Annotated in this window: 52 protein-coding genes (2 of these 52 cut by a window edge); 32 read left to right on the top strand and 20 right to left on the bottom strand. The window is 70.2% G+C overall.

The genetic code is table 11. The features are described 5' to 3' along the window. Positions 1-557 carry the 5' portion of a FadR/GntR family transcriptional regulator gene (locus O7617_RS03285; protein WP_282261428.1) on the bottom strand. 214 nt of this gene lie to the left of the window's left edge, so only the first 557 of its 771 coding nucleotides appear in the window; it begins with the start codon at positions 555-557; its stop codon lies beyond the left edge, outside the window. A 146-nt stretch (positions 558-703) separates the two neighbouring features. Here O7617_RS03285 and O7617_RS03280 point away from each other — a divergent pair, with 146 nt between their 5' ends. From O7617_RS03280 to O7617_RS03245, 8 genes are all read left to right on the top strand, one after another. Further along, positions 704-1966, top strand: a complete 1263-nt coding sequence (locus tag O7617_RS03280) for an extracellular solute-binding protein (RefSeq protein ID WP_282261427.1) — start codon at positions 704-706, stop codon at positions 1964-1966. A gap of 4 nt (positions 1967-1970) precedes the next feature. Next, complete coding sequence (locus tag O7617_RS03275) at positions 1971-2951, top strand: sugar ABC transporter permease (protein ID WP_282261426.1); 981 nt, start codon at positions 1971-1973, stop codon at positions 2949-2951. Next, positions 2951-3778, top strand: coding sequence for a carbohydrate ABC transporter permease (locus O7617_RS03270; RefSeq protein ID WP_282261425.1), 828 nt, complete (start codon positions 2951-2953; stop codon positions 3776-3778). The genes O7617_RS03275 and O7617_RS03270 overlap by 1 nt, the downstream gene beginning before the upstream one ends. Position 3779: 1 nt before the next feature. Then, positions 3780-5000, top strand: a complete 1221-nt coding sequence (locus tag O7617_RS03265) for a mandelate racemase/muconate lactonizing enzyme family protein (RefSeq protein WP_282261424.1) — start codon at positions 3780-3782, stop codon at positions 4998-5000. A gap of 109 nt (positions 5001-5109) precedes the next feature. Continuing rightward, on the top strand, positions 5110-6135 hold the full coding sequence (locus O7617_RS03260) for an alcohol dehydrogenase catalytic domain-containing protein (protein ID WP_282261423.1): 1026 nt from the start codon (positions 5110-5112) through the stop codon (positions 6133-6135). Then, a complete protein-coding gene (locus O7617_RS03255) occupies positions 6132-6893 on the top strand; it encodes an SDR family NAD(P)-dependent oxidoreductase (protein WP_282261422.1) in 762 nt (253 codons plus the stop codon). The genes O7617_RS03260 and O7617_RS03255 overlap by 4 nt, the downstream gene beginning before the upstream one ends. Beyond that, on the top strand, positions 6890-7768 hold the full coding sequence (locus tag O7617_RS03250; protein ID WP_282261421.1) for an amidohydrolase family protein: 879 nt from the start codon (positions 6890-6892) through the stop codon (positions 7766-7768). The genes O7617_RS03255 and O7617_RS03250 overlap by 4 nt, the downstream gene beginning before the upstream one ends. Then, a complete protein-coding gene (locus tag O7617_RS03245; RefSeq protein ID WP_282261420.1) occupies positions 7765-8766 on the top strand; it encodes an aldo/keto reductase in 1002 nt (333 codons plus the stop codon). Before O7617_RS03250 ends, O7617_RS03245 begins: the two co-directional genes overlap by 4 nt. Before the next feature lie 87 nt (positions 8767-8853). Here O7617_RS03245 and O7617_RS03240 read toward each other — a convergent pair whose 3' ends face one another. Next, complete coding sequence (locus O7617_RS03240; RefSeq protein WP_282261419.1) at positions 8854-12396, bottom strand: ThuA domain-containing protein; 3543 nt, start codon at positions 12394-12396, stop codon at positions 8854-8856. Positions 12397-12915: 519 nt separating this feature from the next. Here O7617_RS03240 and O7617_RS03235 point away from each other — a divergent pair. The 6 genes from O7617_RS03235 to O7617_RS03210 all read left to right on the top strand — a co-directional run bounded on the left by O7617_RS03235 (position 12916) and on the right by O7617_RS03210 (position 20919). Further along, complete coding sequence (locus tag O7617_RS03235; protein WP_282261418.1) at positions 12916-14427, top strand: sugar ABC transporter ATP-binding protein; 1512 nt, start codon at positions 12916-12918, stop codon at positions 14425-14427. After that, on the top strand, positions 14424-15395 hold the full coding sequence (locus O7617_RS03230) for an ABC transporter permease (protein WP_282261416.1): 972 nt from the start codon (positions 14424-14426) through the stop codon (positions 15393-15395). Before O7617_RS03235 ends, O7617_RS03230 begins: the two co-directional genes overlap by 4 nt. A gap of 2 nt (positions 15396-15397) precedes the next feature. Then, entirely contained in the window at positions 15398-16381 is a 984-nt protein-coding gene (locus tag O7617_RS03225) for an ABC transporter permease (protein WP_282261415.1), read from the top strand. 11 nt (positions 16382-16392) lie between these two features. Continuing rightward, positions 16393-17574: an ABC transporter substrate-binding protein gene (locus O7617_RS03220; RefSeq protein ID WP_282261414.1), complete on the top strand. Its 1182-nt coding sequence runs from the start codon at positions 16393-16395 to the stop codon at positions 17572-17574. 7 nt (positions 17575-17581) lie between these two features. Further along, positions 17582-18433 carry a sugar phosphate isomerase/epimerase family protein gene (locus tag O7617_RS03215; protein WP_282261413.1) on the top strand — a complete coding sequence of 284 codons (852 nt, stop codon included), beginning with the start codon at positions 17582-17584 and terminating at the stop codon, positions 18431-18433. Positions 18434-18525: 92 nt separating this feature from the next. After that, entirely contained in the window at positions 18526-20919 is a 2394-nt protein-coding gene (locus O7617_RS03210) for a ricin-type beta-trefoil lectin domain protein (RefSeq protein WP_282261412.1), read from the top strand. Between the two features lie 58 nt (positions 20920-20977). On the opposite strand, the gene O7617_RS03205 is transcribed toward O7617_RS03210, so the two are convergent. Further along, positions 20978-21994 (bottom strand): family 43 glycosylhydrolase, encoded by a 1017-nt coding sequence (locus tag O7617_RS03205; RefSeq protein ID WP_282264619.1) that lies wholly within the window; start codon positions 21992-21994, stop codon positions 20978-20980. Positions 21995-22030: 36 nt separating this feature from the next. Further along, positions 22031-23056 carry a LacI family DNA-binding transcriptional regulator gene (locus O7617_RS03200; protein WP_282261411.1) on the bottom strand — a complete coding sequence of 342 codons (1026 nt, stop codon included), beginning with the start codon at positions 23054-23056 and terminating at the stop codon, positions 22031-22033. 371 nt (positions 23057-23427) lie between these two features. Here O7617_RS03200 and O7617_RS03195 point away from each other — a divergent pair, with 371 nt between their 5' ends. From O7617_RS03195 to O7617_RS03180, 4 genes are read left to right on the top strand one after another with little or no spacing between them, the layout of a single operon-like run. Next, entirely contained in the window at positions 23428-24783 is a 1356-nt protein-coding gene (locus O7617_RS03195) for an extracellular solute-binding protein (RefSeq protein WP_282261410.1), read from the top strand. Then, positions 24780-25733: a sugar ABC transporter permease gene (locus O7617_RS03190; RefSeq protein WP_282261409.1), complete on the top strand. Its 954-nt coding sequence runs from the start codon at positions 24780-24782 to the stop codon at positions 25731-25733. The genes O7617_RS03195 and O7617_RS03190 overlap by 4 nt, the downstream gene beginning before the upstream one ends. Beyond that, positions 25730-26554, top strand: coding sequence for a carbohydrate ABC transporter permease (locus tag O7617_RS03185; protein ID WP_282261408.1), 825 nt, complete (start codon positions 25730-25732; stop codon positions 26552-26554). The genes O7617_RS03190 and O7617_RS03185 overlap by 4 nt, the downstream gene beginning before the upstream one ends. A 3-nt stretch (positions 26555-26557) precedes the next feature. Beyond that, positions 26558-27709, top strand: coding sequence for a serine hydrolase domain-containing protein (locus tag O7617_RS03180; RefSeq protein WP_282261406.1), 1152 nt, complete (start codon positions 26558-26560; stop codon positions 27707-27709). A gap of 163 nt (positions 27710-27872) precedes the next feature. On the opposite strand, the gene O7617_RS03175 is transcribed toward O7617_RS03180, so the two are convergent. Then, positions 27873-29201 carry a hypothetical protein gene (locus O7617_RS03175; RefSeq protein ID WP_282261405.1) on the bottom strand — a complete coding sequence of 443 codons (1329 nt, stop codon included), beginning with the start codon at positions 29199-29201 and terminating at the stop codon, positions 27873-27875. Positions 29202-29639: 438 nt separating this feature from the next. Here O7617_RS03175 and O7617_RS03170 point away from each other — a divergent pair, with 438 nt between their 5' ends. Beyond that, positions 29640-31193 carry a polysaccharide lyase family 1 protein gene (locus O7617_RS03170; RefSeq protein ID WP_282261404.1) on the top strand — a complete coding sequence of 518 codons (1554 nt, stop codon included), beginning with the start codon at positions 29640-29642 and terminating at the stop codon, positions 31191-31193. Between the two features lie 190 nt (positions 31194-31383). Here O7617_RS03170 and sodN read toward each other — a convergent pair whose 3' ends face one another. From sodN to O7617_RS03150, 4 genes are all read right to left on the bottom strand, one after another. Further along, positions 31384-31788 carry a superoxide dismutase, Ni gene (gene sodN / locus O7617_RS03165; protein WP_282261403.1) on the bottom strand — a complete coding sequence of 135 codons (405 nt, stop codon included), beginning with the start codon at positions 31786-31788 and terminating at the stop codon, positions 31384-31386. A gap of 65 nt (positions 31789-31853) precedes the next feature. Further along, positions 31854-32438, bottom strand: coding sequence for an inositol monophosphatase family protein (locus O7617_RS03160; protein ID WP_282261402.1), 585 nt, complete (start codon positions 32436-32438; stop codon positions 31854-31856). A gap of 3 nt (positions 32439-32441) precedes the next feature. Then, positions 32442-32957, bottom strand: coding sequence for a hypothetical protein (locus tag O7617_RS03155; protein WP_282261400.1), 516 nt, complete (start codon positions 32955-32957; stop codon positions 32442-32444). Between the two features lie 128 nt (positions 32958-33085). Then, positions 33086-33535: a hypothetical protein gene (locus tag O7617_RS03150; protein WP_282261399.1), complete on the bottom strand. Its 450-nt coding sequence runs from the start codon at positions 33533-33535 to the stop codon at positions 33086-33088. 207 nt (positions 33536-33742) lie between these two features. Here O7617_RS03150 and O7617_RS03145 point away from each other — a divergent pair, with 207 nt between their 5' ends. Both O7617_RS03145 and O7617_RS03140 read left to right on the top strand, forming a co-directional pair. Beyond that, positions 33743-34504, top strand: a complete 762-nt coding sequence (locus O7617_RS03145) for a GNAT family N-acetyltransferase (RefSeq protein WP_282261397.1) — start codon at positions 33743-33745, stop codon at positions 34502-34504. A 19-nt stretch (positions 34505-34523) separates the two neighbouring features. After that, positions 34524-35270 carry a tetratricopeptide repeat protein gene (locus O7617_RS03140; protein WP_348774167.1) on the top strand — a complete coding sequence of 249 codons (747 nt, stop codon included), beginning with the start codon at positions 34524-34526 and terminating at the stop codon, positions 35268-35270. 323 nt (positions 35271-35593) lie between these two features. On the opposite strand, the gene O7617_RS03135 is transcribed toward O7617_RS03140, so the two are convergent. The 3 genes from O7617_RS03135 to O7617_RS03125 are packed head-to-tail and all read right to left on the bottom strand — an operon-like array spanning position 35594 to position 38387. Further along, positions 35594-36289 (bottom strand): NADPH-dependent F420 reductase, encoded by a 696-nt coding sequence (locus O7617_RS03135; RefSeq protein WP_282261394.1) that lies wholly within the window; start codon positions 36287-36289, stop codon positions 35594-35596. A gap of 27 nt (positions 36290-36316) precedes the next feature. Further along, positions 36317-37345 (bottom strand): LLM class flavin-dependent oxidoreductase, encoded by a 1029-nt coding sequence (locus O7617_RS03130; RefSeq protein ID WP_282261393.1) that lies wholly within the window; start codon positions 37343-37345, stop codon positions 36317-36319. Next, positions 37338-38387 carry an LLM class flavin-dependent oxidoreductase gene (locus O7617_RS03125; protein WP_282261391.1) on the bottom strand — a complete coding sequence of 350 codons (1050 nt, stop codon included), beginning with the start codon at positions 38385-38387 and terminating at the stop codon, positions 37338-37340. Before O7617_RS03125 ends, O7617_RS03130 begins: the two co-directional genes overlap by 8 nt. Positions 38388-38499: 112 nt before the next feature. Here O7617_RS03125 and O7617_RS03120 point away from each other — a divergent pair, with 112 nt between their 5' ends. The 4 genes from O7617_RS03120 to O7617_RS03105 all read left to right on the top strand — a co-directional run bounded on the left by O7617_RS03120 (position 38500) and on the right by O7617_RS03105 (position 42981). Further along, positions 38500-38991, top strand: coding sequence for a MarR family transcriptional regulator (locus O7617_RS03120; RefSeq protein ID WP_282261390.1), 492 nt, complete (start codon positions 38500-38502; stop codon positions 38989-38991). Positions 38992-39127: 136 nt separating this feature from the next. Next, on the top strand, positions 39128-41083 hold the full coding sequence (locus O7617_RS03115) for an ABC transporter ATP-binding protein (RefSeq protein ID WP_282261388.1): 1956 nt from the start codon (positions 39128-39130) through the stop codon (positions 41081-41083). Between the two features lie 93 nt (positions 41084-41176). Continuing rightward, positions 41177-42322: a sensor histidine kinase gene (locus O7617_RS03110; RefSeq protein WP_282261387.1), complete on the top strand. Its 1146-nt coding sequence runs from the start codon at positions 41177-41179 to the stop codon at positions 42320-42322. Next, a complete protein-coding gene (locus tag O7617_RS03105; RefSeq protein ID WP_282261386.1) occupies positions 42319-42981 on the top strand; it encodes a response regulator transcription factor in 663 nt (220 codons plus the stop codon). The genes O7617_RS03110 and O7617_RS03105 overlap by 4 nt, the downstream gene beginning before the upstream one ends. 7 nt (positions 42982-42988) lie before the next feature. Here the strand turns inward: O7617_RS03105 and O7617_RS03100 are convergent, their stop codons facing one another. From O7617_RS03100 to O7617_RS03080, 5 genes are all read right to left on the bottom strand, one after another. Next, positions 42989-43435 (bottom strand): DUF6223 family protein, encoded by a 447-nt coding sequence (locus O7617_RS03100; RefSeq protein ID WP_282261385.1) that lies wholly within the window; start codon positions 43433-43435, stop codon positions 42989-42991. 121 nt (positions 43436-43556) lie between these two features. After that, the gene (locus O7617_RS03095) at positions 43557-44189 is read right to left on the bottom strand and encodes a hypothetical protein (protein WP_282261384.1); all 633 of its coding nucleotides are present in this window, start codon (positions 44187-44189) and stop codon (positions 43557-43559) included. 278 nt (positions 44190-44467) lie between these two features. After that, entirely contained in the window at positions 44468-44809 is a 342-nt protein-coding gene (locus O7617_RS03090) for a metalloregulator ArsR/SmtB family transcription factor (protein ID WP_088990648.1), read from the bottom strand. Between the two features lie 226 nt (positions 44810-45035). After that, a complete protein-coding gene (locus O7617_RS03085) occupies positions 45036-46229 on the bottom strand; it encodes an endo-1,4-beta-xylanase (RefSeq protein WP_282261381.1) in 1194 nt (397 codons plus the stop codon). Between the two features lie 384 nt (positions 46230-46613). Beyond that, positions 46614-47435: a PIG-L family deacetylase gene (locus O7617_RS03080; RefSeq protein ID WP_282261379.1), complete on the bottom strand. Its 822-nt coding sequence runs from the start codon at positions 47433-47435 to the stop codon at positions 46614-46616. A 193-nt stretch (positions 47436-47628) separates the two neighbouring features. On the opposite strand from O7617_RS03080, the gene O7617_RS03075 reads away from it, so the two are divergent. Then, positions 47629-48537, top strand: coding sequence for an alpha/beta hydrolase (locus O7617_RS03075; RefSeq protein WP_282261377.1), 909 nt, complete (start codon positions 47629-47631; stop codon positions 48535-48537). Positions 48538-48633: 96 nt separating this feature from the next. Next, positions 48634-49164, top strand: coding sequence for an adenylate kinase (locus tag O7617_RS03070; protein ID WP_282261376.1), 531 nt, complete (start codon positions 48634-48636; stop codon positions 49162-49164). 4 nt (positions 49165-49168) lie between these two features. Here the strand turns inward: O7617_RS03070 and O7617_RS03065 are convergent, their stop codons facing one another. Next, on the bottom strand, positions 49169-49813 hold the full coding sequence (locus tag O7617_RS03065; protein ID WP_282261375.1) for a class I SAM-dependent methyltransferase: 645 nt from the start codon (positions 49811-49813) through the stop codon (positions 49169-49171). 113 nt (positions 49814-49926) lie between these two features. On the opposite strand from O7617_RS03065, the gene O7617_RS03060 reads away from it, so the two are divergent. Further along, positions 49927-50673 carry an SDR family oxidoreductase gene (locus O7617_RS03060; RefSeq protein WP_282261373.1) on the top strand — a complete coding sequence of 249 codons (747 nt, stop codon included), beginning with the start codon at positions 49927-49929 and terminating at the stop codon, positions 50671-50673. Between the two features lie 10 nt (positions 50674-50683). On the opposite strand, the gene O7617_RS03055 is transcribed toward O7617_RS03060, so the two are convergent. Both O7617_RS03055 and O7617_RS03050 read right to left on the bottom strand, forming a co-directional pair. Continuing rightward, positions 50684-52909, bottom strand: coding sequence for a hypothetical protein (locus O7617_RS03055; protein WP_282261372.1), 2226 nt, complete (start codon positions 52907-52909; stop codon positions 50684-50686). Positions 52910-53017: 108 nt separating this feature from the next. Then, a complete protein-coding gene (locus O7617_RS03050; protein ID WP_282261370.1) occupies positions 53018-54049 on the bottom strand; it encodes an AraC family transcriptional regulator in 1032 nt (343 codons plus the stop codon). 61 nt (positions 54050-54110) lie between these two features. Here O7617_RS03050 and O7617_RS03045 point away from each other — a divergent pair, with 61 nt between their 5' ends. From O7617_RS03045 to O7617_RS03030, 4 genes are all read left to right on the top strand, one after another. Continuing rightward, the gene (locus O7617_RS03045; protein WP_282261369.1) at positions 54111-55079 is read left to right on the top strand and encodes an SDR family NAD(P)-dependent oxidoreductase; all 969 of its coding nucleotides are present in this window, start codon (positions 54111-54113) and stop codon (positions 55077-55079) included. A gap of 136 nt (positions 55080-55215) precedes the next feature. After that, entirely contained in the window at positions 55216-56319 is a 1104-nt protein-coding gene (locus tag O7617_RS03040; protein WP_282264618.1) for an FUSC family protein, read from the top strand. Between the two features lie 92 nt (positions 56320-56411). Further along, positions 56412-56936, top strand: a complete 525-nt coding sequence (locus O7617_RS03035) for a hypothetical protein (protein WP_282261368.1) — start codon at positions 56412-56414, stop codon at positions 56934-56936. A 74-nt stretch (positions 56937-57010) separates the two neighbouring features. Beyond that, a protein-coding gene (locus tag O7617_RS03030; protein WP_282261366.1) for a DUF4097 family beta strand repeat-containing protein crosses the window boundary here: on the top strand, positions 57011-57671 show its 5' portion. It continues 182 nt past the right edge of the window; only the first 661 of its 843 coding nucleotides appear in the window; it begins with the start codon at positions 57011-57013; the stop codon falls past the right edge of the window.

The following is a 57671-nucleotide window of genomic DNA, read 5'->3' as shown; positions in this document are numbered from 1 at the left end:
CGTACGACACCGCGGGCGATGCGGTTGCCGGACGCCTGCATGATCGTGTCGTGGAAGGCCCGGTCGTGCTCGTGGTACGTCACGTGGTCGTCGACCAGCTCGTCCATCCCGTCCACCATCTCGCGAAGGCGGTCGATGGTCTCCGCGTCGGCGAGCCGGGCGGCGACGTTCGCCATGTCGGACTCGAGCACGCGTCGGGTGACGACGAGATCGTCCAGGATCGCGAGGCTGTCGTCCTCGGCGATGGTGGCCGCGAGGACGAGCTCATCGAGCATGTCCCACTGTGACGGCGGGGTGACCATGGTGCCGGCACCCTGGCGGACCTGCACCAGCCCTTTCTCCTGAAGGATCTTGACGGCTTCCCGGACGACCGTCCGGCTCACCGAGAAGGTCTCGCAGAGGACCGGCTCGGGAGGCAGGGACGTCCCCGACGGGTGTACGCCACGGACGATGCGTTGCACGAGTTCGGCGGTGACCGCCCGGGCGAGGTTTGTCGGTCGGCGGACCCATGCCGGGGTTACCGGACTGTTCAGGGCTGTCTCCTGAGCTGGCGTCATGTCCCCTCCGAATGACCCGCCGTGGCACGACGTCCCCGTCAGTCTACGGCCCGAGTATTGACGTCACACGTCATACGAGTTACTTTCCGATCAACGATGGCAGGCGGTAGCGCCGTCGGCCACCCCACTTTCAAAGGTGACAACTCATGAGACAGCGCGCAATATGGTCGGCCGTCTTCGTTGTTGGACTGGCCTTGACCGGCTGTGGAAGTGCAAGCGACTCGGGCTCGTCCAAGAGTTCCGACGGCAAGTTGGTGGTGTGGGACTGGAAGTCCGGCGAGCCGTTCGCCAAATCGTATCTGGACAAGGCGAAGGCCGACTTCAAGAAGAAGCACGCGGACGTCGAGGTCGAGTTCGTCGCACAGCCCTTCGACCAGTACTACACATTGCTCGGTGCGGCGATCCAGTCCGGTAAGGGCCCGGACGTCATGATGTTCAACGGCGGGGGCCAGATCCGCGACCGGGTGGACGCGCTGGTGCCGATCACCGACTACGTGGCCGAGGACAAGCAGCGGCTGGCCGGCTGGGACGCGTTCACCAAGGACGGCAAGGTCTACGGCGGTCCGGTGACGCTGCAGGGTTACCCGATCTACTACAACAAGGAGATCTACCGGAAGGCCGGCCTCGACCCGGCCAGCCCGGCCACCACCTGGGACAAGTTCGTCGCGGACTGCGCCGCCGTCACCAAGGCCGGCTCCAAGTGCTTCGCCCTCGGTAACAAGGAGGGCGTCGGCATCCAGTTCTGGCTCTCCAGCATGGGGTCGGTCACCCTGACCGCCGCGGAGTACGACGCCTGGATCACCGGCAAGCGCGACTGGACCTCGCCGAACGTGAAGCGGGTCTTCGAGCTCTGGAAGGAGACCGGAGACAAGAAGATGAACACCGACGGGGCCAACTCGACCGCGATGTTCAACGACTCCTTCGCGGCCTTCCAGTCCGGCAAGGCCGCCCACGTCATGGGCCTCATGTCGGACGTCGGGCACTGGAAGTCCTTCAACGAGTTCCTCACCCCGGAGAAGCTCGGCGTCATGAAGCCCCCGGTCGTCACCGCCGGCACCACCCCGAGCCTGCCGTACGACGGTGGCATCGGCTACGCCGTCGCCAAGTGGACGAAGGACCCGAAGGTGGCCGCCGACCTGGTGCGCTCGCTGACCTCGGCCGAGGCGCTGAAGGCGTTCTACGCCGACGCCGGCGCGATCGCCGCCGACATCACGATCGACGTGTCGCAGGCCGGCCCGGCCGCCTCCACGATCGTGAGCGAACTGAAGACCGGTAAGCCGGCTCTGCACGTCGCGCTCTCCTCGAAGACGATCGACCTCATGGGGCGCCTCTCCCAGCAGCTGCTCAGCGGTTCGATCACCGTCGACGAGGTGGTGAAGCAGTTGGCCGCTTCCGACCAGGCGGGCTGACCTCGTGTCGATCGGAAACACGCAACCGTCGGTCCGCCTGGCTTCGGCCGGGCGGGCCGGCGGCCCGGCTGTCACCTCCTCCGCACGCAGCGGTGGCACCCGTCCCCGTCGCACCCGGGGCGGCCTGGGGGCCGAGCGCTTCGCCCCCTACATCCTGGTCGCGCCGGCCGTCCTGATCATCGTGGCGCTGCGGCTCTACCCGCTGATCCTCGGAGTCAACTTCTCCTTCACCGGCGACGGTGACCAGAACGGGGAAGCGGTCGGTCTCGGCAACTACCGGGAGTTGTTCGGTGATCCGCTGTTCCGCACCGCGCTGAGCAACGTCGGTCTGCTGGTGCTGCTGCTTCCGGTGGCGGTGGCGATCCCCGGTCTGCTCGCCACGTTCATCTACCTCCGGGTGCCGGGTCACCGCCTCTACCGCAGCGTCTACTTCTTCCCGGCGGTGCTCTCACCGGTCATCGTCGGAGCGATCTTCAACCTGCTGCTCGCCTTCGACGGCCCCGTCAACGCCGTCCTCGGCTCGGTCGGGGCCGGCCCGGTGGACTGGCTCGGTGACCCGGACATCGCGATGTTCGTGGTGGCGGGCGTACACGTCTGGGCCACCTTCGGGATGGCCCTGGTGGTGTTCCTCGCCGGCTTCGCCACGCTCGACTCCGCGCTGCTGGACGCCGCCCGGGTGGACGGGGCGTCACTGCGCCAGGTCGTCTGGCACGTGATCGTCCCGGCCCTCTCGCGGACCATCCAGTTCGTCTTCGTGACCACGATGATCGGGATGCTGACCTCCATGTTCGGGCTGCTGTTCGTCATGACCAGCGGTGGCCCGGAGGGCTCGACGTACCTGCCGGAGTACTACATCTGGATCCAGCAGGGCCAGATGAACCGCCCGGCGCTCGCGTCCGCCGCGTCCACGATCCTCTTCGCGATCATGCTCGTGGTGGGTCTGTTGCAGATCAAGCTGCTCGAACGATCGGGAAAGGTGGACTGATGTCCCGCGTCCGTCTGGGACGGTGGGTGGTCGCCATCCCGATGTCACTGCTCGCGGTGGCGACGATCTACCCCCTGCTCTTCACCGCCAACGTCGCGTTGAAGACCCGCCGGGACTACATCCTGGACCGGTTCTCCCTCACCAGCACCCTGCACTGGGAGAACATCAGCACGGCGTGGACCAGCGTCGGCATGGGCCGCTACTTCGTCAACTCGCTGGTCGTGGTGGCGTCGTCGGTGCTGCTGCTGCTCCTGATCGGGTCGATGGCCGGCTTCGCGCTGAGCCAGTTGCGGTTTCGTGGCTCCTCGGCGTTGTTCCTGGGCTGCCTCGCGGGGCTCTTCATCCCGTTCCAGGTGATCATGGTGCCGCTCGCGCGGATCATGGCCGACACCGCGCTGATCGACACGTACCCGGGTCTGATCCTCGTCTACGTGGCCCAGTTCCTGCCCTTCACCGTCTTCCTGATGACGAGCTACTACAAGGGCATCCCACCGGAGATCATCGACGCCGCCCGGATCGACGGCAACACCGTCTACGGCGTGTACCGCCGGATCATGCTGCCCCTGGGCACCCCGGCGCTGTTGTCGGTGGGCATCCTCAACACGCTGTTCTGCTGGAACGACGTCCTCATGGCGCTGGTGATGATGCCCTCGGCCGAGAACCGGACGCTCATGATCGGGGTGACCTCGTTGCGAGGGCAGTACTCCGACAACATCCCGACCTTCGCGTCCGGGGTGCTGATCGCCGCGATACCCGTCCTGTTGGTCTACCTGTTCCTCCAGCGCCAAATCGCCGACGGCGTCGCCGCCGGTTCCACGAAGGGTTGACATGCGGATCACGGGATTTCGGACGCTCACCACGGTCCAGGAGTGGGGGCGCCCCGTCGGCGACGCCAACGGCGTGTTCGCCGACGGGGTGGTCCCGATCTCGATCGTCCTCGTCGACACCGACGAGGGCATCACCGGCGTCGGCCTCGGGCCGCACGTCGAGATCGAGCGGATCTTCGCCGCGATCGAGGGCGAAGACCCCCGAGCGGTGACGACCCTGTACGACCGCATGCTGCGGCACACCTTCAAGGCCGGCCACGCCGGGCCGGTGTTCGGCACCATCGGCGCTCTCGACACCGCGCTGTGGGACATCAAGGCGCAGGCTGCCGGCGAGCCACTGTGGCGGCTGCTGGGGGGACGGGACCGGCGGGTCAACGCCTACGCCTCCGGCCTGGACATCGGGTTGACCGACGACGAACTCGTCGCCGCGTACGAGGTCTACGCCGGCCACGGTCTGCGGGCGGCCAAGCTCAAGGGTGGCCTCGACATCGAGCGGGACCGGCACCGGCTCGGCCTGGTCAGAGACGTCCTGACCGACGCCGGGCACGGCCGGCGGGCGGGTCTGATGCTCGACGTCAACGAGGCATGGACCCGCAAGCAGGCGGTGCGGCACGTCTGCGAACTCGAACGCTCGCTCGACCTCATCTGGATCGAGGAGCCCGTCCGGCGGTGGGACGCGGAGGGTCACGCCGCCGTCAGCCGGGGAGTGTGCGCGTCGGTCGCGACGGGGGAGAACCTGACCGGGCTCGAACAGTACCGCCCACTGATCGCCGCCGGTGCGGTCGACGTCGTCCAGATGGCCGCGGTCTGGGGGGTCACCCACTTCCTGCGGGTGTCCGCCCTGGCCCACGCGCACGACCTGCCGGTCAGCCCGATCGGCAACAGCCCGGTCGGGCTGTTGCACGCCGCGACCTCGGTGCCGAACCACCTGACCAGCGAGTTGCAGGACCTTCACCGTCCGGTCGGTGTCTCCATCGACCTGCACATCGAGGACGGCGCCTTCATCCTCGGCGACTCACCCGGGCTGGGTGTCCGTGTCGACGAGGAGGTGATCCGAGCCGCCAACCGCCGCCCGCAGGCGCAGACCGCCGACACCCCCAACGTCCGGCCGGAGCGGGCCGGCCGCTGGTTGCTGGCCGGTGTGGACGGTATCGTCGCCGGCCATCCGGTGCCCGTCGTCTCGCTGAACTCGCACAACGAGGTGGCGCCCACCGGGCGGTAGTGAGCTGAGCACCACACCAGGAGGAGCGTGGGTGCACCGCCGCGGCGGTGCACCCACGACCATGCTCGGTCGGCACGACCGCCGTACCGACCGTCGAGACGGAGGAGCGATGAAGGCAGTCGTCTACCGGGGGGCGCGTGACCTCGGAATCGAAGACCGCGAACCGGCCCCACCCGGTCCGGGAGAGGTGCGGATCGACGTGGCCTACACCGGGATCTGTGGCACCGACCTGCACATCTACCACGGCGACATGGACGCCCGGGTCGGTGACTCCGCGATCATCGGGCACGAGATGTCCGGGCGGATCGCGGCGGTCGGCGCGGACGTCGAGGGCTTCAGCGTCGGCCAGCCGGTCACCGTGATGCCGACCCGCCCGTGTGGAAGGTGCGCGGCCTGCCGGCGCGGCACCTCGCACATCTGCCACGCCATGAACTTCCTCGGCATCGACTCACCGGGCGCCATGCAGTCCTCCTGGAACGTCCCGGCCACGCTGGTCCTGCCACTGCCCGAGGAACTACCGCTGGACCACGCGGCGCTCGTGGAGCCGGTCGCGGTCGCCGTGCACGACGTGCGGCGGGGACGGGTGTCCGCCGACGACCAGGTGGTGGTCGTCGGCGGTGGGCCGGTGGGTGTGCTCATCGCGACCGTCGCGCAGAGCCGAGGCGCGCGGGTGCTCCTGGTCGAGCCGGACCCGTACCGGCGTGAGGTGGCGGGCGGCGTCGGGATCGAGGCCGTCGACCCGGGGTCGACCGATGTGGTGGCGCTCGTCGACGACCGTACCGACGGCGCGGGCGCCGACATCGCCTTCGAGGTGTCCGGCGCCGCCGCCGGTGTCACCACGGCTGTCGACGTGCTCACCACCCGGGGCAGGTTGGTGATGGTGGCGATCCACCCCAGGCCCCGCGAGGTGAACCTGCACCGGTTCTTCTGGCGCGAACTGGAACTTCTGGGCGCCCGGCTCTACCAGCGCGACGACGTGGAGGAGGCGATCCGACTGGTCGCGTCGGGCGCGATCCCGGCACGACAGCTCATCTCCCGGATCGAGCCGATCGACGCGGCCGCCGCCGCTTTCACGGCGCTCGAAGGTGGCGGCGTCATGAAGGTGCTGCTCGACCTGCAGGGAGGCGACGAGTGACCACGCTGTTCGACCTGTCCGGGAAGACCGCGGTCGTGACCGGGGCCCGGCGCGGCATCGGTCTCGCCATGGCCGAGGCCCTGGCCCTGGCCGGCGCCGACATCGTCGGCGTCTCCGCTCAGCTCGAAGCGAGCGGCAGCGAGGTCGAAGCCCGCGTGCAGGCCGCCGGCCGCCGGTTCACCGGGCTGCGGGTCGACCTCGGCGACCGGGCCGCCGTGCACCGGTTGGCCCGGGACCTCACCGCTCTCGGGTCGGTCGACATCCTGGTGAACAACGGTGGCACGATCGCCCGTACGCCGGCCGCGGACCACCCGGACGAGATGTGGGACCAGGTGATCGAGGTGAACCTCAGCAGCCAGTTCGTCCTGAGCCGGGAGGTCGGCCGGACGATGGTCGAGCGCGGCCGGGGAAAAATCATCTTCACGGCGTCGCTGCTGAGCTTCCAGGGCGGCATCACCGTCCCCGGCTACGCCGCGTCGAAGTCGGGCGTCGCCGGCCTGACCAAGGCGTTGGCCAACGAGTGGGCGGCCCACGGGGTGAACGTCAACGCGATCGCCCCCGGCTACATCGCCACCGACAACACCCAGGCGCTGCGCGACGACCCCGACCGTAACCAGGCGATCCTCGGCCGGATCCCGGCCGCCCGATGGGGCCGGGCCGACGACCTCGGCGGTGCGACGGTGTTCCTGGCGTCGGCCGCGTCCGACTACGTCAACGGGATCGTGCTGCCCGTCGACGGCGGTTGGCTGGGCCGATGACCGGCGGGCAGGGGCCGCGGCGAGCCGGGATCGTCGACGCACACCACCACCTCTGGGTCCGCGCACGGCACCCGCAGACGTGGATCGACCCGGTGACGATGGCGGCCATCGACGCCGACTTCGAGCCCGCCGACCTCGCGCCGCTCGCCCAGGCGGCCGGGGTCACCGCGACCGTGGTGGTGCAGTCCATCGCCTCCGAGGCGGAGACGGCGGATCTGCTGGGCATCGCGGCCGAGGACACCCTCGTCCGCGGGGTCGTCGGCTGGGTGGACCTGACCGCCCCCGACGTCGTCGCCCGCATCGACCGCCTGCGGGCGGCACCGGGTGGGGACCGCCTCGTCGGTATCCGTCACCTCGTGCAGAGCGAGACCGACCCGGAGTACCTGGATCGTCCGGAGGTCCGGCGGGGGATCGCCGCGGTGGGCGCGGCGGGCCTGGTGTACGACCTGCTGGTCCGCCAGCACCAGCTACCCATGGCCGCGCGCCTGGCGCACGACCTGCCGGAGGTGAGCTTCGTCCTCGATCACCTGGGCAAGCCCGCGCTGGGCCGCCCGGAGATGACGGAGTGGACCCGCGGCCTGCGGGCGCTGGCGGACGCCCCCAACACCACGGCGAAGATCTCCGGTCTGGTGACCGAGGTCGATCGGTCGCCCTGGACGCCGGAAGACCTCCGACCGGCCGTCGAGGCCGCGCTCGACGCGTTCGGACCGGACCGACTGATGTACGGCTCGGACTGGCCGGTCTGTCTGCTCGCCAGTTCGTACGCGCGGTGGGTCGAGGTGCTGGCGGCGTTGCTGGGCGACCACGACGAGGCCGACCAGGCGTCGATCTGGGGCGACACGGCACGCCGCGTCTACGGGCTGGAGGCGTCGTGAGGGTACGGACGCTGCCGCTCCGCCCGCAGGTGCGCCTCACCGAGCTGGGCTTCGGTGCGGCCCAGGGCGGCAACCTGTACCGGACGACGACGGACGAGGAGTTCGCGTCTGCTGTCGACCGGGCCTGGGAGGCGGGTGTCCGGTACTACGACACCGCGCCGCACTACGGGCTGGGGCTGTCCGAGCGTCGGCTCGGCGCCGCCCTGCGGGAGCGGCCACGGGACGAGTACGTGGTGTCGACGAAGGTGGGGCGACTCCTGGTGCCCTCGCCGCAGGACGCGCAGCTGCGGGACTCCGAAGGTTTCGACGTCCCGGCCAGCCACCGGCGGGTCTGGGACTTCAGCCGCGACGGCGTCCTGCGGTCGATCGAGGCCAGCCTGGACCGTACCGGGCTGGACCGGGTGGACGTCGTTTACCTGCACGACCCGGACGACCACTGGGAGCAGGCGGCACGCGAGGCCGTACCCGCCCTGGTCGAGCTGCGTGACCAGGGCGTCGTGGGCGCGATCGGCGCCGGCATGAACCAGTCGGCGATGCTGGCGCGGTTCGTGCGGGAGACCGACGTCGACGTGCTGATGTGCGCGGGGCGGTACACCCTGCTGGAGCAGGGGGCGGCGGACGACCTGTTGCCGGCCGCCACCAACCGGGGCGTGGGCGTGGTCGTCGCGGGCGTCTACAACTCGGGGCTGCTGTCGCGGGAGCGGCCACCGGCCGATGCCGTCTACAACTACCAGCAGGCGCCGACGGAGCTGATCGAGCGGGCACGACGGATCGCGGCGGTCTGCGAGACGTACGGGGTGACTCTGCCCCAGGCGGCGCTCGCGTTCGTCCGTCGGCATCCGGCGGTCGTGTCGACGGTCGTCGGCGTGCGCGACGGCGCGCAGGTCACCGAGACGATGCGACGGTTCGGGACCGCCGTGCCCGAGGAGCTCTGGGACGCGTTGGCGCAGGCGGGTCTGCTCGCCGTGTCGCCCGGCGCGGACGCCGGACGCCGCTGAGAAGGAGACGTCCCGGCCGGGGCCGGCTCCGATCATCGGAAACCGGCCCCGACCGGGACGTCGTTCGTTACCGCGACAAGCCGCGGATCACAGCGCGGTGAACCGCCACTGCTGGTTCGTCGCGTTGGTGCAGTTCCACTGCAACACTCGGGCGCCGTCGGCCGTGGAAGCGCCGTTGACGTCCATGCAGAGCCCGCTCAGCGCACTCTTCACCGTGTACACGCCGGAGGTTCCCGTCGCGGTTGCGGTGAACTTCTGCTGGTTGCCGTTGTTGCAGGTGGCCTGCTGGAGGAAGGCACCCGCCGCGGTCGAGCTACCGATCACCTCGACGCACTTGTTGCTGTGCACCGCCTTCAGGTAGAGCGCGCCGTTACCGGCGTCGACCGCCTGCCACCTCTGGTTGTTGCCACCGGTGGACGCCCACTGGGTGATCTGGGCGCCGTCGGCGGTGGAGACACCGCTGACGTCCAACAGCTTGTTGCTGTGCAGCGCGGTGACCGTGTAGGTCTTACCCGCCAGACCGGTGCCGGTGCCGGGCGTCCCGACGCCGTTTCCGCCGAAGGTGTGCGAGTCCACGTCGAACGAGTTGTTGGCGTTCTTGAACACCATGTAGAGCGTGTGCGTGCCGCCGAGGGCGGCGACGTTCACCGGTGTCGTGGACTGGTAGTTGTCCCAGCCGCCCGTGCTGGGCACCGTGGTGGTGGCCAACAGGGTGCCGGTCGGAGAGTCGGCCCGCAGCTCGATCGAACCGCCACCCGACGGCGACGACAGCCGGTAGCTGACCGTCGAGATCCCCGACAGGTTCATCGGGGTGAACGCGATCCAGTCGTTCGAGGAGATGTCCCCGATGCGCTTGGTGCTCTCCGCGGCCGCCTGGTCGACCACCCGGATGCCGGACTGGCTGCTGAAGTACTCGGACTGCTTGTGCTTCGGTTGCAGGATCGCCTGTGCGGTGCCGGTGAGCGGCGCCCCACCGCTGGGGCCACCGTTGTCGGTGTACCGGGCGTTCAGCACGTAGAACAGGTTGGCGCCGTCGGGATGCCCGCCGAGTAGGTCGGTGGAGATGGTCCCCGAGCAGCCCGGGTACTCGGTGGTCTCGTGCGCGTGGTCGTCGTGACCCAGCGCCGGGTTGAGGAACACCTTCGAGCAGTCGACGGTGCCGCCGTCCGGGTCGGTCACGGTGATCTGGTACGACACCTTGTCACCGAAGGTGAGCATGCCGCCGTTGCCCGGTGTGGTGATGGTGAGCACCGGCGCGCTGTTGCCGACGGTGATCGGGACGTTGGCGAAGCCGGTCTTGCCGGTGCTGTCGGTGACCTTCAACTGGGCGGTGTAGTTGCCGTTGGAGGTGTACACCTTCGACGGGTTGGCCGCCGTGGAGGTGGTGCCGTCGCCGAACGTCCACAGGTAGCTCAGCGTGTTGCCGTCCGGGTCGGACGTGCCGGCGCTGCTGAACTGGACGGTCAGCGGTGCGCTGCCGCTGGTGGGCGTGCCGGTGGCCTTGACGATCGGTGACCGGCCGCCCTGGTTGTAGTCGATCCGGTAGAGCCCGGAGTCGCTGTTGCCGCCGCCGAAGTTGGTGCCCCACTCCAGCAGGTAGAGCGAGCCGTCCTTGCCGAACTCCATGTCCATCGGCTTGTTGAACCGCACGTTGGGCAGGAACGGGTTGGTGCGGGTCACCGCCGAGGAGGAGTCGAAGTGCACCTCCTTGACGTAGTTGCGCGCCCACTCGTAGAAGAAGTGCACGCCGTCGTAGTAGGGCGGGAACTTCGTCTCGGAGGGGTTCGCCGCGTCGTACCGGTAGATCGGCCCGCCCATCGGAGCGGAGCCGCCGGAGCCGAGCTCGGGGAAGGTCGTCGAGGCGGGGTAGCCATACCAGATGTTCGGCATGACGACCGGCTTCAGGCTGGTCAGACCGGTGTTGTTCGGCGAGTTGTTGACCGGCGCGGAGCAGTTGAACTTCGCGCCGACGACGCCGGTGTCCGGGTTGAACGGGGCGTACGGCTGGTTGTTGCCGTGGCAGAACGGCCAGCCGTAGTTGCCGGCCTGCTTGATCACGTTGAGCTCGACCAGGCCCTCCGGGCCGCGGTTGGTGGTGGGCGGGTTCCGGTCCGGGCCGTAGTCGGCCAGGTAGACCCAGCCGTTGGCCGGGTCGATGGAGAAGCGGAACGGGTTGCGGAAGCCCATCGCGTAGACCTCGGGCTTGGTCTGCGCGGTGCCCTGGGGGTAGAGGTTGCCCGACGGGATGGTGTAGCCACCGTTGGCCGAGGGCCGGATGCGCAGCAGCTTGCCCCGCAGGTCGTTGGTGTTGCCGGCGCTGCGGGCGGCGTCCAGGTTCGACTTGCCCGAGCGCCAGTCCAGCGGGGCGTAGCCCTGCCAGTTCGGGTCCAGGTTCGGTGGCGTGTCGTCGCCGGTGCCGATGAAGAGGTTGCCGTCCGGACCGAACTTGATGTAGCCGCCGGTGTGGCCGGGCTCCGGGAACGTCCGGTCCCGGTACGCGGGGATGTCGATGATCGTCACGCCGCTCGACGTGTTCAGCGTGTCACCGCTGACCGTGTAGCGGGAGACCCGGTTGACGTCGGTGCTGCTGTTGGCCGGTGAGTGGTACAGGTAGATGTAGCCGTTGGTGGCGAAGTTGGGGTCCAGCGCCATGCCGGTGAGGCCGTCCTCACCGCCGGTGTAGACGCTGAGCGTGCCGGCCGTCACGGTGCTGTTGGTGGAGGGCTTGAAGATCTTCACCTGGCCGCCGCGCTGGACGTAGAAGACCCGGCCGTCCGGTGCCACACCCAGCGCCATCGGGTCGACGGTGTTGTCGTCGAGGGTGCGCTTCTCGAAGTTGCCCCAGACGGTGCCGCCGCAGTCTCCGGCGGCGTTACCGGCCGCCCACCGGATGCCACCGAGCACGTGGTTCTGGAAGTTCGCCTCGCTGTAGGAGCCGATCGCGTGGCCCATCGCGGTGGCCCACACCCGCCCGCCGTTGGTGTTGCGGCACCAGGAGATCGGATGATCCGGCCCCATCGCCCGGGATCCGGGGTTGTAGGTGCGCTCGTCGGCGGTCACCAGCACGTGCACGTTGCCGCGCGGGTTGGCGTCGAAGTTGTACCACTCCTCGCTGCGGGTCCACCGATCCGGCAGGCTGGCCGTCGACGGGTGCTTCTTGTCGGCGACGATGGCGGTGCCCTGGAGCACGCCGGGGGAGTGCTCGGGCATGTGGGCGCCGGCGTTGATGGTCTGGTCCCACCACGGGTATTCGTTCTCGATGCCCATGTCGGTGGCGTTGTGGATGGCGACGATGCCCTTGCCGCTGGCGAGGTAACCCTCCACCGCCTGGCGCTGCGCCGCCGAGGTCCAGACCATGCCGGAGGTCTGGAGCATGACGATCACGTCGAAGGTCGCCAGGTTACTGGCGGTGAAGACGCTGGAGTCCTCGGTCGCCACCACCTCGAAGTTGTTCGCCGCCGCCTGCTGCTGGATCATGCTGATCCCGGCGGGGATCGAGTCGTGGCGGTAGCCGGTGGTCTTGGTGAACACCAGGGCCCGGAAGGCCGGAGCAGCCGACGCGGGTGGGGCGAGTCCGAGCGCCAGCAGCAAGCCGGCGATCACTGAGATGAGCAATGTGTTGCGACGCATGCCGTCTCCTAGGTTGGGCGGTGGGGGTGCGACCACGAGCACCACGCTGCGTCAGGTCGTGCCTGGACGCGCGGGTGGGCGTGAGCGTTCTGGTCTGTCCTCATGCCGTTCGCCGCAACGGCACTCAGACCCGCAGGACATCACCCAGCGTGACGGTCGCCGTGGTGCTCGTCCCGTGGTCCACGAGGTCAGGATGAGCTAGAGATCCATGACTGTCAATTAATGAAGTGACGTCCGACGTTCTGCCCGGTTGACGACGGCCGCCATCGACTGCCCACTGCGGCATCGCTGCCGGTCTGGCTGCCGGGCCTGGCAATCGGCCCCGGTCGAGGATTGCGGACCAGCATCCAAACATCTATCTTCATACGTGTGATGTTTCGTCGATGTCAAGGGAATGTTCGCGATAGAAGAACGTAAGCATCCGCCGCTACCTACGAAAGTTCGATGGCTGGCACCTCGAAGTCGCCGTAGCGTTTGATCGAATATTGTTGATGACTACTGTCTGTGAGGGCTTTCGGAATGTCAGACCCACGGCCGGTGCCGTTACTCAACCTCCGGGGCATCGGCAAGTCCTTCCTCGGCGTACGCGTTCTCGACGGTGTCGACCTCGATGTCGCGCCGGGCGAGGTGCACGCCGTGGTCGGCGAGAACGGCGCCGGGAAATCGACCCTCATGAAGATCGTCTCGGGCGGCTACGCCCCGGACGAGGGCACCGTCGAGTTCGCCGGCGAGCAGCGCACGTTCCGTGGTCCGCGCGACGCGCAGCGGGCCGGCGTCGGCATCATCCACCAGGAGTTCAACCTGCTCCCGGAGCGCACCGTCGCGGAGAACGTCTACCTGGGGCACGAGCCCGTGCGTCGCGGGCTGGTCGACCGGCGGGCGATGCTCGACCGCACCACCCGACTGCTCGCCTCGATCGGCGAGACCACCCTGCCGGCGGACGCCCGGGTGGGGCAGCTCGGCGTCGCCCAGCAACAGGTCGTCGAGATCGCCAAGGCGCTCGCCCTGGACGCCCGCCTGCTCATCATGGACGAGCCGACCGCCTCGCTGGCCGACCACGAGGTCGAACTCCTCTACGGGTTGGTGCGCCGACTCCAGGAGCGCGGCATCGGCCTGCTCTACGTCTCGCACCGGCTCGCCGAGGTCTTCGACCTGTCCAGCCGGATCACCGTCCTCAAGGACGGTCGCCACGTCATCACGGTGGACACCGCGGACACCGACGCCGACGCGCTGGTGCGGCACATGGTCGGCCGGGAGCTGTCGAGCTACTACCCGGACCGGGCCGCCCCCGAGAACCGTGGCCCGGTACGGCTCAACCTCCGCGACGTGGGCAACCGCAAGCTGCACGACATCAACCTCCAGTTGCGCGCCGGTGAGGTGCTCGGCATCGGCGGCCTGCAGGGCTCCGGCCGCTCGGCGCTGGCCCGGGCGATCTTCGGGGTGACCCCGTTCACGACCGGCGACGTCAGCGTCGACGACCGGCCGGTCCGACTGCGCTCACCCCGCGCCGCGATGCGGGCCGGCATCGCGTACGTCACCGAGGACCGCAAGGGCGAGGGGATCGTGCCCCGCCAGTCGGTGCTCGACAACGCGCTGCTCGCCAGCCGGGCTGTCTTCGCCGCCCGGTCCGGCCGTGCGGCCCGTACGCAGCGCCTGCGCGAGCTGCTCGCCGCCGTGGAGGTCCGCTCCGCCGGCGACGATCAGGAGATCCGCTTCCTGTCCGGTGGAAATCAGCAGAAGGTCGTGCTGGCCCGCTGGCTCGCGCTCAACCCGCGGATCCTCCTCTTCGACGAACCGACCCGGGGGATCGACGTGGGTGCGAAGTCAGCCATCCACGACCTCGTGCGCAGCCTCGCCCGCGACGGAGCGGCAGTGCTGATGATCTCGTCCGACCTGCCGGAGCTGCTGGGGATGAGTGACCGCATCGTCGTCATGCGCGACGGGCGCGTCGCGGGCGAGCTGCCCGCCGGCGCGACCGAGGAGGACGTCGTCGCCCTGGCGGTCGGCACGGCACGGGAGGCCGCCGCATGAGCGCGCTGTCGCTCCTTCCGGCCCGCCGTCCCGTGCCGGGCGTCTTCGTGGCCCTGATCCTCACCCTGGCGATCGGTTGGCTGGTCGTTCTCGTCGACGGCGGCCAGCTCTTCAACCAGTCCACGACGGTGAGCCTGCTGCACGTCGCCGCCGGGCTCGGGCTCGTCGCCGTCGGCCAGACCCTGGTCATCCTGGGCGGCTCGCTCGACCTGTCGGTCGCGTACGTGATCAGTCTCAGCACTCTCGTCGCGGCCGAGACGATGAACGGCAGCGACGGCGCGCTGGTGCCGGCGATCGGCCTGGTGCTCGCGGTGAGCGCGGGCATCGGGCTGTTCAACGGCCTGCTCGTCACCAAGCTCCGGGTCAACGCGTTCATCGCGACGCTCGGCGTCGGGCTGCTGCTCAAGGGTTACCTCGACAACGGCTACGACGGCCCGGCCGGCACCACCTCGCCCACCCTCGTGCAGACCCTCGGCTACCAGCGCGTCGGCCCGGTGCCGGTGTCGTTCCTGCTGTTGCTCGCCGTGACCGCGGCAGTCTGGTTCGCGCTCACCCGGACCCGGTTCGGGCACCACCTGGTCGCCGTGGGCGGCGATCCGGAGGTGGCCCGGCTCTCCGGTGTCCGCAACGACCGGATCCTCGTCATCGCCCACGTGCTCTGCTCGATGTGCGCGGGGCTGGCCGGCATCTACCTCGCCAGTCGGCTCGGCTCGGGCGCGCCCCGGGTCGGCACCGAGGGCCTCTACGACCTGGAGTCCATCGCCGCCGTGGTGATCGGCGGGACGGCCCTCGCCGGGGGCCGCGGCGGCGTCATCGGCACCATCGGTGGAGTGCTGCTGCTCGCCAGCATCGACTCCATCTTCAACCAGCTCGAGGTCGACGCCTTCTTCAAGCAGGTGATCCGGGGCGTCATCATCATCGCCGCGGTCGCCGTCTACGCCCGCAGGGCCCTGCGAAAGGCGTCCTAGCCATGCAGACCGTCCAGTCCCGTTCACTGCCGCTGCGGCTCCCCCGGGTGCGTCCCGGTGGTGTCCTGCCGATCCTCGTGATCCTCGCGGTGCTGTTGGTGCTCGTCGGCATCCGACAGCCCGACTTCCTGGCACCGCCGTCGCTGATGTCCTTCCTCGGCCGTTCGGCGCCGATCATCCTGCTCGCCGCCGGCCAGTACTTCGTGATCGTCTCCGGCGAGTTCGACCTCTCCGTCGGCTCCCTGGTCACCGCGCAGGTGGTGGTCGCCGCCCGGCTGATCGACGGCGACCCGAGCCGAACCTGGCCGGTGGTGCTGCTCCTGCTCGCCTTCGGGGCGTTCGTCGGTGTGGTCAACGGCCTCGTCACGACACGGCTGCGGGTGCCGTCGTTCATCACCACCCTCGGCATGTTCCTGATCCTCTTCGGCGCGGTCTACCTGTGGTCCGACGGCGCCCCGAAGGGCGCCCTCTCCGAGGAGTTCCGTCGGTTCGGTCGACGGGCCTTCGAGGACGTGCCGCTGCTCGGCCGCGTGCCGTACGCGCTGCTGGTCCTGCTGGTCCTCGCGGTGCTGGCCGTGCTACTGATGCGCTCCGACTTCGGGCGCACCCTGGTCGCCGTCGGTGACAACCCGCGCACCGCCGAGTTGAGCGGCGTACGCGTCTGGCGTACCCGAACTGCCGCCTTCGTCCTCAGCGGCCTCGCAGCGGCGGTGGCGGCGATCCTGCTGGGCGGCTACAGCGGGGTGTCGTTCCAGGCCGGGGCCGGTCTGGAGTTCGGCGCCATCACCGCTGTCGTCCTCGGTGGCGTCGCGCTGGGTGGGGGTCGCGGCGCGGTCGTCGGCGCGATGCTCGGCGCGCTGACCCTCGAACTGCTGTTCGCCCTGATGAATTTCTACGGCGTCTCCGGCGCCCTCAGGTCGGCCGTCCAGGGCGGGATCATCCTGCTCGCCGTGGCGGTCTCCGCAACGCGTTCTTCGTCGAGATAAGAGGAGCCATAGTGCGACGTTCCCTAGCGGCGCTGGCCGCTGTCACCCTGCTGTCCCTCACCGCCTGCGCCACCGACGAGCCGGCCGCGAGCCCGTCCGGCAGCGCTCCGGCCGCCGGCTCTGGCACCGGGGAGCAGTCGAAGTTCTTCGTGCAGGCCGACTACGACGCCGAGCTGGCACTGCTGACCGCCACCGCCACCGGGCCGGCCGACAAGCCGTGGGAGCAGGCGCTCAACCCGAAGATGGTGGACACTGCCAAGTTCAAGAAGAACGGGCCGCACAAGATCTGCTTCTCCAACGCGGCCCTGAACAACCCGTGGCGGCAGGTCGGGTTCAAGACCATGCAGGCCGAGGTCGAGGCGCAGAAGAGCCGCATCAAGGAGTTCGTGCACGTCGACGCCGAGGGCAAGGACCAGAAGCAGATCGCGGACATCAACGACCTGCTCGGCAAGGGCTGCGACGCGCTCATCGTCTCGCCGAACACCACCGCGACGCTCACCCCGGCCGTCGAGGCGGCCTGCCAGGCGGGCCTGCCGGTGGTCGTCTTCGACCGCGGCGTCAACACGAAGTGCCCGGTGACGTTCATCAACCCCATCGGCGGTTACGGGTTCGGCCACGTCGGCGCCGAGTTCGTCAGCCAGAAGATGAAGCCCGGCGGCAAGGTCCTGGCCCTGCGGATCCTGCCCGGCGTCGACGTCCTGGAGACCCGCTGGTCGGCGGCGAAGGTGGCGTTCGACAAGGCGAAGGTCGACGTCGTCGGCGTCGAGTTCACCGACGGTGACCCGGCCAAGACCAAGAAGATCGTCGACGACTACATCCAGCGGTACGGCACGATCGACGGGGTCTGGATGGACGCCGGAGCGACGGCCGTCGCGGCGGTCGAGGCGTTTCAGGACGCGGGCAAGCCCGTCCCGCCGATGAACGGCGAGGACCAGCTCGACTTCCTGAAGATCTGGAAGGACAAGAACCTCACCGCCATCGCGCCGACCTACCCGACCTACCAGTGGCGTACGCCGATCATCGCGGCGTTGCGGATCCTCGACGGCGAGCAGGTGTCCAACCCGTGGAAGCTGCCGCAGCCGACCGTCACCCAGGAGAACCTGGACAAGTACCTCGACGCGAGCATGCCGCCCCTGCACTACGCGATGTGCGGCTGCACCGACCTGCCCGGCTACCCGCAGCGCTGGAAGTAGGTTCCCGATGTACGCCATCGGCGTCAACCCGTGGGTGTGGGCCTCGCCGGTCGACGACAAGGCCCTGGCCGAGCTGATCCCACGGATCGCGGCGTTCGGCTTCGACGCGGTCGAGCTGCCGATCGAGCAACCGGGTGACTGGGACCCGGTCCGCACCCGGGACCTGCTGGCGGAGCACGGCCTCGCCGCCGCCGGCGTCTGCGCGGTCACCCCGCCCGGTCGGGACCTGGTCGACGCACCGGCAGCGGTCGTCGAGTCGACGGTGGCGTACCTCAAGGAGTGCGTGGCGAACGCGGCGGCCGTCGGCGCTGGATGCGTCGGCGGCCCCGTGTACGCCTCGGTCGGTCGGACCTGGCGGATGTCGCCGACGGCTCGCGCCGCCTGCTACGCGGACTTCCGGCGCGCCCTGACGCCGGTCGCGGAGCAGGCGGCCGAGTGCGGGGTGAGCATCGGTGTCGAGGCGTTGAACCGCTACGAGACGAGCGTCGTCAACACGATCGAGCAGGCGGTCGAGCTGATCGACGGCCTGCCGTCGAGCGTCGGCATCATGATCGACACGTACCACATGAACATCGAGGAGGCCGACCCCTACGCTGCCCTCGCCGTCGCCGGGCGGCACATCAAGCACGTCCAGGTCAGCGGCACCAACCGGGGCGCACCCGGTGCCGACCACTTCGACTGGCCCCGGTTCTTCACGGTCCTGCGCGACACCGGTTACCAGGGCGCGATCTGCATCGAGTCGTTCACGGCGGAGAACGAGACGATCGCCACCGCCGCGGCGATCTGGCGTCCGCTGGCCCCCTCGCAGGACCGCCTCGCCACGGACGGCCTGCGCTACCTCCGGGAGATCCTCGGCTAGCCCGCCCGCCCGTCCGCCCGCCACGCCTCCCGCCCGCCCGCCCGCCGAGGCGTTCCGTCCCCATGCCCTCCACACGTCAGGAGTACCGTCCCGTGTCCTCATCCCCTCCGCCGCTGCGCCGACTGCTGGCCGGCGCCGCCACGACGGCGGTGACCGCAGCGGTCGCCGTGACCGTCTCGGCCTCCCCGGCCGCCGCGGCCACCACCACCCTCTACGCGTCCCCCTCGGGCACCGGCAGCAGCTGTACGGTCAGCCAGCCGTGTTCGCTGACCGCCGCCCAGGCCGCGGTGCGGTCGCAGAACAGCTCCATGTCCGGTGACATCGTCGTGGAGCTGGCCAACGGCACCTACCGGCTCACGTCGCCGATGCGGCTGACCGCAGCCGACTCGGGCACCAACGGCTACCAGGTGATCTGGCGGGCCGCCGCCTCCGCCCGGCCGACGATCACCGGCGCCCGGGCGGTCACCGGGTGGTCGCTGGTGGACTCCGGGAAGAACATCTGGCGGGCCAACGTCGGCGCCGGTCTCGACTCGCGTCAGCTCTACGTCAACGGGGCCGTCGCCACCCGGGCGCGCACCGCCGTGAACCGTGCCGACTTCACCTTCACCACGAGCGGCATGCGGTTCAGCAACAGCGCGCTCAGCTACCTCAACAACCTCGGCAACCAGAACCGGGTCGAGGTGGAGAGCGTCGGCTCGTTCACCGACCGGTACTCGCCGGTGCAGAGCATCAGCGGCAACTTCCTGACCATGCAGCAGCCCGCGTGGAACAACAACACCTTCGGGTTCGACACCCTCTCCAGCCCGCACCGCGCGGGCCCCTTCTACCTGACCAACGCGTACGAGTTCCTGGACTCACCGGGGGAGTGGTACCTCAACCCGAGCAACGGCCAGCTCAACTACATCCCGCTCGCGGGACAGTCCATGAGCTCCGTCAGCGTGGAGCTGCCGCAGTTGCAGTCGCTGGTCAACGTCGGTGGCACCTACGACGCGCCGGCGCACCACATCTCGTTCAGCGGGATCACCTTCACCGGCACCAGCTGGCTCGGCCCGAGCAGCAGCAACGGCTTCGCCGACCAGCAGACCGGCGCGCACATCACCGGCACGTGGTCGCGTCCGTCGGATGCGTTGACCTCCTGCCAGGCCGGCTGCCCGCAGTTCGAGGCCACCCGGCCGAACTGGAACCAGATGCCCGCCGCCGTGCAGGTCTCGGCCGCGAACACGATCACCTTCAGCGACTCCCAGTTCGTCAACCTCGGGCAGACCGCCATCGGCATCGGCAACGACGCCAACGCCCACGCCAGCGGCGTCGGCCTGGGCGCCAGCAACATCACCGTGACCCGCTCCGAGATCGCCCGCAACTCCGCCGGGGGCATCGTGGTCGGCGGCGTACGCGCCGACGCGCACCACCCCGGCGACCAGCGGATGGTCAACCGCAACATCACGGTGAGCAACAACCGCGTCCACGATCTGGGTCTGGAGTACCGGGGGGTGGTCTCGATCCTGACCACCTACGTGAACGGGGCGTTGATCTCGCACAACGAGGTCTACAACATGCCGTACACCGGGCTGTCGGTCGGCTACGGCTGGGGCGCCAACGACGCCGGTGGCAGCCAGCACTACGCCAACCGGGGCCTCTACAACTACCAGCCGCGCTACACGACGGCGACCACGGCGGCCAACAACCAGGTCATCGGCAACTACGTGCACGACGTCATGCAGCAGATGACCGACGGTGGGTGCATCTACACCCTGTCGGCGAACCCGGGCGGCACCATCGACCAGAACTACTGCCTGCGGACCAACGGGTGGTTCGGGCTCTACTTCGACGAGGGCTCGCGCTACTACACCGCCCGCAACAACGTCTTCTCCAACACCGGCACGTGGGCCACCGCCAACTACTGGTACGCCGAGAACATGGGCAACTTCACCGTCACCAACAACTGGTCGACGAACAACAGCACCAACGTGACCAACGGGGATCGCGGCAACGTGGTCAACGGCAACGTCACGGTCTCCGGCGGCAACTGGCCGTCCGGCGCGCAGACGGTGATCAACGCCGCCGGTGTGCAGAGCGGCGGCGGCACCAACCCGCAGAACGTGCAGCTCGTGGGCGTCCAGTCGGGCCGCTGTGCCGAGATCGGCGGGTCGAGCACGACCAACGGCACCCAGGCCCAGCTCTGGGACTGCATCAGCGGCGCCACCAACCAGCGGTGGACCCACACCGCCGGCCGGCAGCTCATGGTGTACGGCAGCAAGTGCCTGGACGCCTCCGGCCAGGGCACCGGCAACGGCACCCAGGTGGTCATCTGGGACTGCAACGGTCAGGCGAACCAGCAGTGGAACATCAACGCCAACGGCACGATCACCGGCGTGCAGTCGGGTCTGTGCCTGGACGCCAACGGCGCCGCCACGGCGAACGGCACGAAGTTGATCCTCTGGTCCTGCAACGGCGGGACCAACCAGCAGTGGCAGGTGCGTAGCTGAGCTGAGTCGAGCTGAACGGTCCGGGCTGGGGCGAGCGCCGCAGCCCGGACCGTCGCCGTCAGGTCGCGGCGAGCGCGCGCGCCGGGTCCGGGACCAGCCCGGCCGACGCGTCGAGACGTACCGGGATGGGGTCGGTGAGTTCCCCGACGAACGTCCCGTCGACGTGGTCGAGGAAACCGATGAGTGACCAGTCGTCGGCGGGTCCGGGGACCAGCCGCGGCGCGTACAGGTGCGGGTGCGTGAACGGGCGGGCGGACGCGATGTCCCACGGGCCGCGCACGGTGTCGCCGGTCGCCACCCAGATCCGGTGGTCGTCGCGTCGAGCGCTGCTGGTGGCGTCGGTGGAGAACAACAGCAGGGGTTGCCCGTCGATGACGGCGACCTGGGGTACCTCCAGGTGACCGAAGCCGGCCGGTGTCGACAGCGGCGGCTGGACGGTCCAGGTGAGGAGGTCGGCCGACGTGGCGTGGCCGACGACGCCACGGCTGTTCGACGGTCCCGTGTTGGCGCGGGCGGTGATGAGCATGTGCCACCCGTCGCCGTCCGGGTCGGGGAACACCCACGGATCCCGCCAGGCCTGCTCGTACCACAGGTCCTTGTCGAGCAGCTCGTACCAGGTCGGGTCGGCCTCGACGATCGGCTCGGTGCCGTGCCGGCGCCAGGTGGTCAGGTCGTCGGAGACGGCCAGACCGATGCGTTGGACGAGCCCGTCCTCGGCGCGGCCGACCCCGGTGTAGAACAGGTACCAGCGTCCATCCGGGCCGCGGACCGTGCAGCCGGTCCAGGTCGCCAGGTCGTCCCAGCCGGGACTGTCGGCGGGGACCACGGCGTCGGCGACCAGACGCCACGAGTGCAGGTCCGCCGAGACGGCGTGGCCGATCGTGGCGCGGTGGTGGCGGCGGTGCGGGTCGTGCAGGGCACGGGACGCGCGGAGGAAGAACACGTGCCAGAGGCCGTTGTCGTCGCGTGCGTACCAGCTGTCCCACACCCAGTGGTCGGGTAGACGAAGCATGGCCGGAAACCTAGCACTAAACCGTTTTAGCGTCGGTCTCGGCGGGGTCGGTCCGGTGCTCAGACGGCCCGTCCGCCCGGATCCGCGGTGGCCTCGCGGTCACTTCGCCGGAGGGGCGAGGGACTTCCGGCGACGCAGGGGCATCGGCACGAGTGAGGGTTCGCTGACACCGCCGTCGAGGAGCAGCTCGACCGCGCGTCGCCCCATCTGCTCGTGCGGCAGTGCCGTGGTGGCCAGGCCGGGACGCAGCCAGGCGGCGATCGGGTCGTCGTCGAACGAGATCACCGAGATGTCCTCGGGCACCGTCAGCCCCGCCTCGCCGAGTGCCTGGTAGGCGCCGAAGGCCAGGCGGTCGTTCATGCAGATCACCGCGCTGGGTCGCGGGGACCGGCTCAGGAGGCCGCGCATGGCGGCGTACCCGTGCTCGGGCAGCCACTCGGTGCAGAAGCACTCGGCCAGCAGGGAGACGTCGGCGTCGCCCAGCGCCTGCCGGATGCCGTGCAGACGGGCCCGGGCTGCGAGCGAGACCTCGGGGTCCTCCTCCTTGAGTCGGTTGCGGCCGATGAGCGCGATCGCGTCGCGGTGGCCGAGTTCGAGCAGTGTGGTGGCGGCGGTGCGGCCGGCCCGGTCGTCGTCCGGAAGCACGCTGGGCAGGCCGTCGGAGCTGGTGGCGTTGAGCAGCACCACCGGACCGCCGAGGATGGCCGGAGGCACCGTCAGCCGTCGGGTGGCCATCGCCGCGTAGATCACCCCGTCGACCTGCCGGTCGAGCATCGCCTCGATGGCGTACTGCTCGAACGTGGCGTCGCCCTGCGTCTCGGTGATGAGCAGCACGTGGTCCCGCTCGCGGGCCGCGTCGAGAGCACCGCGGATGAGGTCGCCGGCGAAGCGGGTGGTGGCGACGATGTCGGAGACGAACGCGATGGTGGCGGTCTTGCGGGTACGCAGGCTGCGCGCGGCGAGGTTGGGCCGGTAGCCGAGCTCCTCCGCGGCGGCGAACACGCGCTGGTGCGCCTCGGCCGAGAGTCGGGTGCCCTCCCGGCCGTTGAGCACCATCGACGCGGCGGTCTTGGACAGCCCGGCTCTCCGCGCGACGTCGGCGAGTGTTGCTCTGTTGCTGCCCATCAGTCCTCCGAATCAGGCGCGGTGCCGTAGGCGCTGCTCCTGCCCATCATGATGCGTCCCCGCCCGAGATCTCGCGTCGGTCACGCCGAGAGTGGTGTGAACCCGACGTTTCCGCCCTGTTGCCAGGTTGTCCTTGACAGCTTCCCGTGCCACGCGCATGCTCTGCTAAATCAGTTTAGCGACCACTTCTGGTGCATCCAGAGGCGCCTTCGGTGGCCGTGCCAGGGCTCGTGGTGGCGGGTGCTGTGTCGTGCTCGTTCCACGGGTCGCGACGGGCACGTCGTCGCCGTCACTCCGGCGCGGTGGTTCCGGTGGAGCCTGTCGCGCGGTCGTGGGCCGCGGGGCGGGATGAATAGTCGAGGAGTCATGAAATGGCAGAATTGCTGACGAACCTCACGCGACGGAGAACCGTGCTCCTCGCGTCGCTACTGTCGGTCGGAATGGCCGCGACGGCGTGCAGCGCGCCCGGGGAGGACCGGTCGGCGGCCCCGAAGTCCGACGCCGCCGTGAAGACCGACCTCGGGACCGCGCCGATCACCCTGGAGATGTACGCGGAGACCGGCTTCCCGCTCGCCAAGGCACTGGCCGACGAGTTCTCCAAGCAGCACTCCAACGTGACGTTCAACATCCGTGAGGACCAGTTCACGGTGATCGTGGAGAACGCGCCGCGGGTGATGGCGTCGGACAACTCACCCGACATCATCCGGCTTCCCACGATGGTCGACCTGGTCAAGGACGACCTGCTCAAGAACCTCGACCCGTACTTCACCGCGTACGGCTGGGACAAGTTCCCGGCCTCGCAGCTCATGCAGTTGCGCGTCGGTGAGAACATCCGGGGCACCGGGTCGCTGTACGGCATGGGGCTCGGCTACAGCGTCACCGGCGTCTTCTACAACAAGAAGCTGGCCGCCCAGGTCGGCATGACCCAGCCGCCGGCCACCGTCGCCGACTTCGAGCAGCTGTTGGCGAAGGCGAAGACCGCCGGGGTCCAGCCGATCATGCAGTTCAACAAGAACACGGCGGGCATCAACTTCCCGCACCAGGCGTTACAGAACCAGTTCGGGGACCCGACCCAGGTCGCCGACTGGATCTTCCAGAAGCCGGGGGCCACGTTCGACACCCCGGCCGCCCTGAAGGCCACCCAGACCATCCAGAAGTGGGCGCAGGCCGGCTACTTCCCCAAGGACGCCAACGCCATCGACTACGCGGGGATGGTGGGGGAGTTCCAGAAGGGCAACGGCCTGTTCATGTTCAACGGCGACTGGGAGTCGGCCAACCTGGACAAGGGGATGCCCGGCAACGTGGGCTTCTTCCTGTTCCCCACCGAGTCGGCCGGCGGCAAGCACGTCGCGATGTCCGCCCCGAACACCTTCGGCGTCTCCGCCAAGGCCAAGAACCCCGACGCCGCCGCGTTCTTCCTGAACTGGGCTCACACCAACCCGAAGGCGCGCGAGATCGCGGTCACCGTCGGAGGCTCCAGCCCCGGCGGCCCGAGTGACCTTCCGGTGCCGGCCGCCGCCCCGAACACCGTCCTCGCCGAGACCCTCAAGGCGTCGCAGCAGCTCGGCGCGGAGAACGGCGCGGTGGACTTCACCGCGAACGCCACCGGTGGCATCTTCGCCGCCGCGATCACCCCGGAGATGCAGAAGCTGGTCGCCGGGCAGCAGACTCCCGAGGGGTACGTGAAGGCCGTCCAGGCCGAGTACGCGAAGGAACTGTCCCGATGACGTCTGCCCCCGGCAGCGCACCGACCGGGCGGGACAGTCGTGCCGCCCGTCCCACCCCCACGCGGGCTCACCGACTTCGGTGGGCCCGCGCGGCCGGGACCGGCTGGTTGTACGTCCTGCCCGCCCTGGTGATGTACGCGGTGTTCGTCCTCCGCCCGCTCGTCCTGACGTTCCAGTACTCGCTCTACGACTGGAACGGGATCGGGGTGGCCCGCTGGGCGGGTCTGGACAACTACGTCACCGTGTTCACCGACAGCGACCTGCTCAAAATCATCGGCAACGCGGTCGTCCTGATCGTCTTCTTCAGCTTCATCCCCGTCGCGCTCGGTCTGTTGGTGGCGAGCATGGTCCGGCGGATCACCACCGGCGCGTTCGGGACGGTCGTGCGGACGATCCTGTTCCTGCCCCAGGTGATCCCGCTGGTGGCGGCGGGCATCGCGTGGAGCTGGCTGCTCTCGTCGAACGGTCTGGTCAACCAGGCGCTGCGCGCGGTCGGCCTGGGTGGCGTCGCCCGCGCGTGGCTCGGCGACTTCGACACGGCGCTGCCCGCCGTGGGCGTGATCGGGGCCTGGGTGCTGCTCGGGCTCTGCACGATCCTGCTGGTCACCGGCATGAGCAAGATCGATCCCGCGCTCTACGAGGCCGCCCGCCTGGACGGCGCGGGCCCGGTCCGTGAGTTCCTCGCCGTGACCCTGCCCAGCCTGCGCCAGGAGATCGGCGTCTGCCTCACCGTGACGATCATCGCCGCCCTGGCCAGCTTCGACATCGTCTACATCTCCACCAGCGGCGGCCCCGGCCTCCAGACCACCGTCCCGGGCCTGGAGATCTACCGACTGGCCTTCTCACAGCGTCAGGTCGGGCTCGCCTCCGCGCTCGCCGTCGTCCTCATGGCGCTGGTGCTGGTCTGTGTGCTGCCGATCCAGCGACTAACCCGAGGGGAGAAGCGGTGAACCTCAGCCGCCGTGAACAGGTGACCGGTCGTGTCTTCCTGATCGCCCTGATCATCGTCACCCTGCTGCCGTTCGTGAGCATGCTCTCGGCGGCGTTGCAGCCGCGCGGCACCGTACCCACGGGTCTGGCCTGGCCGTCCGACCCGCAGTGGGGAAACTTCGCCGACGCCTTCACCGCCGCCAACATGGGCGCTCTGCTGCGCTCCAGCCTGCTCATCGTGGCCGGCGTCGTGCCGGTGTCCGTGCTCATCGCCACCATGGCCGGGTTCGGGCTCGGTCAGCTCCGGGTGCCCGGCGGCCGACTCGTCTTCGGTCTGCTCCTGCTCGGGCTGACGTTGCCGTTCGAGGCCGTGGTCACCCCGCTCTACTACCAGATGCAGGACTTCGGCCTGCTCAACACACGTTGGGCGATCATCCTGCCGCTGATCGGCCTCTACATGCCGTTCGCCGTGTTCTGGATGCGGGCGCACTTCACCAACGTGCCGGTCGAGTTGTCCGAGGCGGCCCGGGTGGACGGCAGCAGCACGTGGCAGATGTTCTGGCGGGTCCAGGTGCCGCTGGCCCGACCGGCCATCGCCTCGCTGACGATCCTGATGTTCCTCTGGACCTGGAACCAGTTCCTCCTCGCCATCGTCCTGGTCGACGACGCCACCAAACGCACCATGGCCGGGGCGCTCGGCGCGTTCCAGGGGCAGTGGGGCACCGACCTGGTGCTGCTGTGCGCCGGATCGCTGCTGATCCTCACGCCCACCCTGATCGTGTTCCTGATCTTCCAGCGACAGTTCATCAAGGCCCTGATCCAGGGATCAGTGAAGGGGTAGGCAGTGGTCACACAGCCGCAGATCCACGGTCACGCCGACGACGGCTACGGCCGCGTCGCCGACGTGTTCCGCGACAACTTCGCCTCCCGGGGGGAGGTCGGCGCCGCGGTCACCGTCTACGTCCGTGGTCGCCGGGTCGTCGACCTGTACGGAGGGGTGGCCGACACGCGCACCGGGCGACAGTGGGACGCGCACACACCGGTGGTCGTCTTCTCCTGCACCAAGGGAATCCTGGCGATCTGCGCCTACCTCCTGGTCCAGCAGGGCCGGCTCGACCTCGACGCCCCGGTGACGCGCTACTGGCCGGAGTTCGGGCAGCACGGCAAGGCGGGCATCCCGGTGCGCTGGCTGCTGACCCACCAGGCCGGCCTGCCCGCGCTGGACCGGCACCTGACCCTCGACGAGGTGCTGGCCTGGGATCCGGTGATCAAGGCGATCGAGGCGCAGACCCCGCTGTGGCAGCCGGGCACCGCGCACGGCTACCACTCGATGACCTACGGCTGGCTGGTCGGCGAGGTCATCCACCGCATCACCGGCCGACTGCCGGGCGCGTACTTCGCCGAGACCGTCGCGGAGCCGCTCGGTCTGCGTACCTGGCTCGGGCTGCCCGCCGCCGAGAACGACACGGTCGCCTGGGGGCTCGCGCCACCGCCGGACGCCGACCCGTTCGTGGATCCGGTCGCCGAACGCGGGATCACCATGGGGGGCGCCTTCGCCTTCCCCGCCGACGACGACGGTCTGGTCAGCTTCAACGACCCGGCCATCCGGGCCGCCGGTGTCCCCGGCGCGGGCGCGGTGAGCACCGCGGACGGTCTCGCGCGCCTCTACGCGGCGTGCGTGTCGGACATCCAGCGTGGTCCCCTGCTGACGACCGCGTCGGTGGACGACGCGGTGGTCGTCCGATCTCAGGGTCAGCAGCGGCACGGCCCGCCGGACACCGGGCAACGCTGGGGGAGCGGTTTCCTGCTGCACTCACCACCGGCCCGGCCGCTCCTGGGCGAGCGCAGTTTCGGCCACGACGGCGCGGGCGGGAACCTGGCCTTCGCCGACGCCCAGCACCAGGTCGGGTTCGGGTACGTGGTCAACCAGATGCGCGGGATGGGCGACGAACGCGCCAACCGACTGACCGCCGCCCTCCGCTCCTGCCTGACCTGACCTACCCCTCCCGAAACCACCCCCGCCGGCGTGGGCGATGCCGTGCTCGTCGGCGGTGCGCCGGCTGGTGCCGAACCCGACCCGGGCGACGCCTCCCGATGACCGACCGCGCGCTGGACCAGCGCTGCCCGATCAACGGCGAGACGTCGCCCGGACCGCGCCGTCAGCTGCCGGCGGTGGCGGGCTTGGCCCGCGCGAGGAGCCACCGCAGGATGCCGCTGTCCTCGTAGGTCGGGCCGAACGCCGCGTGGTAGTCCGGCGACGTGAACGCGCTGTCGGCGTACTCGGTGTAGCGCACGAGGTCGGCGGCCTGCTCGGGGCTCTTACCCCGGGCCTCGTACGCCTGCCGCAGCAGCGTCGTGGAGTTGCGCGCGCCCGACACGTTGAGCAGGTGGTCGTGCTCGCCGTGCGTGATCCACACCGGCACCTCGGCCGTGGCGATGGCCGTCGCCTGCGCGGCGTCGACCGGGAAGCCGCCGGTCACCAGACCACCGGCGAACAGGTCCGGCCGCTTGGCGAACGCCGCCCAGAGCAGTTGGGAACCGTACGAGACGGTGGTCGCGTACACCCGGCGGGTGTCCACGGCGAACTCGCCGACGAACTGGTCGAGTAGCTTGATCAGCAGATCCGCCTCGGCGGCACCGCCGACCCGCTGGTGCTGGGGTGCCAGGACGATGACGTCCTCGGAGCTGCCGGTCCACTGCGGCTGCAGCCAGGCGGTCGCCGGGATGTCGGCGGCGAGCTGGACGCCGAGGTTGTCGCCGTCCCAGCCCATCCCGTGACCGGGCAGGACGACCATCAGCGGGTACGCACGGCCGGGCTGGTAGTTCTTCGGCAGGCGGTAGTGGTACGGCAGCACCATGCCGCCGCTGAGGTACGAGCCGTAGGTGAACTCGTCGACGAGGTGGTTCACCGGTTTCTCGGTGACCGGCCGGGACTCGCGCGGGGTGGCCCGGGCGAGGATCGGGCCCTTGCCGGCCCCTCGGCCGGGCTGGGCGTGCACGTCCTTGCGTTGCACGACCCGGGTGGGCAGCTCGGGGTTGACCTTCACGGTGCAGAGGAATGTCGGGCACTTGGAGACGACGACCGTGTTGCCGCCGGTGTCGGCGGGGTCGAGTTCGACGATGACGTACCTGCCCGGCGTCGACCGGTGGTCGCTACGCGTGTCCGCGACTCCGTTGGTGTAGGTGTGGGTGACGGTTCGGTCGGCCAGCTTCGGCAGGTCCTCGATCGGGTTGAAGCGGAAGTTGTAGACGGTGTCGCGCACCGAGAACGTGCCGGTGTCGAGGGTGCGGGGATTGACCGTCCCCCCGTACTCGATCGCGACCGCCGAGACCTTCTGGCCGTACGTGTAGACGGTGGTGATCGGGGTGATGCTGCGGATTGCGTCCTCGGTGCCGGGCCTGTCGCCAGGGCTGCCGTACGCCGTGCCGGAGGCGGCGGCCAGCACGAGGGTGGCGGCGAGCGGGATGAGTCCGTTTCGGAGTCTCATGCGAGTCCTTTCTCGGTGGTGGTGCGCTCAGCCGACGGCGGTCGCGCTGGGCAGACGGGTTCGGGACCGCCGCTAAACTGATTTAGCAGAGCATCGATGGCGCGCCGTGCGGTGTCAATACCGGAGGCGCGGGGTTGCCGCCGGGGTTTGGGCCGGGCCGGGCCCTCGGCACTGCAACAAACCTGCAAGCGCGAACCCTTGCCTTTCCGGAAACCGCTTTCCTACGATTGCGTTACATCGATGTTTCCGTTAAAGGCCGGGCGATCAGTGTCGACAGTGGCGCTGCGACCGCCTGGTCAAACCCTGCTTCCACCAGGGCTGATGCGACTTCGATGAATTCTTCTGTGATTCACATCCGCCTATTCCTAATGCCGTGGCGGTGTGGTCGTGACCGTCGAGGTGACGCCTTGGGCGGGACGAATGCGAAGGTGAGGCGAGATGAGACGACACGTTGCGTGGCGACTTCAGGCGGCGCTGGCCACGGTGGCCGTGGGGATCGCGGTCGGGGTGGCGCTGCCCACCCCCCAGGCGTCGGCCGCGGTCGGCGGCGCCACCGGTTACGCCACCCAGAACGGCGGGACCACCGGCGGCGCGGGCGGGCAGACGGTGCGGGCCGCCACGGGGACGGCGATCCACGCCGCCCTGTGTGGACGGGCCAGCAGCAGCACCCCGATCGTCATCGAGGTGACCGGGACGATCAACCACGGCAACACCAGCAGAGTGTCCGGGTCGAGCTGCAACACCGCGGCGGGCGTGATCGAGCTCAAGCAGATCAGCAACGTCACCATCATCGGGGTCGGCAGCGGAGCACTCTTCGACCAGCTCGGCATCCACATCCGTGACTCCAGCAACATCATCATCCAGAACGTCACCATCCGGAACGTCAAGAAGTCGGGCTCACCCACCTCCAACGGTGGGGACGCCATCGGCATGGAGAGCACGGTCCGCAACGTCTGGGTCGACCACGTGACGTTGGAAGCGTCGGGTGGGGAGTCGGAGGGGTACGACGGGCTCTTCGACATGAAGGACAACACCCAGTACGTGACGTTGTCCTACAGCATCCTGCGTAACTCCGGTCGGGGCGGCCTCGTCGGGTCCAGTGAGAGCGACCTGTCGAACGGCTTCATCACCTACCACCACAACCTGTACGAGAACATCGACTCCCGTACGCCGCTGCTGCGCGGCGGCACGGCCCACATCTACAACAACCACTATGTGAGCCTGCACGAGTCGGGCATCAACTCCCGGGCCGGTGCCAAGGCCAAGGTGGAGAACAACTACTTCCGTGACTCCAAGGACGTCCTGGGCACCTTCTACACCAGCGAGCGCGGCTACTGGCAGGTCAGCGGCAACATCCTCGACAACGTGACCTGGTCCGGCGCCGGCAGCGACACCTACCCCGCGGGCCCTGACCTGACGTCCACCACCAGCGTGAGCATCCCGTACCCGTACCGCCTCGACGCAGCGAGTTGTGTGCCGGACGTCGTCCGGCAGACCGTGGGCGCCGACACCGGCCTGCGGGTGTCGGACGGCAGTTGCTCCCCGCAGACCCCGCCGCCCACCACCCCGCCGCCGACCACGCCTCCGCCCACGACGCCGCCGCCGACCACCCCACCGCCGTCCGGCGGGACCAACCTCAGCATCGGCGCCGGTGCCGACGGCTCCAGCAAGGCCAGTGGGACGAGCTACGGCAACGTGCGCGACGGCGACATCAACACCTACTGGTCACCGGCCGGGTCGACCGGCACCATCTCGATCAAGTGGGGCACCGCCACCCGGGTGTCCCGGGTGATCATCCGAGAGCCGTCCGGCACGCAGGGCTCGATCGGGTCGTGGCAACTGGTCAACAACGACAACGGGGCCGTCCTGGCCTCCGGTAGCGGGGCCGGGTCGATCACCTTCTCCGCGACCTCGTTGAGCAAGATCAATTTCAAGATCAACAGCTCCGGTGGTACGCCCCGAGTGGCCGAATTCGAGACGTACGCCAGTTGATCCCGAGTCGAACGGACCGGGCTCGGGCCGACGTGCTGGTGCGCGGTATACCGCAGAGGTATGAATATGACTCTGCGGTATACCGCTCACTGCCGCACCCGCGGCGGTTGCCGTCTGTCGGTTGCGGCCCGCTAACGCCCGCCTGCCGGTGCGCCGAACCGGGTGGCGGGCGCCATCCGGTTCCGCACCGTCAGCCCTGCTTGGTCTCCCAGAAGATCTTCGAGATCTCCTCGATCTTGCCGAGGAGCCGCTCGGCGACCTCCGGGTCGGCGGCGCCCTTCGCACCCCCGGCGCCAGCCAGTTTGGTGGCCTCGTTGAAGAGGTCGTGCAGCTGGGGGTACTTCTCGAAGTGGGGTGCCTTGAAGTAGTCGGTCCAGAGGACCCAGAGGTGGTGCTTGACCAGCTCGGCGCGCTGCTCCTTGATGAGCAACGCGCGGGTACGGAACTCCGGATCGTCGCTGGCCTGGTACTTCTCGGAGATCGCCTTGACCGACTCGGCCTCGATCCGGGCCTGGGCCGGGTCGTAGACGCCGCAGGGCAGGTCGCAGTGTGCGCTCGCGACGGTACGCGGGCGGAGAAGGCGTGGCAGGTGCATCAGATTCCCTCCGACGACAGGCTGAGGTGACGGACGGGAGGCTAAGACCTCAACCCCACTTCATGTCAACTGTCGCGCGCCGTCGCGGTCCGCTGTCTCCTGACGAGGGTCAGCAGGGCGGCGTGGGTCGGCTCGTCGGCCGCGACGACGAGACCGTTCCCACCGGTGTGCAGCGGTCGACCGTCGAGGCCGCTGACCACGCAACCGGCCGCCTGGCAGAGGGCGATTCCGGCCGCGAAGTGGACACTGCGGCTCAGGTCGCGGCGATCCGTCAGGTAGGCGGCGCGACGACCGGCCGCGACCCACGCCACGGCCAGGCTGGTGGAGACCACCCGTGGGTGGAACCGGTCGATGAAGTCGTCGTCGGCGAGCATCCGGGCGGCCAGGAAGACGTCCCGGCTGGGAAACGGCGGGTCGAGGTTGACGTCGACCATGCCCGTGCGCCCGCTCTCCTCACCCACCACGGCGTCCTGCGGACGCGCGTCGCGTAGGACGGCGAGGATGGCCTTCTCCGCGTCGATGTCGGCGGCGGTGGCGAAGTCGTCTCCGACCTTCCTGAAGCGGGTCAGCGACGACCCGTAACGAGCGCGGACGACTGCGGCTCCGGCCTCCGCCGCAGCGATGGCCAAGGCGTGATCAGTGGTCGTCACTCGTCACTCCGGCAGTTCGGTGATCGCGAACCGACTGACCACCGCCGTCATGATCATCGGAGCGTCGCCGTCGCACTGGTTGACCGAGACCGCCACCCACCGACCCTCGGTCGCCGTGGGCCCCCACACCATCAGGTCGCCGTAGCAGTCCATGTCGGACAGAGACTGGAACAGCGCCGGCATCGGTGTGCCGGCCTGCTTCCGGAACAGCGGCACGCGCATGGAGACCCTCCGGTGCGAGCCCCACCGACGGTCCAGCTCGCCCTCGACGAGGGCCAGGTTCGCCATGGCGGCATCCTCCGCCTCGGTCCAGTCGGTGCCGTACACACCCGTGAGGTCGTCGCCCTCCCAGATCGGAACGATCCGGAAGCCCGCCCCACGGGTGCCGGTCCACTCCCCGGTGGCCGGGTCTCCGTCGCTGACCGGGTCGCCGTCCGTGGGCAACTCGGCGGCGAGCAGCGACTCGATGTCGGACACCGCCCGACCGGTGTCGAATGCCTGGCCTGCCCTCGCCGTCATCGGGCGGCTCGTCTCACCGCTCGCCCGCGCCCCGTCGTCCGCACTGTCCGCCTCCCTCAGCTCCGATCCCGATCATCGCGCACCTCAGGCCGGTCGTGCCAGGGCCGCTGCCCCGATGCCCGCGGAGATCAGGAGACCGCCGTCTGCACCAGAGCGGTGATCTTCTTCTCCACCTCGGGGCTCCAGCTCTGCAGTGCGTACGCCACCGGCCACAGGTCTCCGTCGTCGAGGTTGGCGGGGTCCTGGAAGCCCAGCGTCGAGTACCGGTAGTTGAACTTCCCGGAGTCCTGGAAGAAGACGACGATCTTGCCGCCCTCGTTCGCGTACGCGGGCATCCCGTACCAGGTCTTGGGCGACAGGTCCGGGGCGGCGGCGGTCACCGTCACGTGTACGCGCTCGGCCAGCGCGCGATCCTTCGGCTCCATCTGTGCGATCCGGTCGAGCACCGCTTGCAGCCCGTCGGCCTTCTTCGCGCCCTTCTTGCCCTCGGCGCGCAGCTCGGCGGCACGCTCCTTCATCGCGGCGCGCTCCTCGGCGGTGAAGCCGTCGGATTCGGTGGCGGTGGTCTTCCCGGACATGTTCGGTCTCCCTCTCGTCGTCCGACTCGGCGTACTGCCGGCCGTCTGGGGAAAGGCTAGGCCGGGCGTACGTCCCGGGGCTTCTCGATTCCTGATCGGTGCGGAGCCTCCGTCACCTGCCCGGATCGTCACGTTTGCTCACGTACCCGGTCGCTGACTAGGTTTACCGCCTCGGCAGGACGACCGTTGCATGGGGGAGAAGAGGGCATGGGCACCACCGCCGACCGGTTGGCGACGGCGTACTTCGACGCCATCGAGGCGCTCTGCCGGGTGACCCCGAAGGGCTGGTACGCCGAACGCGGCACCGCTCGTGCGGGGATCACCCACGCCGGCCTCGCGTCGCTCAACGGGGTGTTCGCCCTGACCACCGACCCGGATCTCGAGTCACTCGACGCGTTGGCGATCGAGGTGGCCAGGCAGATCCCGCACTGGTCGATCATGGTTCGGGGTGCGGCCGGCGAGCCGGTCGTCGACCTCGCGGCCCGGCACGGGCTGCGCGAACGTAGCGTCATGCCCTTCCTGGCCTGCGCCACCGACGACATCGTGTTCCGGCCCGTCTCGACCCAGCAGGCCCTGGTACGCCGGGTCGGCGCCGCCGAGAACGACACGTACACCGACGCTCTCACCGAGAGCTTCGAGGCACCCGAAGGCAGCTTCGGGCCGCTGATGGGCGGAGCGGTCCTCGACACCGACGGCATCACCGGCTACCTGGCCGAGGAGTCCGACCGACCCGTCGGCACCGCCCTCGGGATGCTCAACTCCGGCGTGATCGGCGTGTTCAACATCGGCGTCGTACCGTCCGCCCGGGGTCGTGGCCTCGGCCGGACGCTCACCGAAACGGTGCTGCGCGACGGCATCGCTGCCGGCGCGAACGCCGCATACCTGCACACCAGCCCGATGGGCCGGCCGCTCTACGAGTCGATGGGGTTCGTGCTCGTGGAGAACTGGACCATGTTCACGGCGCGGTGACGCCGCCACCGAGCCATTCGTGACGGGGGAGAAGGCCGTGAGCTTCAGTGAGGACGTGCGTTCCGCCTTCCGGCGGGGGGAGACCGACGCCGTTGTGCGCATGAGCGAGGCAGAGATCGAGCGGGCGCAGGCGGCCGGTGACCCGGCAGGCGAGGTGGAGGCCCGCTACAGCCTCGCCCGGGTCGCCATTCGCGGCGGTGACCTGGCCGACGGGGAGACCCGTGCGCGGGAGGCGCTGGAGGTGGCGCTGCGCTCCGGCGACCGCCGCCTCGAGGAACGGCCGAGGCACGTCCTGGCCGCCGTCGCGCGGATGTCCGGCGACCTCGCTCGCGCCCGGGATCTGTACCGGGAGAGCATCGCGCTCAACGAGACCCTCGGCCGACCCCAGACGGTCAACTCCGAGTACCACAACCTGGCGTTCTGCGAGCTGGGGCTGGGCAACCTCGACGCGGCGAGGACACTGTTCGCCGAGAGCCGCGAGCGGGTGTTCCGCAACGACTGGGCCGACTTCGTACCGTACGTCTGCGTCGCCGGCGCCGCGCTCGCGTCGGCAGAGGGCGACCACTCGCGGGCGGCGCGGATGATCGGTGTCACGGACGCCGCGTTCGCGGCGATCGGCCAGGTGCCGGACCCGGACGACGCGGCCGATCTCGCCACGATGCGCGCCGCCGCGATCCAGGCGCTCGGCCCCGCCGCGTTCGACGAGGGGTACGCCGAGGGCCAGCGCCTCGACCCGCGAACAGCCTTCGGCTACGACAGCCGCTGATCGCCCCGCACTCCGCGCGCCGCGCCCCGCACTCCGCGCGCCGCGCCCCGCACTCCGCGCGCCGCGCCCCGCGCCCCCCGCGCGCCGCGCCCCCCGCGCGCCGCGCCCCCCGCGCGCCGCGCCCCCCGCGCGCCGCGCCCCCCGCGCGCCGCGCCCCCCGCGCGCCGCGCCCCCCGCGGCCAAGATCCGCGCAACTTCGTGGATGTTGCTGCCTCCGGAGCTCGTGAGACAGCAACATCCCTGATGTTGCGCGGATCTTGGGTGCGCGCCGCGCGCCGCGCGGATCTTGTGGTGCGCGGCACGCGGGGCGCCCGGCCGGACGGCTAGGACTGCTCTCGGGCGGCGGCGATGATTCGTCCACGTTCCGACTCGGGGAAGCGGTCGAGCATGGCTCGCGCGTCGTCGGCGCTCACGTTCGCGCCGAACAACTCGCTGCCCGGTTCGAGGCGTACCCCCTCGGCCAGCGGGCCGGCGACGACCGGATCGAAACCGAGTGCGTCCACCAGGGACGCGACAGCCCTGACGTCGGTGGTGTCGTCACCGGCGACCACGATGGCCTTGCGGTCGGTCGTTCCCGCCGGCCGCGCCTCGTCCTCGAGGTCGTGGTAGCCCATGTGGTTGAACGCCTTGACGACACGTGAGTCGGACAGGAACGCCTGGACGGTCTCACTCGACGAGGTACGCGGGTCGGTGAGGTCGTCGCGGATGCCGTCGATCTCCCACCAGTAGTTCATGGCGTCGACGACGAGCTTGCCGCGCAGCGCGTCGGCGGGGACGCTGCGGTACTTGCCCAGTGGCAGGGCGAGGATGACGACGTCGGCACGTACCGCCGCGTCGAGGGCCGTGGTGGCCTCCGCCCCCGAGGCGAGGACCTCGACGGTGAGCGCGATCTTCGCGGGGTCGCCGGAGCCGGCCACCAACACCCGGTAGCCGGCGGCGACGGCGAGGCGGGCCAGCACCGTTCCCACCTTGCCGGCCCCGAGGATGCCGAGGGTCGTGGGCCGGTCGTTGTCGTTCATGTCGTCCTCTCGGTGCTGACGGGCCGATCAGGCCAGGATGTCGCGGACCATGGGGATCACCTTGGAGCCGTACAGCTCCACGGCGCGCATCCGGGCGCTCGCCGGCTGCGCTCCGGCCGAGTAGATGAGGTCGAACCGACCGACGCCGAGGCTGCGGATCGCCCGGGCCATCCGGCGGGCCACCGTCTCCGGGGAACCGATGTAGAGGGAACCGTTCTCCACCTCGGAGTCGAACTCCTGGCGGCGGATCGGCGGCCAGCCCCGCAGTCTGCCGATCCGGTCCCGCATGACCCGGTAGTGCGGCCAGTAGATCTCCTTGGCCTCCTCGTCGGTGTCGGCGATGAAGCCGGGCGAGTGCATCCCGACCGGGTGCGCGGTCGTGCCGAGCTGGTCGGCCGCGCGGCGGTACAGGTCGATGTAGGGCGCGAACCGCTCGGGAGCGCCACCGATGATGGCGAGCATGAGCGGGAGGCCGTACTGGGCGGTGCGGACGACCGACTGCGGTGAGCCGCCGACGCCGACCCAGGTGCTCAGGTGACCCGACTCGGTCTTCGGGAAGACGTCGGCGTTCTCCAGTGGCGCCCGCAGGGTGCCGCTCCAGCTCACCGGCTTCTCGTCCAGCAACTTCACGAACAGTTCGATCTTCTCCTCGAACAGCGTGTCGTAGTCGCGCAGGTCGTACCCGAAGAGGGGGAACGACTCGGTGAACGAGCCGCGACCGAGGATGACCTCGGCCCGACCGTTCGACAGCGCGTCGACGGTGGCGAAGCGCTGGAACACCCTTACCGGGTCGTCCGAGCTGAGCACTGTCACGCCGGAGGCCAGCCGGATCCGGGAGGTACGGGTGGCGATGCCGGCCAGCACCGTCTCCGGCGTCGACACCGAGTACTCCGGCCGGTGGTGCTCACCCAGGGCGATGACGTCGACGCCGAGTTGGTCGGCGAGCACCGCCTCGTCGACGACCTGCCGGATCGCCGCGGCGTGGGAGACGAGCTTGCCGGAGTCGTCCTGCGGTACGTCGCCGAACGTGTCGAGGCCGAACAGAAGGTCAGACATTGGTGGGCTCCTTTGCCAACAACTCGCGGACCCGCGGAGCGACCTCGCTGCCGAGCAGTTCGATGGTGCGCGCGCGTGCGTCGCGGGGGAGGTGCATGATGTCGTACTTCAGGTCGAAGCGGCTCAGCCTCAGGTCGCGGGCGACTCCGGCGATCTTCTGCGCCACCGTTTCGGGCGATCCGACGAAGAGCGCCCCGTGGTCGATTTCCGCCTCGTAGCGTGCGCGGTCCGGTTTGTAGAAGCCACGTTCCTTCGCGAGCGCCGCCACGACCGGCTGCCAGTACCGCCACCACGTCTCCACCGCCTCCTCGTCGGTGTCGGCGACAAGGCCGAGAGAGTGCTGCCCGATTGGCCGCGGGGTATGCCCGAACTGTTCGAGCGCCTTGGCGTAGAGGTCCACGTGACCAGCGAACCGCTGGGGTCGCCCGCCGATGATCGCGAGCATGAGCGGGAGTCCGTGGCGTGCGGCGCGGATCACCGAGTTCGGGCTTCCCCCGACACCGATCCAGGTCGGGATGCCGCCGGGTTGCATCCGGGGGTGCAGGCGCTGCTCGACCAGGGCACTCCGCACGGTCCCGGACCAGGTGACCGGTTCGTCCCGCTGGAGTCGCAGGAACAGATCCAGCTTCTCCTCGAACAGCCGCTCGTAGTCGGCCAGGTCGTAACCGAACAGCGGGAACGACTCGGTCGCCGAGGCACGCCCGAGGACCATCTGGGCGCGGCCGTTCGAGACCGCGTCCAGCGTCGCGAACTCGTGGTACAGGCGTACCGGATCGTTGGTGCTGAGCACCGTGACCGAGGTGCCGAGACGAATCCGCTCGGTCGCCGTCGCCGCTGCCGCGAGCAACACCGGTGTCGCCGAGTCGTTGTGACCCTCCCGGTAGTGCTCACCCAGGCTGAACACGTCGAGTCCGACCGACTCGGCGAGCCGTGCCTCGTCCACGAGCAGCCGTACGGTCTCGGCGTCGCTCAGGACGAGGTCGCCGTCGGTGGCCACCTCGCCGAACGAGTTGAGCCCCAGCTCGAAGTCTGCAGCTGCCATCGTCTCCTCCTCGGTGCTCTCGCAGCTGGCGATCCACGGAAGCAGACCTACCGGTTGACGTGTCAATGATGCTAACTTGGCGATTGACGCGTCAATTCCCAGGGAGAGTGAGATGGCGGAGACCACACCCGGCCGGCGGGCCGGTCGCCAACTCCCGACCGCCGAGGAGTTGCGGATCTGGCGGACCTTCATCGAGACGACGGCAGCGCTGAGCTCCCGACTCGAATCCCGTCTCCAGGGCGACTCCTCGCTCTCGACCGGGGACTACGCCGTGCTCCTCGCTCTCAGCGAGGCGGAGGGGCAGTCGATGCGGTCGTCCGAACTCGCCGCGCACATCGGCTGGGAGCGCAGCCGCCTGTCCCACCACCTGGGGCGGATGGAGCGACGCGGTCTCATCCGCCGCCAGGAGTGCGCGACAGTGCCCCGCGGCGCGGAGGTGCTGCTCACCAAGGCCGGTGCCGAGGCGTTCGGAGGGGCCACCTTTCCGCACCTACGCGCCATCCGCGAGCTGTTCGTCGACGCCCTCACGCCGGAGCAGATCGTCGCGGCGGGCGACATCGCGGCAGCGCTGAAGAGGAATCTCGACGTCCTCGACAAGGGGTGACCAAGGGTCATCGTGACTTGCGGTGATCTGTTGATTGCCTAGAGCGATGGCAGGGTGGTCCAATCCTCCAGGAACCCGCCATTCCGGCCGCCGACCGGCGGACTGGCGGCGGCTGCGCCGCTCGGGAGGTACGCCCATGATCGAGACCGCCACCGCAGGAACCCGACCGACTCAACCGAACCAGCGGGCGGAGTCGGTGCTGCCGGAGTTACGCGAGATGTGGTGGGAGACCGGGGTTCGGGCGCGGGCGGAGGCCGGGGTCTTCGCCGTGTTCGCGGAACTGCCCAGGCTCGTCTGGACGGCCCTGGGCATCAGTTGGCGCGCGGACCGACTTCGTACCGGCGTGGTGGCCGCCGCGACGGTCGGCGCGGGGGTGATGGCTGCTTTCGGCCTGTTGGCCACGCAGCGGGTGCTGGTGGAGCTGTTCGCCGGTGGGCCGACCGCCGACAAGGTGCGGGCCGCGCTGCCCGCCCTGGCGGTGTTGGCGGCGACCGTCGCGCTCCGCGCCGGCATGGGCATCGCCACCGGGTACGCGCAGAACGGGCTGACGCCCCGAGTGAGCCGCGAGGTGGAGCGGGGCCTGTTCGAGGTGTCGACGGCGGTCCGGCTGGAGGCGTTCGACGCCGACGCGTTCGCCGACGACATGGAACGGGCCTCTCGGGGGACCGAGTCGACGATCGGGCTGGTGCAGGCGTCGATGAACCTGCTCGCGGGGTTGGCCGGGCTCCTGGCCGTGGCGGCCGCCGTCGTCATCATCCACCCGTTGCTGCTGGTGGCGCTCATCGTCGCCACGGTGCCCAACGCCTGGGCGTCGCTGCGGTCCGGGCACCTGCGGTACCGGACGTACACCGCCGGTTCGGTGCGCCGTCGCCGACTGTGGTTGCTGCACAAGTTGATGGCCGAACGCGCCTCGGCCCCGGAGCTGCGCTCGTACGGGCTGCGCGGTTTCCTGCTCGACCAGTACGACCGGGTGATGCGGGTGGAGACCGACATCCAACTCGCCCTCGCCCGCCGGGTCACCACGACCACCACCGTCGGGGCGATCATCGGCGGTCTCGCCACGGGCACCGTGTACGTCCTGCTCGGGTTGCTGCTCCTGGACGGGCAGATCCCCCTCGCCGCCGCGGCGACCTGCGTCATCGCGGTGCAGTCCGCCCAGCGGTCCCTGGCCATCGCGACCTTCCAGGTCGACCACGTCTACACCGAGGGGCAGCACTTCGGCGACTACACGGGCTTCATGGCGCGGGCCGCCGCGTACCTGCCGAACACCACCCGGCCCGGTGCCGACACCGAGCGGTTGCGAGAGCTGAGCGTGCGGGGGGTGAGCCTTCGCTACCCCGACCGGGACACCCCGGCCGTGGACGACGTCACGTTGTCGATCAGCGCTGGGCAGACCGTCGCGTTCGTCGGAGAGAACGGCTCGGGCAAGACGACCCTCGCCGCGATGATCGCCGGGCTCCGCGCCCCCAGCGAGGGTGCCGTCGAGTGGAACGGTCGACCGTTGTCGGACTGGGACGTCGGCGGGCTGCGCGCCCGGATCGCCGTGGTGACGCAGGAATACCACAAGTGGCCGTTCACCGCCGCTACCAACATCGCCATCGGCGACGTGGAGACCGAGGCCCGGCAGGAGCGCATCGAGGCCGCCGCCGCCCGCGCGGTGGCCCACCACATGATCAACGAACTACCTCACGGGTACGAGACACTGCTCGACCGCACCTTCGCGCGGGGCCAGGACCTCTCCGGCGGGCAGTGGCAGCGGATCACCGCAGCCCGTGGCTTCCTGCGCGACGCCGAACTGCTGATCATGGACGAACCGTCCTCCGCACTCGACCCCCGCGCGGAGGACGCCCTGTTCCAGGCCATTCGCGACCGGAGAGGACGTGCCACGACGATCCTCATCACGCACCGACTCGCGAACGTCCGCCACGCCGACCGGATCTTCGTCCTCCACCACGGTCGGCTGGTCGAGGCCGGCACCCACGACGCCCTGGTCGCCACCGGCGGCCGGTACGCCGAACTGTTCGCCCTCCAGGCCGCCGGCTACGACACCAGCCCGGCGGACGCACCCCGGCCGTCGTCGACCTCGGGCTGATCACGAACGCCGGGACGGGCGGGCCGCTTCATCGACGGCACCCAGCGGCTCGGCCGTTCTCCATCGACGGTGGGGAGGGCTAGGCTGCGGTCCATGTCGGGGTCGCGGTGGCGTGGTCGGTCGACGGACGTCGCCCTGCTGCTCGCCGTCGGTCTGGTCGCCCTCGTCGGCCTGGTGGTGCAGTCGCGCGGCATCGACACCGCCGCCGAGTGGGCGGCACTGCCGGTGGTGCTGCTCTCCTCGGCCGCGCTGTCCGTCCGCCGCCGTCATCCGGTGCCGGTCGGTGTCGTGGCGCTCGCCGCCGTCGGCGCGTACGGGGTGTTGCTGCACAAGCCGGGCCCGATCATGTTGGTGTTCGTCGTGGCGCTCTACACAGTGGTCGACCAGGGCCACCTCCGGGTCGCCATCGGGCTCGGTCTCGCCTCGGTGATCGCCTTCGCCGTCGCGGACAGCTACAACCGATCCCCGGACACCATGAACGGGGCGACGCTGCTGCACGCCGGTTGGCTCGTCGCGGTCATCGTCGGCGTGACCCGTAACCGTCGGGCCTACCTCGCGGAGGCGCAGGCCCGGGCGGCCGCTGCCCAGCAGCGGACGGAGGAGGAGGCGCGGCGACGCGCCACCGAGGAGCGACTGCGCATCGCCCGCGAACTGCACGACATCCTCGGTCACCACCTGTCGTTGATCAACGTGCAGGCCAGTGCCGCGCTGCACCGGCCGGACCCCACCCGCTCCGAGCAGGCGCTCACCGCGATCAAGGAGGCCAGCAAGGAGACGCTGCGTGAGTTGCGGGCGACGCTGGGCACCCTGCGGCAGGAGGGTGCGGCGTCGGTCGTGCTCGCGCCGGGCCTGCACCGCCTCGACGAGCTGATCACGACGGCCGGGCGTTCCGAGGTGGACATCCGAGCCGAGTTCGCGGAGATCGGTTCACTGCCGCCGGAGGTCGACCTGGCGGCGTACCGGATCGTCCAGGAGGCGCTGACCAACGTGACCCGGCACGCGAGGGCCGCCAGCGCGGTGGTCCGGGTCCGCTCCGACTCCGACGGCGTGCTGATCGAGGTGGAGGACGACGGCACCGGCGCACCGGGCGCGCCGGGCAGCGGAATCCTCGGCATGCAGGAGCGGGCCCGTGCGCTGGGCGGTTCACTGACGACGGGTACGCGGCCGGACGGTGGATTCCTGGTCCGCGCCCGCCTGCCGCTGCGGCCCAGCCCGACGCCGACGGTGGAGCCGGCATGATCCGACTGCTGATCGTCGACGACCAGACCCTGGTACGCGCGGGCTTCCGTTCCATCCTCGACGGCGAGGACGGCATCGAGGTGGTCGGCGAGGCCGCCGACGGGTCCGAGGCGGTGCGGCTCGCCGCGCAGTTGCGCCCGGACGTCGTCCTCATGGACATTCGGATGCCGGTGCTGGACGGCCTCGCCGCCACCGGGAGGATCGTCGCGGCTTCCGACGCCCGCGTGATCATCCTGACCACGTTCGACCTGGACGAATACGTCTACGGTGCGCTGCGGGCCGGTGCGAGCGGTTTCCTCGTGAAGGACACCGAACCGGCGGAGCTGATCCACGGGGTCCGGGTGGTCGCCCGGGGTGACGCGCTGATCGCGCCGTCGATCACCCGCCGACTGATCGCCGAGTTCGCCACCCGGGCGACACACCCGGACCCCGGACCGCGACTGAGCGTGCTCACCGAGCGGGAGCGTGAGGTGCTCGCCCTGGTCGCCGCGGGCCTGTCCAACGACGAGATCGCCGCGCGGTTGGTGCTGAGCCCGGCCACCGCCAAGACCCACGTCAGCCGGATCATGACGAAGTCGCAGGTGCGGGACCGGGCCCAGTTGGTGATCCTCGCCTACGAGTCCGGGCTGACCGTCCCCGCCTGGCTGGCCCGTTCCTGACCCGGCCTCACACGCTCAGCCGGCCGGTGCGGCGGGAGCGGGCCAGGGCGAGCCCACCGAGGACCACGCCGCCCAGCCCGACCACCAGCGCCACGAAGGCGCCGCCTCGCCCGTTGCCGGTGCCGACACCGCCGTCGGAGGTGGCCACCACCAGCGCTCCGAGCACCAGACCGGCCAGGCCGGTCGCCAGCGCCAGCGCACCTCCGAGTCGCCCGGAACCGGTGCCGACGCGACTGGCGGGACGGGCCAGGGCCAGTCCACCGACGACAGTGCCGACCAGCCCCAGCAGAACCGCCACGCTGGCACCGAGCCGCCCGGAACTCATGGTGAGCGCAGTGGCCGCGGTGGGCTGGACGGAGAGGTGCGCGGCCGAATCCAGCGGCGCGGTCACGGCGGCGGCGAGCAGATGGTGGATGGACATCATGTTCCCCTTGGTCGGCAGGACGGGTGACACGCAGCAGCGTATGAACGGGAGCGCGCGTGAGTCGTCATGCCGGAGATGCCGATGGCCCTACCACCGGGGAGGTACGCGTGCGCACCGCCGTACCGCCGGGGTTGTCCTCGACCGGGCGGGGTCACCCCTGCCAGGTGTCGATGGTCTTCACACCGTCGCGGACGACCTGGTCCATGATGGTGGGGTTACCGCTGGTGCCCTCCCACCCCTGGTCGTCGAAGACCGTCACCACGTTGTCGACCCGGGCCACGGCGATCTGGCTGGACGAGTTCCCGCCGGTGCTCTCGCCGTGCATCGTCCCTTTCCAGCTGCGGGTCAGCAGCAGCGCCTCGTCGCCGACGCCGGGCAGGGGCTCACTCTTGACGGTGATCGGGTTTCCGGACTGCTCGTAGGACGGGCACGCCTGGACGGCGGTCCGCAGACGTGTCAGGTACGCCGAGGCGCCCTCGCCGTCGAAGGTGAAGATGACCTGGTGGATCATGCCCTGCGGCACGTTGCTGGCCGGAGCGCCGGCCTTCTGGTAGGTGTTGGTCATCGCGGCGCTCGCGGTGACCTGCCGACCTCCGGTGCCGAACTCGTTGCCGCACAGCTTCGGTAGGGCCTCCGCCACGTCCGTCCCCCGCCGGGGGGACTTCCGCAACTCGGTCGGCAACTCGACGAAGGCCGACGTGGGGATGGTCGTCGGAGTGCCGGCGCTCGGCGTCGGCGCGCCGGTCGGGGTCGCTGATGCCGAGGCGACAGTCGGCGCCGCCATCGACGGAGTCGAGTCCGGTGTGTCCTCGGTGGACGTGCAGGCGGCTAGTGCGACGCCTCCAACCAGCGGAATCAACGCGAGGACGCGGCGCGTACGGGCAGTCGGCATCGGTCGGTGTCGGCTCATGATCCTCCCTCGGTTGTCCTCGGCAGTTCCCTGCGACGAGTCGGCCGAAACGACCACAGGCCGCGAGAGACACCACCATCCCCGATGGTGAGCGAATCTCGGCGGTGCTCGGCATCCGCACCCTCGACCGGATGTGACGAGGCAGCGCCCGGTCAGCGAGCCTTCTTCGTCGCCCGCTTGCGGGGCGGCGTCAGCAGGTCGGCGATCTGGGCGATGGCGGAGGGCACCAGGCGGTAATACGCCCAGACCCCGCGCTTGTCGCGCTCCAACAGGCCGGCCTCGGTCAGGATCCGAAGGTGATGGCTCACTGTCGGCTGGGAGAGGTTGAGCGCCCCGGTGAGGTCGCTGACGGAGGCCTCACCGTCCGGTGCCGACTGGATCAGGCTGAGCAGCCGCAGTCGTGCCGGATCGGCGAATGCCTTCAGCACCCCGGCGAGTCGCTCGGCATCGGCCCGCTTGATTGGGTCGCCGGTGAGCGGCGAGATGGCAGGCATGGCAGTTTTCGCAGTTCCCACGCTTGCCATAGTGACACCAACACCATCAATAAACCGGTAGAAACCGACACCAGTACCCCGATGGCGTCCGGATGGCTGAACGGGACAGCCGATCGTGAGTCGAACACCGACGTCCGTGGTCACGTAGGGACCGTGTGGGGCTCCGCCGCGCCCCACACGGTCCCTACGCCGACGTACGCGTCGTCGGATCAGCCGGGCCGTCGGGTCAGCGGCGCGGCTTGGGTGCGATCCGAGGCAGCACGTACGGCGGCCCAGCAAAGATCAGGTCGGACTTCAACTCGTTGTACGCCCGCTTGGGCTGGTAGTTCTCGTCGTAGATGGTGGCCAGGCCCTCCGGCGGGTCGTTGAACCAGTCCGGCACCCAGGAGTACTTGTCGCTGAAGCCCCAGACCGTGTACGACAGGCAGCTCCGCACGGCGAGGCATGCCTTCATCAGCACGCTGAAGTTGGCGGCCGACGCCTGCAACCGGGGGTTGATCTCCTCCGAGTTGCCGGCCCGGACGGCTTCCGTCATCTGGCTGCGGACGTCGACCTCGGTGAACGCGGTGGCGACGCCGAGCCCGCTGAACTTCTTCAACGCGGCGGTCACCTGGAGGGTGTCGAAGTTGCCGTACTGGGTGCCCAGGTGCCCCTGGGCGCCGACGCCGTCGATCGGGACACCCTGGGCGCGCAGGCTCTTGGTCATGTCGTAGACGAACTGCGTCTTGTCGTCCGCCGGGTTGCCGGAGCCGAAGGCTTCGATGTTGTAGTCGTTGTAGAACAGCAGGGCCTTGGGGTCGGCCGCCCGCGCCCAGCGGAACGAGTCGGCGATGTAGCCGGGCCCGAGGTTCTGCGCCCAGAAGCCCTTGTAGTGCAGGGTCGACGGGGTGTCCCACGGGTCGCTGACGGCCTCGTTGACCACGTCCCACTGCCAGATCTTGCCCTTGTAGCGGTTGACCACGGTGGTGATGTGTTTGCGCAGCAGCTCGCGCAGCTCCTGCTTGCTGATCGAGCCGTCCGCGACGCCGCTGGTCAGCCAGGCGGGCAGCTGGTTGTGCCAGACCAGCACGTGGCCGCGCACGCTCTGCCGGTTGCGCTTGGCGAACTCCACGAACTGGTCGGCCGCCGCCCAGTCGTAGGTGCCGCGGGTGGGCTCCAGGACCTCCCACTTCATCACGTTCTCGGCGGTGACCGAGGCGAACTCGGAGGAGGCCAGCGCGCGGTACTGCGGGTCGCCGCCGTCGTTGAGGGCATCCATGTTCACCGCGGTGCCGACGTGCAGGCCGTGGCGGAGGCCGAGAGCGCCGAGGCTCTGCGCCGTCGGGTCGTACGGCCGGCTCGCGGTGGCCGGCACGGTGTTCAACGCCGCGACGGTTGCGACGGCGACCACTCCGACGGTGGTCCACTGTCTCAGCTTCATGTGCCTTCCTTTCCAGACCCTTGATCGACAACTGTCGATCAAGAAGGTGCGGGTCCGGTCTTGGCGGATGGGGGAGCTGGTTCGGGGTGAAGCGGCCACGTTCCTGCTCGGCGGCCGGTAGTTCCGGCCGGTGACCGAAACCTGCTCGAAACGTTAAGGCCGTCGATGTCCGGGCGTCAACGCTGAAAACTTCCGGAAATTCGTCATATGACCTGCGCGGGCAGGCTCAGCGGCGCCGCGAAACTTCCGGAGGTCGATGGCCTGCTGCTTTCGGCGCGTCACCGGTCCGTCCGATACCGTCGCTCACCTGATCGACCAGCGCCGCCAGGCGTGCCGGCCGGTGGCCGACACGCCTGGCGTCGCTACGGAAGCCGGCCCGCGCGGTCAGCGCAGACCGGCGAAGAGGTCGTCCTCGGGGATCGGCGCGCCCGTGCGGTCACGGACCCGCAGGAAGGTCTCCACGCCCATCAGCTCGGTGAACCGGTCGCGGCCCAGTTGCAGGAAGAAGATGTTCTCGGTCTGACTGGCGTGCGCGGCCAGCGCGTCGAACTTCTGCCCGCCGTAGCTGTTGGCGTCGACCCAGGTGGTGATCTCGTCGTCCGGCAGGCCGAGCGGCGGCACCGACTCGTCCGGCTCCGCCCAGTCGACGCCCAGATCCCGCATGACCCGGCCGAACTGCTCGAACGCCGTGCGCGGCACGGTGGTCCAGTAGACCTTCGCGGGGCTGTCGGTCAGCTCGACGGCCGCCATGGTGATCCGGTGTGCCTGGATGTGGTCCGGGTGGCCGTAGAAACCGTTCTCGTCGTACGTGACGATCACATCCGGTTGGTATCGCCGAATCAGCTCGGCCAGCCGGCCCGCCGCCTCCGCCACCGGCGTCGTCCAGAACGCGCCGGGCTGGTCATTGGTCGACCACCCCATCATCCCCGAGTCGGCGTAACCGAGCGTCTCCAGGTGGCTGACCTTCAACACCGCGCAGCTCGCCTCCAGCTCGGCCCGGCGCATCGCCACGACAGCAGCCGGGTCGTGCCCCGGATCGCCTGGCTTGACCCCGCCCGGGCCGTCGCCGCACCGCCCGTCGGTGCAGGTCACGAGCACCGTCGTGATCCCCTCGTCGGCGTAGCGGGCCAGCACGCCACCGGTGCTCGACGCCTCGTCGTCGGGGTGGGCGTGCACCGCCATCAGGGTCAGAGGTCGTTCAGCCATGCCATCACCCTACGGTCCGGCTCCGACGCTCCGCCGGGACCCAGCGGACCTCGCCCGGGAAGCGCGACCGCATCGTACTCAGCTCGGCATCGGCCCGGCGGAGCTTGGGTGATCCGCCGTCCGGTGCCGTACCGGCTCCTACAGTCAGCAGGACCAGCGGGTCACAACAGGTCGGGACGCGGAAAAGAGGTCGATGACGGTGGCCGGTGCGGGATCGTTCACCGACGTGCGGCAGATCGATGCCGGGGTCCTGAACGTGGGGTACGTGGACGCCGGGCCGCCCGACGGCCCCGCCGCGATCCTGCTGCACGGCTGGCCGTACGACATCCACAGTTTCGTCGACGTCGTACCGCTGCTCACGGCCGCCGGTTACCGGGTCGTCGTGCCGTACCTGCGGGGCCACGGCTCCACCAGGTTCGTCTCCGCCGACGCGATGCGCAACGGCGAACCGGCGGCCATGGGGCTCGACCTCATCGCGCTCATGGACGCCCTGCGGATCGACAGCGCGAAGCTGGCCGGGTTCGACTGGGGCGCGCGTACGGCGGACGTGGTGGCCGCGTTGTGGCCGGAGCGGTGCCAGGGGCTGGTCTCGGTGAGCGGTTACCTGATCGCCGGCCAGGAATCGGGCAAGGCCCCGTTGCCGCCGAAGGCGGAGTTGGCGTGGTGGTACCAGTACTACTTCGCCACCGAGCGTGGCCGGGAGGGCTACGAGAAGAACCGACGCGACTTCAACAAACTGATCTGGCACACCGCGTCGCCACGGTGGACGTTCGACGACGCGACGTTCGACCGCAGCGCGACGGCGTTCGACAACCCCGACCACGTCGACATCGTGATCCACAACTACCGGTGGCGGCTGGCCCTCGCCGACGGCGAGCCACAGTACGACGAGGTGGAGAAGCGCCTGGCCGCGCAGCCGAAGATCACCGTACCCAGCATCTCCCTGGAGGGCGACGCCAACGGCGCGCCACACGTGGAGCCCAGCGTCTACGCCAAGCAGTTCACCGGGCGCTACGAACACCGGACCGTCGGCGGCGGTGTCGGGCACAACCTGCCGCAGGAGGCGCCACAGGCGTTCGCGGACGCGGTGCTGGAGGTCTGAGCAAGCCTCGTCAGCCTCGACGGCCCGGCCGCTGCGGCTCCGGACGCTCCACGCGCACGGGATCGCCGCGCACGAGAACTCATTTACGCTGCCGCGATGAGCGCACCGCGTCGCATCCTGATCTACGGGGTGTACGGCTCCGGCAAGTCCACCCTCGCCGCGCGGATGGCCGAACACCTCGGCCTGCCCTGGTACCCGGTGGACGACCTGCTCTGGCAGCCGGGCTGGGTCGAGGTGCCCGTGGCGCTGCAACGCAGCCGGATCCAGGAGATCTGCCGACGGGACCGGTGGATCATCGACGGGGCGTACCACGGGTGGCGGGACGTGCCGTTGGCCCGCGCCGACCTGGTCGTCGGCCTGGACTACAGCCGGTGGTGCTCCTTCCGGCGGTTGGTGCGGCGCACCGTCCGCCGCGTCCGGACGGGCGAGGTGATCTGCAACGGCAACCGGGAGACGCTGGGCAGCGTGCTGTCCCCGGACTCGATCCTGCTGTGGCACGTCACCGCGTTCGGCCGGGCGCGACGGCGGATGCGCGCCTGGCAGACCGACCCGTCCGCGCCGCCCGTGGTGTTGCTGCGCTCCCCGGCGGAGCTGGACGACTGGCTGGCCACCCTGCCCGGCCGCTGACGGATCAGGCGGGTGCGGTCGCGCGCCCGTGGACGCAGGGCGAGGACGGGCCGTTGCTGGTGGCCGGGAAACGGAACCGGCGCACCTCCTCGACCACGAAACCCGCTGTCGTGATGGCGGCGAGGGTGTCCCGGCCGGTGTGGCAGCCGGCGAACAACCTCGGCCACACCGTCGCGTCGAGCAGGCGCTGGGTCCGGTGCAGTCCGCTCGGTTTCTCGGCTGCGACGTGTTCGAAGAACCGCAGCTCGCCGCCGGGGCGCAGCACCCGGCGGACCTCGGCCAGCGCGGTCGCCTGGTCGGGCACGGTGCACAGCACCAGGGCGAACACGGCGGCGTCGAACTCGCCGTCCCCGCCCGGCAACCGGTCGGCCAGACCGTCCACGACAGTGACCGGGACCGGTGCGGTCGACGCCGCGCGTTCGGCGGCGGCCCGCAGACGCCGTTCCGGTTCGACGGCGACGACCTCGGTCACCGCAGGCGGGTAGTGGGGGAATATCAGCCCGTTGCCCGCACCGATCTCGATCACCCGGCCGGACAGGCCCGCGACCAGGTCCCGCCGGTAGGCCGCCGTGCCGGCCCGGTCCATGGCCACGCTGAGCCGTTCGTAGACCCGGGCGAACACCGGGTGCGACACCTCGGCCACGGCCACCTCCAGGTCTCCGTCGAACTGTTCTCCGGCGATTGTCCTGCACCGGCGCACGCTTTCCGTCTTACTGGGTGACAGCACGACCCGAGCCAGCTCAGACAGGACGTGATGCGAGCATGAAGATCGTCGTCATCGGGGGCAGCGGCCTCATCGGTTCCAAGCTCGTGGCCGACCTCGGTGCCCAGGGCCACGAGGCGGTGCCGGCCTCACCGAAGACCGGCGTGAACACCCTGACCGGTGAGGGGGTGGCCGATGCACTCACCGGTGCCGACGCCGTCGTCGACGTGTCGAACTCGCCGTCGTTCGAGGACGAGGCCGTACTGGAGTTCTTCGAGACGTCCACCCGGACGCTCCTCGCCGCCGCGTCGGACGCCGGGGTGGGCCACTACGTGGTGCTCTCCATCGTGGGTTGCGACCGGATCCCGGACAGCGGCTACATGCGGGCGAAGGTCGCCCAGGAGAAGCTCGTCGTCGCGTCCGGGATCCGGTACTCGATCGTGCACGCCACCCAGTTCTTCGAGTTCCTCCAGGGGATCGTCGACGCCGCCACGGACGGCGACACCGTGCACCTCGCGCCGGTGCTCATCCAGCCGATGGCCGCCGACGACGTCGCGGCCGCGGTGGCCGAGGTCGTGGTCGGCGCGCCGACGGACGCCGTGGTCGAGGTCGCCGGCCCGGAGCAGTTCCGCCTCGACGAGTTGGGCCGAGACCTCCTCGCCGCCCGGCAGGACTCCCGGTCGGTGGTGGCCGACCCGGACGCCCGGTACTTCGGCGCCAAACTGGGCGAACACTCCCTCGTCCCCGCCGACGGCGCCCGCTTCGCCGCTACCCGCCTCGACGACTGGCGGGCGCGGACGAACTGAGGACGTCGGCCTACGTCGGCGTGCCGGGCGGGTCGCCCCGCCCACCGAGGCGCCGTGCCAACTCCCGGGCCGCCTCGCTGAACGGCTCGTCGGACTCGCCCGGCCAGTGCCCCCGGATCGGTGGGGGAACGCTGTCGCTGGGCGGTGTCACCACGTCGCGGGGGTCACGGTATCGGCGGTCCACCCGGGCGGCCGGGCCACCGATGTCGTCCGGCGCCGGGTGCCGGTGGGCGGAGAAGATCCAGCCGCCGATGGGGTCGGTGTCCGTCCACAGGTTCACCCACCGCCAACCGATCCGCCGGCCGATCTCGTGCAGCGCCACGTCGTCGACGTACGCGGGGAACAGCCGCGCGTACAGGCGGCGAAGCGGCGACCCGTGGGTGAGCAGGGCGACCCGGTCGCCGACGTGCGGCGGCAACTGGAGCACCGTCGCGGCGAGCAGGACCGAACCATGGCTGTGCCCGGTGAGCAGCACCGCGTCGCCGCGCTCGACGAGGTACGTGATGCGACGGGCCAACTCCGGCACGGCCCGCTCGGAGTAGCAGGGCGGCGCGAACGGGTGGGCGGCCCGGGGCCAGAACGTGCCCAGGTCCCAGAGGACGCCGATGTGCCGGCGGTACGGGACGGTCCGGTAGGCGAAGATCCCCCCGACGATCAGGGCGAGGATGACCGCCGCGATCACCCAGCTCCCGGACGCGATACCGAAGGTGATCGCGTCCGCCGGCAGCCCGAGGTTGCGTTCCAGGACGTCGCTGGGGAACTCCCCCAGGAGGCCGATGGTCGTGGTGGCCGTGGTCAGCCCGGCGAGGCACCCGTAGAAGACGGCCAGCGGCACCAGCTTCTCGGTGAAGCGGGCCCGGGCTATCGCGTCGCGGACCTGCCGTAGTCGGGGTCCGGCTTCGGCCGGGGCCTGCGGGTAGTCACCCGCCACGATCGCCGCCGCGGCGCGACGTCGACCGCGACGGGTGAGCAGGACGGCGAGGCCGGCGACCACGAGGGTGGCCAGCAGCGCGCGGAGGAAGCCGTAGATCACCCAGGTGTACGCCCGGGGCGGGCCGGTGGCGATGCCCTCGCCGGTCGGCACGTCGCGGTCGAGGAAGTCCGCCACCCGGTAGACCAGCTCGGCGGAGTACGCCCCGGCCAGGCTGATCCCGGTCGCCGCGATGACGAGGGCACCCAACCCGAACAGCGGGGTGCCACCACGTTCCCGGTGCCGGAGCAGCACCACGCCCAGCACGACCAGCAGCACCGTCTGTACGACGAACAGCCCGGCCAGGGTCGTCTCGTAGCCCGGAAGCCCGTGCTCCTCGTGCCACCGGCGCGGCCCGGTCAGCAGGTGAACCACCACGGCGATGGTCACGACGACGGCGATGGTCCGCAGCGTCCGGGTGACCCGGTCGAGCCGGTGATCGTCGGCGGCCCGGTCGATCAACGGCGGCGTGCACAGCAGGCCCACGCAGCCCGCCATGATCACGGCGGTCGCCACCGTCAGCGCGACAGTGATCGCGGTGGTGCCGCTCGCCGCCCGGGGCAGGAGCAGCGTGAGGTCCAGTGTGGCGAACGCGGCAGCGACGTGGATGGCGCGTAACCGGCCCACCAGCGGCTCAGCGTCCCACTGGCCGACCGTGCCGAGCCGTGACCCGCCGATCCCCTGATCGGGTCCGCGAAACGCCTCGAACGTCCGCCCCGGGCGGTTGCTGATCCGCCAGATCAGGCCGATCGCGGCGACCGGTACCAACGCGAGCAACGCCAGTTGCGTCCCGACCGGCCGCCCTCCCAACCAGGACAACCAGCTGCGCCCCGCGAGGCAGCCCGGCGAGGACAGGCACTTCCAGCCGACCAGGTCCAGGGCCACGCCGGCGACGGCGAGCACGTACAGCACGGTGAGGGTCAGCGCCAGCAGCCGGCACAGGGACTTGACCACCGCCGCGGACCCGGGGCTCGCCGGGCGCATCCAGGTCGCGACGTTGACCAGCATGAACGGCAACAGGAAAACCACGGCGAGGGTACGGGCGACCGTCCCGGAGGGCAGATCACCCCAGCGGTACGCCTCCAGGGTCACTCCGCCCGTGGTGGTGCCGTCCGCGTACCGGTGTCGCGGCCGGTAGAAGCCACTGCTCTGGTCACCCGCCACCTGCGCGGTCTGCTGCAGGTCCAGCACCTGTGCGGCGCTCGCGCCGGAGACCCCGTGCACCCGCAGCTCCACCACGTCGCGGGGACTGTCGGGCCCGCTCACCCGTGCTGATCCATGCGACGTCCCCCCGGAGGCGCTCGGCCGCCCCCCGTCCCGCGACCCGACCGGGGTCGGGTGCCCGGGGCGCCGCCCGGATGACGGCGGACCGGTCTACCCGATCCGTACGGGATCAACCGCGGCGGGCGAAGGGAGGCCGTTGCCCGCCCCGCCACCCCGTCCGGCCACCGACGGGTCGTGTCCGCCGCGCGGGGCCTCCCTCCCCACCGCGCTGCGATAGGCGCGTGGCGAGAGGCCGGTAGCGCGCTTGAACGCCACGCTGAAGGCGCTCTCGCTTCCGTAGCCGACATCCTTGGCGATGCCGGCGACGGTGTCCGAACCGCGCCGGATGCGGTCCGCCGCCAGTTCGATCCGCCAGCCGGTCAGGTACTCCAGCGGTCCCACGCCGACCACCTTCTTGAAGCGGGCGGCCAGCGTCGACCGGGAGACGGCGGCGGCCTGGGCGATGGCACCCACCGTCCACGGCTGCGCGGGCCGCGCGTGTAGCGCCCGCAGTGCGGGGGCGACCACCGGATCGGCGAGGCCGGCCAGCCAACCGGAGGGCTGGGGGTCGCGGGCCAGGTGCAGCCGCAGGACCCGGATCAGCAGGACGAGCGCCAGATGCTCGGCGACGACCCTGGACCCGAGTCGCGTCTGCCGTAGTTCGGCGTCGATCTCGCGGAGCGCCCACTGGACGGTGCCGGCCTCCGGGGTGTCGGCGGGCACGTGGATGACCGGGGGGAGGCTGTCCAGCAGGAGGCTGCGCGCCCGCTCGCCCAGGGAGAACGCGCCGCCGATGAGGAAGACGTCGTCGCCGTCACCGACGTGTGCCACACCGCCGTCGGCGGCGGCGAAGTACGGGTACGCGGGCTCGACGGGCACGTCGGGATCGCTGAAGAGCGTGTAGGCCACCGGCCGGGTCAGCAGGAAACAGTCCCCCTCGCCGAGGCTGATCGATTCGGCGGCACCTTCGACCCGCAGGGAGCACCGGCCGCGCCGGACGGCGTTGAACTTGGCTCCGGCCGGTGCGTCGAAGGCGACGGCCCAGCGCCCACCCGCGGTCAGGCCGGCGGAGAGGTGGCTCGTCGCGCCCAGCAGGGCCAGGACGTCTTCGAGGGGATCCAACCCGGCCTCCTGGACGCTCACTAAAGTATGAAGGACTCCAGGCTATAGGCAGTCCGAGTCCGGCGTTCCTAGCCTGGATTCCATGACAGCGAATTCCCGCCTCACCACCCCGTTCACCGCCCGCAGTACCGCCGCCGAGATCCTCGACGGTGTCGATCTGACCGGGCGTCGGATGATCGTCACCGGAGGTGCCTCCGGCATCGGTGTCGAGACCGTGCGGGCGCTGGCCGGGGCCGGCGCCGAGGTCACCATCGCGACCCGTGATCCGGGCCGCGCCGACGCGCTCGTCCAGGAGTTCGCCACCGGTGCGACCCGGGGCGCGGTCAGCGCGTCCGCTCTCGACCTCGCCGACCTGACGTCGGTCGACGCCTTCGTCGCCGGATGGCAGGGCCCACTCGACGTCCTGGTCGCCAACGCGGGAATCATGGCGATCCCGACGCGGGAGCTCACCCCCGAGGGCTGGGAACTCCAGCTCGCCACCAACTACCTCGGCCACTTCGCCCTCGCCCGAGGGCTGTACGACGACCTGCGCGCCGCCGAGGCGGCCCGGGTCGTCGTGGTCAGCTCCGGGGCACACCTGGCCGCACCGTTCGACTTCGACGACCCGCAGTTCGAGCGGCGTCCGTACGACCCGTGGTCGGCGTACGGCCAGTCGAAGACCGCCGAGGTCCTGCTCGCGGTCGGCATCAGCCGCCGGTGGGCGAAGGACGGGATCACCGCGAACGCCCTCAACCCCGGGTACATCTTCACCAACCTCCAGCGCCACATCGACGACGACACGATGCGCGCGATGGGTGCGATGGACGAGGCGGGGAACCTCATCGAGGCGGATTACTACAAGAAGCCGGACCAGGGCGCGGGGACCACGGTGCTGCTCGCCGGCTCGCCCCTGCTCGACGGCGTCGCCGGTCGGTACTTCGCGGACAACCAGGAGGCGGAGGTGGTGACCGGCGGCCCCGACGCCACCGGCGGGGTGGCCGCCCACGCCGTGGACCCGGCCGCCGCCGACCGGCTCTGGGCGTACGCCGAGACGACGCTCGCCTCGCGCTGAGCCCGGCCGGCGTGGGGAGGATTGATCCGACCGGGGCGGGGTAGGTGCCGCCATGGTCGCTGCCGGTCGGCGCGGAGCGGGCGAGGGCGCTCCGGCCCGTGGTGGCGACGCCGCCCACGGTGGTCCGGCGGGCGCGATGGCCCGCATGCGAAGCCGTGCGATGGACACGGTGCGGGACCGGGCCCGTCGGGTACGGGCCGTCGGCGGCCTGGCGGTGCAGGCGGGGCTCGCGGCGGCGCTGTCCTGGTTCGTGGCGCACGAGCTGTTGCACATCTCGCAGCCGGTGTTCGCGCCGATCTCCGCGGTCTCGACCCTCGCCGCGTCCGTGGGTCAACGGCTGCGGCGAACCGTCGAGCTGATCGTCGGGGTGACCGTCGGGGTGCTGATCGGCGATCTGCTCCTCCTGGTGATCGGCACCGGCTGGTGGCAACTCTCCCTGATCGTCGTGCTGGCGATCGTGGTCGCGCTGTTCCTCGCCGGCAGTGCCGCGGTGGTGATCCAGGCCGGGGCGACGGCGGTGCTCATCTCCACGCTCAGTCCGTCGATCCGTGACCTGGAGATCCCCCGGTTCGTGGACGCGCTCGTCGGCGGCGGGGTGGCCCTGCTGGTCACCGCCGTGCTGCTGCCGTTGAACCCGCTGCGGGTGCTCAACCGGGCCGCCCGGCCGGCGCTGGACCTTCTGGTCACCCAGCTCGACGCCACCGCCGACGCGTTGACCGAGCGCGACGCCGCTCGGGCTCGCACCGCCCGGGGTGAGCTGCGGCGCAACAAGGGCCCGCTGAAGGCGTTCGTCGAGGCGACGCAGGGCGCCCGGGAGGCCAGCACCCTCTCGCCGGTGTACCGCCACCAGCGGCGCGGGCCGGTGGGTCGCTATGCGCAGGCGGCGGAGCCGATCGACCGAGCCATGCGCAACAGTGGGACGTTGATCCGTCGAGCGGTGACGCTGATCGAGGACGGCGAACCGGTTCCGGAGCCGCTGCCCAGGGCGGTGGCCGACCTCGCCGAGGCCGTCCGGGTGCTGAAGCGGCAGTTCGCCGCCGGTGCCGAGCCGGACCGGGCGCGGGAGCAGTCGCTGCGGGCCGTGCAGATGGCCGGTCGGGCCTACCGGGAGGGTGTCGGCTTCTCCGGCGCGGTCGTGGTGGCGCAGATCCGTACCACGGTCAGCGACCTTCTGGTGGCCACCGGTCTGACCCAGGAGGAGGCGAACCGACTGGTCAGACGCACCTTCGGTGATCTCTGAGGGGCCGTCTGCGACCACTAGCCGTACGGTTTGGCACCGCCGTGAGCCATGGCGGGTTGCACACTGAGCCAAAGTGGTGCCATGATGGTGCCATGGAGCTGAGGTCATACGTCGAGAACCTTCGTAACGAGTTCGCCGTGGCCGCGGAGGGCGTCGACGCCGACGGCCGCGCGCTGGCCGAGCGGCTCTTCACCCAACTGGAGGCGGCCACCCGCCTCACCCTGCTGGAGGCGCTGTCCGACGCGGCCGACGAGATCACCCGTGACCTCGCGCCGGGCTCGGTGCACGTCCGCCTCCGCGGGCGCGAGCCCGACTTCGTGGTGACGCCGGCCAGCCCGCCGGTCGACGAGGTACGCGAGGTCAACGCCCCGCCGACGCTGCCGGCACCGCCGCCGGCGCCCGAGGGCGAGGACGGTGGCACCTCGCGGATCAACCTCCGGCTTCCCGACCACCTCAAGGCCAGCGTCGAGGAGGCCGCGGGGCGCGCCGGGCTCTCGGTCAACGCCTGGCTGGTGCGCGCCGTCGCCGGTGCCGTCGGGGCGGGCGACACCGAACGTCGGCCACCCCGCCGGCCGGAACCGCGCTCCGGTCAGCACTTCACCGGCTGGGCGCGCTGACCCCTCCGTACCCCTTCTTCCTCCGCGCCGACGACCAGCGGCGACAGTCACCGACCACCTTCCGGGAGACCACCATGCCTGTTTTCGAGACGCCAGAGCCCATCTCCGTCCAGATCGAACTCCCCGTCGGGGACGTCTGGATCAGCGCTACCGACCGCACCGACACGGTGGTGACGGTGCGGCCCCGGGACCCGTCGAGCAAGGCCGACGTGAGCACCGCCGAACAGGCCACCGTCCAGTACGACGCCGGAGAACTGCTGATCAGGGTGCCGAAGACGTGGCGTCGGTACGGCTTCGGGTCCGGCCCGTCGGTCGACGTCCTGATCGAGCTACCGACCGGGTCGCGGGTGCACGCCGAGTCGTCGTGGGCGGCGTTCCGCGGCGAGGGTCGACTGGGAGAGTGCCGCATCAAGACCGGCAGCGGGATCCGGCTCGACGGGACCGGGTCGCTGGACATCGACAGCAGTCACGGCGAGGTCGCCGTGGAGCGGGTCGCCGGCTCCGCCCGGGTGAAGGCGTCGTCCGGCAAGGTGCGCCTCGGCGCGGTCGACGGACCCGTGGAGATCAAGAACTCCTCCGGCGACTGCTGGATCGGCCGCAGTGGCGGCGACGTCCGGATCAACACCGCGTACGGCGACATCACCCTCGACGCGACCACGGCCTCGGTGACGGCACGCACCGCCTACGGCAACCTCCGGCTCGGCGAGGCGGTCCGGGGGTCGATCGACCTGACCA

Origin of the sequence: Micromonospora sp. WMMD1155, from assembly GCF_029581275.1 — a bacterium.
Lineage (GTDB): Bacteria > Actinomycetota > Actinomycetes > Mycobacteriales > Micromonosporaceae > Micromonospora.
The sequence above is the reverse complement of the archived record's forward strand: the minus strand, read 5'-3'. Positions and strand labels throughout refer to the sequence as shown.

Bases quoted from the DNA above. Each gene is read 5' to 3' on its own strand.
- O7617_RS03155 (WP_282261400.1), bottom strand. From the start codon at position 32,957: ATGACGGCGAGGGCAGGCCAGGCATTCGACACCGGTCGGGCGGTGTCC.
- O7617_RS03190 (WP_282261409.1), top strand. From the start codon at position 24,780: ATGACGTCTGCCCCCGGCAGCGCACCGACCGGGCGGGACAGTCGTGCC.
- O7617_RS03240 (WP_282261419.1), bottom strand. From the start codon at position 12,396: ATGCGTCGCAACACATTGCTCATCTCAGTGATCGCCGGCTTGCTGCTG.
- O7617_RS03035 (WP_282261368.1), top strand. From the start codon at position 56,412: ATGGAGCTGAGGTCATACGTCGAGAACCTTCGTAACGAGTTCGCCGTG.
- O7617_RS03250 (WP_282261421.1), top strand. From the start codon at position 6,890: ATGACCGGCGGGCAGGGGCCGCGGCGAGCCGGGATCGTCGACGCACAC.
- O7617_RS03150 (WP_282261399.1), bottom strand. From the start codon at position 33,535: ATGTCCGGGAAGACCACCGCCACCGAATCCGACGGCTTCACCGCCGAG.
- O7617_RS03115 (WP_282261388.1), top strand. From the start codon at position 39,128: ATGATCGAGACCGCCACCGCAGGAACCCGACCGACTCAACCGAACCAG.
- O7617_RS03135 (WP_282261394.1), bottom strand. From the start codon at position 36,289: ATGAACGACAACGACCGGCCCACGACCCTCGGCATCCTCGGGGCCGGC.
- O7617_RS03110 (WP_282261387.1), top strand. From the start codon at position 41,177: ATGTCGGGGTCGCGGTGGCGTGGTCGGTCGACGGACGTCGCCCTGCTG.
- sodN (WP_282261403.1), bottom strand. From the start codon at position 31,788: ATGCACCTGCCACGCCTTCTCCGCCCGCGTACCGTCGCGAGCGCACAC.
- O7617_RS03260 (WP_282261423.1), top strand. From the start codon at position 5,110: ATGAAGGCAGTCGTCTACCGGGGGGCGCGTGACCTCGGAATCGAAGAC.
- O7617_RS03130 (WP_282261393.1), bottom strand. From the start codon at position 37,345: ATGTCTGACCTTCTGTTCGGCCTCGACACGTTCGGCGACGTACCGCAG.
- O7617_RS03040 (WP_282264618.1), top strand. From the start codon at position 55,216: ATGGCCCGCATGCGAAGCCGTGCGATGGACACGGTGCGGGACCGGGCC.
- O7617_RS03070 (WP_282261376.1), top strand. From the start codon at position 48,634: ATGAGCGCACCGCGTCGCATCCTGATCTACGGGGTGTACGGCTCCGGC.
- O7617_RS03045 (WP_282261369.1), top strand. From the start codon at position 54,111: ATGACAGCGAATTCCCGCCTCACCACCCCGTTCACCGCCCGCAGTACC.
- O7617_RS03280 (WP_282261427.1), top strand. From the start codon at position 704: ATGAGACAGCGCGCAATATGGTCGGCCGTCTTCGTTGTTGGACTGGCC.
- O7617_RS03060 (WP_282261373.1), top strand. From the start codon at position 49,927: ATGAAGATCGTCGTCATCGGGGGCAGCGGCCTCATCGGTTCCAAGCTC.
- O7617_RS03090 (WP_088990648.1), bottom strand. From the start codon at position 44,809: ATGCCTGCCATCTCGCCGCTCACCGGCGACCCAATCAAGCGGGCCGAT.
- O7617_RS03195 (WP_282261410.1), top strand. From the start codon at position 23,428: ATGGCAGAATTGCTGACGAACCTCACGCGACGGAGAACCGTGCTCCTC.
- O7617_RS03125 (WP_282261391.1), bottom strand. From the start codon at position 38,387: ATGGCAGCTGCAGACTTCGAGCTGGGGCTCAACTCGTTCGGCGAGGTG.
- O7617_RS03235 (WP_282261418.1), top strand. From the start codon at position 12,916: ATGTCAGACCCACGGCCGGTGCCGTTACTCAACCTCCGGGGCATCGGC.
- O7617_RS03265 (WP_282261424.1), top strand. From the start codon at position 3,780: ATGCGGATCACGGGATTTCGGACGCTCACCACGGTCCAGGAGTGGGGG.
- O7617_RS03215 (WP_282261413.1), top strand. From the start codon at position 17,582: ATGTACGCCATCGGCGTCAACCCGTGGGTGTGGGCCTCGCCGGTCGAC.
- O7617_RS03085 (WP_282261381.1), bottom strand. From the start codon at position 46,229: ATGAAGCTGAGACAGTGGACCACCGTCGGAGTGGTCGCCGTCGCAACC.
- O7617_RS03200 (WP_282261411.1), bottom strand. From the start codon at position 23,056: ATGGGCAGCAACAGAGCAACACTCGCCGACGTCGCGCGGAGAGCCGGG.
- O7617_RS03105 (WP_282261386.1), top strand. From the start codon at position 42,319: ATGATCCGACTGCTGATCGTCGACGACCAGACCCTGGTACGCGCGGGC.
- O7617_RS03175 (WP_282261405.1), bottom strand. From the start codon at position 29,201: ATGAGACTCCGAAACGGACTCATCCCGCTCGCCGCCACCCTCGTGCTG.
- O7617_RS03080 (WP_282261379.1), bottom strand. From the start codon at position 47,435: ATGGCTGAACGACCTCTGACCCTGATGGCGGTGCACGCCCACCCCGAC.
- O7617_RS03170 (WP_282261404.1), top strand. From the start codon at position 29,640: ATGAGACGACACGTTGCGTGGCGACTTCAGGCGGCGCTGGCCACGGTG.
- O7617_RS03270 (WP_282261425.1), top strand. From the start codon at position 2,951: ATGTCCCGCGTCCGTCTGGGACGGTGGGTGGTCGCCATCCCGATGTCA.
- O7617_RS03120 (WP_282261390.1), top strand. From the start codon at position 38,500: ATGGCGGAGACCACACCCGGCCGGCGGGCCGGTCGCCAACTCCCGACC.
- O7617_RS03095 (WP_282261384.1), bottom strand. From the start codon at position 44,189: ATGGCGGCGCCGACTGTCGCCTCGGCATCAGCGACCCCGACCGGCGCG.
- O7617_RS03145 (WP_282261397.1), top strand. From the start codon at position 33,743: ATGGGCACCACCGCCGACCGGTTGGCGACGGCGTACTTCGACGCCATC.
- O7617_RS03075 (WP_282261377.1), top strand. From the start codon at position 47,629: ATGACGGTGGCCGGTGCGGGATCGTTCACCGACGTGCGGCAGATCGAT.
- O7617_RS03230 (WP_282261416.1), top strand. From the start codon at position 14,424: ATGAGCGCGCTGTCGCTCCTTCCGGCCCGCCGTCCCGTGCCGGGCGTC.
- O7617_RS03225 (WP_282261415.1), top strand. From the start codon at position 15,398: ATGCAGACCGTCCAGTCCCGTTCACTGCCGCTGCGGCTCCCCCGGGTG.